General features: G+C 71.7%; 53 protein-coding genes. 32 read left to right on the top strand and 21 right to left on the bottom strand.

Annotated elements, in window-relative coordinates; genetic code table 11:
* Nucleotides 1-150: 150 nt before the first annotated feature.
* Nucleotides 151-417, bottom strand: a complete 267-nt coding sequence (locus AB0C28_RS40235) for a MerR family transcriptional regulator (protein ID WP_357850258.1) — start codon at nt 415-417, stop codon at nt 151-153.
* A gap of 846 nt (nt 418-1,263) precedes the next feature.
* Between AB0C28_RS40235 and AB0C28_RS40230 the strand changes: the two genes are divergently transcribed.
* Nucleotides 1,264-2,490 carry an MFS transporter gene (locus AB0C28_RS40230; RefSeq protein WP_358080580.1) on the top strand — a complete coding sequence of 409 codons (1,227 nt, stop codon included), beginning with the start codon at nt 1,264-1,266 and terminating at the stop codon, nt 2,488-2,490.
* 278 nt (nt 2,491-2,768) lie between these two features.
* Here the strand turns inward: AB0C28_RS40230 and AB0C28_RS40225 are convergent, their stop codons facing one another.
* Nucleotides 2,769-3,620 (bottom strand): aminoglycoside phosphotransferase family protein, encoded by an 852-nt coding sequence (locus tag AB0C28_RS40225; protein WP_358080578.1) that lies wholly within the window; start codon nt 3,618-3,620, stop codon nt 2,769-2,771.
* 157 nt (nt 3,621-3,777) lie between these two features.
* On the bottom strand, nt 3,778-3,978 hold the full coding sequence (locus tag AB0C28_RS40220; protein WP_358080720.1) for a DUF397 domain-containing protein: 201 nt from the start codon (nt 3,976-3,978) through the stop codon (nt 3,778-3,780).
* Between the two features lie 458 nt (nt 3,979-4,436).
* Between AB0C28_RS40220 and AB0C28_RS40215 the strand changes: the two genes are divergently transcribed.
* Both AB0C28_RS40215 and AB0C28_RS40210 read left to right on the top strand, forming a co-directional pair.
* The gene (locus AB0C28_RS40215) at nt 4,437-5,123 is read left to right on the top strand and encodes a DUF6082 family protein (RefSeq protein WP_358080577.1); all 687 of its coding nucleotides are present in this window, start codon (nt 4,437-4,439) and stop codon (nt 5,121-5,123) included.
* Nucleotides 5,124-5,172: 49 nt separating this feature from the next.
* A complete protein-coding gene (locus AB0C28_RS40210; RefSeq protein WP_357850109.1) occupies nt 5,173-5,775 on the top strand; it encodes a TetR/AcrR family transcriptional regulator in 603 nt (200 codons plus the stop codon).
* A gap of 164 nt (nt 5,776-5,939) precedes the next feature.
* Here AB0C28_RS40210 and AB0C28_RS40205 read toward each other — a convergent pair whose 3' ends face one another.
* Entirely contained in the window at nt 5,940-6,347 is a 408-nt protein-coding gene (locus AB0C28_RS40205; RefSeq protein ID WP_357850112.1) for a hypothetical protein, read from the bottom strand.
* A gap of 421 nt (nt 6,348-6,768) precedes the next feature.
* Between AB0C28_RS40205 and AB0C28_RS40200 the strand changes: the two genes are divergently transcribed.
* Both AB0C28_RS40200 and AB0C28_RS40195 read left to right on the top strand, forming a co-directional pair.
* The gene (locus AB0C28_RS40200) at nt 6,769-7,143 is read left to right on the top strand and encodes an STAS domain-containing protein (RefSeq protein ID WP_358080575.1); all 375 of its coding nucleotides are present in this window, start codon (nt 6,769-6,771) and stop codon (nt 7,141-7,143) included.
* 99 nt (nt 7,144-7,242) lie between these two features.
* On the top strand, nt 7,243-8,025 hold the full coding sequence (locus AB0C28_RS40195; RefSeq protein ID WP_358080573.1) for a glycerophosphodiester phosphodiesterase family protein: 783 nt from the start codon (nt 7,243-7,245) through the stop codon (nt 8,023-8,025).
* Between the two features lie 80 nt (nt 8,026-8,105).
* Here AB0C28_RS40195 and AB0C28_RS40190 read toward each other — a convergent pair whose 3' ends face one another.
* Nucleotides 8,106-8,627: a DUF1772 domain-containing protein gene (locus AB0C28_RS40190; RefSeq protein ID WP_357850121.1), complete on the bottom strand. Its 522-nt coding sequence runs from the start codon at nt 8,625-8,627 to the stop codon at nt 8,106-8,108.
* A gap of 93 nt (nt 8,628-8,720) precedes the next feature.
* Here AB0C28_RS40190 and AB0C28_RS40185 point away from each other — a divergent pair, with 93 nt between their 5' ends.
* On the top strand, nt 8,721-9,407 hold the full coding sequence (locus AB0C28_RS40185; RefSeq protein ID WP_358080571.1) for a helix-turn-helix domain-containing protein: 687 nt from the start codon (nt 8,721-8,723) through the stop codon (nt 9,405-9,407).
* Between the two features lie 13 nt (nt 9,408-9,420).
* Here the strand turns inward: AB0C28_RS40185 and AB0C28_RS40180 are convergent, their stop codons facing one another.
* Nucleotides 9,421-10,542, bottom strand: coding sequence for a serine hydrolase domain-containing protein (locus AB0C28_RS40180; RefSeq protein WP_357850127.1), 1,122 nt, complete (start codon nt 10,540-10,542; stop codon nt 9,421-9,423).
* 221 nt (nt 10,543-10,763) lie between these two features.
* On the opposite strand from AB0C28_RS40180, the gene AB0C28_RS40175 reads away from it, so the two are divergent.
* The 6 genes from AB0C28_RS40175 to AB0C28_RS40150 all read left to right on the top strand — a co-directional run bounded on the left by AB0C28_RS40175 (nt 10,764) and on the right by AB0C28_RS40150 (nt 16,086).
* On the top strand, nt 10,764-11,549 hold the full coding sequence (locus tag AB0C28_RS40175) for a MerR family transcriptional regulator (RefSeq protein ID WP_357850130.1): 786 nt from the start codon (nt 10,764-10,766) through the stop codon (nt 11,547-11,549).
* Between the two features lie 92 nt (nt 11,550-11,641).
* Nucleotides 11,642-12,001 carry an STAS domain-containing protein gene (locus AB0C28_RS40170; RefSeq protein ID WP_358080718.1) on the top strand — a complete coding sequence of 120 codons (360 nt, stop codon included), beginning with the start codon at nt 11,642-11,644 and terminating at the stop codon, nt 11,999-12,001.
* A 39-nt stretch (nt 12,002-12,040) separates the two neighbouring features.
* Nucleotides 12,041-12,208, top strand: coding sequence for a hypothetical protein (locus AB0C28_RS40165; protein WP_358080569.1), 168 nt, complete (start codon nt 12,041-12,043; stop codon nt 12,206-12,208).
* 295 nt (nt 12,209-12,503) lie between these two features.
* Complete coding sequence (locus AB0C28_RS40160; RefSeq protein ID WP_358080567.1) at nt 12,504-13,970, top strand: MDR family MFS transporter; 1,467 nt, start codon at nt 12,504-12,506, stop codon at nt 13,968-13,970.
* Between the two features lie 123 nt (nt 13,971-14,093).
* A complete protein-coding gene (locus AB0C28_RS40155; protein ID WP_358080565.1) occupies nt 14,094-14,840 on the top strand; it encodes a maleylpyruvate isomerase family mycothiol-dependent enzyme in 747 nt (248 codons plus the stop codon).
* 184 nt (nt 14,841-15,024) lie between these two features.
* Complete coding sequence (locus tag AB0C28_RS40150) at nt 15,025-16,086, top strand: Glu/Leu/Phe/Val dehydrogenase dimerization domain-containing protein (protein WP_358080563.1); 1,062 nt, start codon at nt 15,025-15,027, stop codon at nt 16,084-16,086.
* Nucleotides 16,087-16,130: 44 nt separating this feature from the next.
* Here AB0C28_RS40150 and AB0C28_RS40145 read toward each other — a convergent pair whose 3' ends face one another.
* Nucleotides 16,131-18,812, bottom strand: a complete 2,682-nt coding sequence (locus AB0C28_RS40145; protein ID WP_358080561.1) for an FHA domain-containing protein — start codon at nt 18,810-18,812, stop codon at nt 16,131-16,133.
* 228 nt (nt 18,813-19,040) lie between these two features.
* Here AB0C28_RS40145 and AB0C28_RS40140 point away from each other — a divergent pair, with 228 nt between their 5' ends.
* Entirely contained in the window at nt 19,041-20,330 is a 1,290-nt protein-coding gene (locus AB0C28_RS40140) for an amidohydrolase (RefSeq protein WP_357850149.1), read from the top strand.
* 14 nt (nt 20,331-20,344) lie between these two features.
* On the top strand, nt 20,345-21,058 hold the full coding sequence (locus AB0C28_RS40135) for a histidine phosphatase family protein (RefSeq protein ID WP_358080559.1): 714 nt from the start codon (nt 20,345-20,347) through the stop codon (nt 21,056-21,058).
* On the opposite strand, the gene AB0C28_RS40130 is transcribed toward AB0C28_RS40135, so the two are convergent.
* From AB0C28_RS40130 to AB0C28_RS40115, 4 genes are read right to left on the bottom strand one after another with little or no spacing between them, the layout of a single operon-like run.
* Nucleotides 20,957-21,529, bottom strand: a complete 573-nt coding sequence (locus tag AB0C28_RS40130; RefSeq protein ID WP_357850155.1) for an NUDIX domain-containing protein — start codon at nt 21,527-21,529, stop codon at nt 20,957-20,959. The two genes, AB0C28_RS40135 and AB0C28_RS40130, sit on opposite strands and share 102 nt — an antisense overlap.
* Entirely contained in the window at nt 21,520-22,350 is an 831-nt protein-coding gene (locus AB0C28_RS40125) for a ChbG/HpnK family deacetylase (RefSeq protein WP_358080557.1), read from the bottom strand. Before AB0C28_RS40125 ends, AB0C28_RS40130 begins: the two co-directional genes overlap by 10 nt.
* Nucleotides 22,347-23,810: an MFS transporter gene (locus AB0C28_RS40120; protein WP_358080555.1), complete on the bottom strand. Its 1,464-nt coding sequence runs from the start codon at nt 23,808-23,810 to the stop codon at nt 22,347-22,349. The genes AB0C28_RS40125 and AB0C28_RS40120 overlap by 4 nt, the downstream gene beginning before the upstream one ends.
* A gap of 39 nt (nt 23,811-23,849) precedes the next feature.
* Nucleotides 23,850-24,923 carry a Gfo/Idh/MocA family oxidoreductase gene (locus tag AB0C28_RS40115; RefSeq protein WP_358080553.1) on the bottom strand — a complete coding sequence of 358 codons (1,074 nt, stop codon included), beginning with the start codon at nt 24,921-24,923 and terminating at the stop codon, nt 23,850-23,852.
* A 286-nt stretch (nt 24,924-25,209) separates the two neighbouring features.
* Between AB0C28_RS40115 and AB0C28_RS40110 the strand changes: the two genes are divergently transcribed.
* The 3 genes from AB0C28_RS40110 to AB0C28_RS40100 all read left to right on the top strand — a co-directional run bounded on the left by AB0C28_RS40110 (nt 25,210) and on the right by AB0C28_RS40100 (nt 27,660).
* The gene (locus AB0C28_RS40110) at nt 25,210-25,716 is read left to right on the top strand and encodes a DinB family protein (protein WP_357850167.1); all 507 of its coding nucleotides are present in this window, start codon (nt 25,210-25,212) and stop codon (nt 25,714-25,716) included.
* A gap of 100 nt (nt 25,717-25,816) precedes the next feature.
* Nucleotides 25,817-27,028 carry a flavin-dependent oxidoreductase gene (locus AB0C28_RS40105; RefSeq protein WP_358080551.1) on the top strand — a complete coding sequence of 404 codons (1,212 nt, stop codon included), beginning with the start codon at nt 25,817-25,819 and terminating at the stop codon, nt 27,026-27,028.
* 98 nt (nt 27,029-27,126) lie between these two features.
* A complete protein-coding gene (locus AB0C28_RS40100) occupies nt 27,127-27,660 on the top strand; it encodes a carboxymuconolactone decarboxylase family protein (RefSeq protein ID WP_358080549.1) in 534 nt (177 codons plus the stop codon).
* Nucleotides 27,661-27,711: 51 nt separating this feature from the next.
* On the opposite strand, the gene AB0C28_RS40095 is transcribed toward AB0C28_RS40100, so the two are convergent.
* A complete protein-coding gene (locus AB0C28_RS40095; RefSeq protein ID WP_358080547.1) occupies nt 27,712-30,702 on the bottom strand; it encodes a discoidin domain-containing protein in 2,991 nt (996 codons plus the stop codon).
* Nucleotides 30,703-30,965: 263 nt separating this feature from the next.
* On the opposite strand from AB0C28_RS40095, the gene AB0C28_RS40090 reads away from it, so the two are divergent.
* The 7 genes from AB0C28_RS40090 (at nt 30,966) to AB0C28_RS40060 (ending at nt 39,427) form a co-directional block, all read left to right on the top strand.
* Complete coding sequence (locus AB0C28_RS40090; protein ID WP_358080545.1) at nt 30,966-32,330, top strand: DUF1996 domain-containing protein; 1,365 nt, start codon at nt 30,966-30,968, stop codon at nt 32,328-32,330.
* Between the two features lie 57 nt (nt 32,331-32,387).
* Nucleotides 32,388-33,443, top strand: a complete 1,056-nt coding sequence (locus AB0C28_RS40085; RefSeq protein WP_357850181.1) for a LacI family DNA-binding transcriptional regulator — start codon at nt 32,388-32,390, stop codon at nt 33,441-33,443.
* Nucleotides 33,444-33,700: 257 nt separating this feature from the next.
* Nucleotides 33,701-36,523 carry a BTAD domain-containing putative transcriptional regulator gene (locus AB0C28_RS40080; RefSeq protein WP_358080543.1) on the top strand — a complete coding sequence of 941 codons (2,823 nt, stop codon included), beginning with the start codon at nt 33,701-33,703 and terminating at the stop codon, nt 36,521-36,523.
* A 2-nt stretch (nt 36,524-36,525) separates the two neighbouring features.
* Nucleotides 36,526-37,182 carry a hypothetical protein gene (locus AB0C28_RS40075; RefSeq protein ID WP_358080541.1) on the top strand — a complete coding sequence of 219 codons (657 nt, stop codon included), beginning with the start codon at nt 36,526-36,528 and terminating at the stop codon, nt 37,180-37,182.
* A 24-nt stretch (nt 37,183-37,206) separates the two neighbouring features.
* Nucleotides 37,207-37,803, top strand: coding sequence for a TetR family transcriptional regulator C-terminal domain-containing protein (locus AB0C28_RS40070; RefSeq protein WP_357850189.1), 597 nt, complete (start codon nt 37,207-37,209; stop codon nt 37,801-37,803).
* Between the two features lie 47 nt (nt 37,804-37,850).
* Nucleotides 37,851-38,321, top strand: coding sequence for a nitroreductase family deazaflavin-dependent oxidoreductase (locus AB0C28_RS40065; RefSeq protein WP_357850192.1), 471 nt, complete (start codon nt 37,851-37,853; stop codon nt 38,319-38,321).
* Nucleotides 38,322-38,527: 206 nt separating this feature from the next.
* The gene (locus AB0C28_RS40060; protein WP_358080539.1) at nt 38,528-39,427 is read left to right on the top strand and encodes a M23 family metallopeptidase; all 900 of its coding nucleotides are present in this window, start codon (nt 38,528-38,530) and stop codon (nt 39,425-39,427) included.
* Nucleotides 39,428-39,474: 47 nt separating this feature from the next.
* On the opposite strand, the gene AB0C28_RS40055 is transcribed toward AB0C28_RS40060, so the two are convergent.
* From AB0C28_RS40055 to AB0C28_RS40035, 5 genes are read right to left on the bottom strand one after another with little or no spacing between them, the layout of a single operon-like run.
* A complete protein-coding gene (locus AB0C28_RS40055) occupies nt 39,475-40,524 on the bottom strand; it encodes an LLM class flavin-dependent oxidoreductase (RefSeq protein WP_357850198.1) in 1,050 nt (349 codons plus the stop codon).
* Nucleotides 40,521-42,005 (bottom strand): amino acid permease, encoded by a 1,485-nt coding sequence (locus AB0C28_RS40050; protein WP_357850201.1) that lies wholly within the window; start codon nt 42,003-42,005, stop codon nt 40,521-40,523. Before AB0C28_RS40050 ends, AB0C28_RS40055 begins: the two co-directional genes overlap by 4 nt.
* Entirely contained in the window at nt 41,989-42,243 is a 255-nt protein-coding gene (locus AB0C28_RS40045) for a hypothetical protein (protein ID WP_357850204.1), read from the bottom strand. The genes AB0C28_RS40050 and AB0C28_RS40045 overlap by 17 nt, the downstream gene beginning before the upstream one ends.
* Nucleotides 42,240-43,739: an FAD-binding oxidoreductase gene (locus AB0C28_RS40040; RefSeq protein ID WP_358080537.1), complete on the bottom strand. Its 1,500-nt coding sequence runs from the start codon at nt 43,737-43,739 to the stop codon at nt 42,240-42,242. The genes AB0C28_RS40045 and AB0C28_RS40040 overlap by 4 nt, the downstream gene beginning before the upstream one ends.
* A gap of 28 nt (nt 43,740-43,767) precedes the next feature.
* Nucleotides 43,768-44,982, bottom strand: coding sequence for a (Fe-S)-binding protein (locus AB0C28_RS40035; protein ID WP_358080535.1), 1,215 nt, complete (start codon nt 44,980-44,982; stop codon nt 43,768-43,770).
* Between the two features lie 87 nt (nt 44,983-45,069).
* Here AB0C28_RS40035 and AB0C28_RS40030 point away from each other — a divergent pair, with 87 nt between their 5' ends.
* Together AB0C28_RS40030 and AB0C28_RS40025 are read left to right on the top strand one after the other, a co-directional pair.
* On the top strand, nt 45,070-45,810 hold the full coding sequence (locus AB0C28_RS40030; RefSeq protein ID WP_357850213.1) for an FCD domain-containing protein: 741 nt from the start codon (nt 45,070-45,072) through the stop codon (nt 45,808-45,810).
* Nucleotides 45,811-45,820: 10 nt separating this feature from the next.
* On the top strand, nt 45,821-46,528 hold the full coding sequence (locus AB0C28_RS40025; RefSeq protein WP_357850216.1) for a cache domain-containing protein: 708 nt from the start codon (nt 45,821-45,823) through the stop codon (nt 46,526-46,528).
* 145 nt (nt 46,529-46,673) lie between these two features.
* On the opposite strand, the gene AB0C28_RS40020 is transcribed toward AB0C28_RS40025, so the two are convergent.
* Entirely contained in the window at nt 46,674-46,886 is a 213-nt protein-coding gene (locus tag AB0C28_RS40020; RefSeq protein ID WP_358080533.1) for a hypothetical protein, read from the bottom strand.
* Complete coding sequence (locus tag AB0C28_RS40015) at nt 46,879-47,496, bottom strand: ATP-binding protein (RefSeq protein ID WP_357850222.1); 618 nt, start codon at nt 47,494-47,496, stop codon at nt 46,879-46,881. Before AB0C28_RS40015 ends, AB0C28_RS40020 begins: the two co-directional genes overlap by 8 nt.
* 336 nt (nt 47,497-47,832) lie before the next feature.
* On the opposite strand from AB0C28_RS40015, the gene AB0C28_RS40010 reads away from it, so the two are divergent.
* The 3 genes from AB0C28_RS40010 (at nt 47,833) to AB0C28_RS40000 (ending at nt 49,817) form a co-directional block, all read left to right on the top strand.
* Complete coding sequence (locus AB0C28_RS40010) at nt 47,833-48,780, top strand: arginase family protein (protein ID WP_358080531.1); 948 nt, start codon at nt 47,833-47,835, stop codon at nt 48,778-48,780.
* Between the two features lie 123 nt (nt 48,781-48,903).
* Nucleotides 48,904-49,158, top strand: coding sequence for a hypothetical protein (locus AB0C28_RS40005; RefSeq protein WP_357850228.1), 255 nt, complete (start codon nt 48,904-48,906; stop codon nt 49,156-49,158).
* Between the two features lie 62 nt (nt 49,159-49,220).
* The gene (locus tag AB0C28_RS40000) at nt 49,221-49,817 is read left to right on the top strand and encodes a hypothetical protein (RefSeq protein WP_358080529.1); all 597 of its coding nucleotides are present in this window, start codon (nt 49,221-49,223) and stop codon (nt 49,815-49,817) included.
* A 144-nt stretch (nt 49,818-49,961) separates the two neighbouring features.
* On the opposite strand, the gene AB0C28_RS39995 is transcribed toward AB0C28_RS40000, so the two are convergent.
* The gene (locus tag AB0C28_RS39995) at nt 49,962-50,945 is read right to left on the bottom strand and encodes an FAD-dependent monooxygenase (protein WP_358080716.1); all 984 of its coding nucleotides are present in this window, start codon (nt 50,943-50,945) and stop codon (nt 49,962-49,964) included.
* A gap of 282 nt (nt 50,946-51,227) precedes the next feature.
* Between AB0C28_RS39995 and AB0C28_RS39990 the strand changes: the two genes are divergently transcribed.
* From AB0C28_RS39990 to AB0C28_RS39980, 3 genes are all read left to right on the top strand, one after another.
* Nucleotides 51,228-51,854: a TetR/AcrR family transcriptional regulator gene (locus tag AB0C28_RS39990; RefSeq protein WP_358080527.1), complete on the top strand. Its 627-nt coding sequence runs from the start codon at nt 51,228-51,230 to the stop codon at nt 51,852-51,854.
* Nucleotides 51,855-52,024: 170 nt separating this feature from the next.
* Nucleotides 52,025-52,387, top strand: coding sequence for a hypothetical protein (locus AB0C28_RS39985; protein ID WP_358080525.1), 363 nt, complete (start codon nt 52,025-52,027; stop codon nt 52,385-52,387).
* Entirely contained in the window at nt 52,384-53,499 is a 1,116-nt protein-coding gene (locus AB0C28_RS39980) for an FAD-dependent oxidoreductase (protein WP_358080523.1), read from the top strand. Before AB0C28_RS39985 ends, AB0C28_RS39980 begins: the two co-directional genes overlap by 4 nt.
* A gap of 25 nt (nt 53,500-53,524) precedes the next feature.
* Here the strand turns inward: AB0C28_RS39980 and AB0C28_RS39975 are convergent.
* Nucleotides 53,525-56,019 (bottom strand): CARDB domain-containing protein (locus AB0C28_RS39975; protein WP_358080521.1); only part of this gene is annotated, 2,495 nt, incomplete at its 5' end.

Raw genomic sequence — 56,019 nt, 5'->3', positions numbered from 1 at the left:
CCACACGGCCCCGTCGAGCGCCGGAAACGGCGTCGCTCGCTCCTGGACTCGGCACGAACCGGCCCGGTTGATCGCACGCCGGCACGCCAGGAGCCGCTTCACGGCGCCCGCGTCGCAGCGCAGCGGCGGAGCCGCCGCGTGGTCGTGGGGTCAGTCGCCGGCCGCGCGTTCGCGCTCGTACGCGGCGTTGATGCGCAGTGCCTCGGCGAGCTGGTCCTCCAGGATGATGATCCGGCAGGCGGCCTCGACGGGAGTGCCCTGGTCGACGAGCTCTCTGGCCCGGGACGCCAGGCGCAGCTGGTAGCGGGAGTAGCGGCGGTGGCCGCCACTCGAGCGTCTCGGCTCGATCAGCTTGGCGGCGCCCAGGGCCCGCAGGAACGTCGGGGTGACTCCGAGCAGTTCCGCCGCCGCGCCCATGCTGTAGGCGGGGTAGTCGTCATCGTCGAACCGGTCCTCGGCGCTGTGACCGTCATCGTCGGCGCCGGCGGGCGAAGCCTGCACGGCACCGGGTGTGTGCCCTTGACCCATAGATGCCTTTCTTCACGCCAACAGGGGGCCCCGGCGCCATGTGCGCCGGGGCCCCGAAGAGGTTCAACACCATCTGCCGGCCTGGGGCCGGCTTGTTGTCATCCGCATCCGCCGCCCTGTATGGCGGCGATGCGGGGATCGCGGATGCGTGACCGTAGACCACCTTCCCATCTTGTGGAACTGCGGTACCCGAGCGGCGAACGTCAGCCGGCGACGGGCGATCCTTCGATGGCGTTCAACACTCCCTTCCCTATTCCTCTGGACGTGACGTCCACTTACATCAACGGCAGCGCGTCCACGATCTGGGCCCTTACCGACCGCGCTGGCCCTTCACGTCCGACCTTCTGCCTGACCCAACTGACTTCATCCTCATTCCGGGCGGTTCATCGTGTTGCCTGGTACTTCCGCTGCCCGGTGGATCCGTTCCTTGCGATGTCAGAAACTCTAGTACCCGAGCGCGCAAATGTCTACTACGGCGAACACAGATTTTCATCGGCACCTATCGCAGCCTTCATCCGCCGCACGATCTTGGGCGATAGGTCCGTCCCGATCATCACGGCATGCTCGTCGCCACCGGCGAAGGCGGCTCCAGAAACGCCGGCACCAGATCGACCTGCTGGAACGCACCCGCGCGTGGTTCGACGACGGCTCGCCGGCCCCGCGGCCGCCCCAAGCTGAAAGCGGGCGAAAAACGCGTTGCCCTCGATAGCCCACGAAACGTAGAGTCTTGCGCTCGTGATCTCAGTGGTGGAACGAGTCCTGCCGGCTCGCATGGGGACGGGATTCCGGTGGTTGCTGGCGTCGAGCTGGCTGACGAATCTCGGTGACGGGGTCGCGGCCGCGGCGGGCCCGCTGCTGATCGCGTCGCTGACGCGCGACCCGCTGCTGATCTCGCTGTCGGCGCTGGTGAGCTGGGGGCCGCCGCTGCTGTTCGGCCTGTACGCGGGCGTCCTGTCCGACCGGTACGACCGGCGCAGGATCGTGCTCGTCGCGAACGTGGCACGGGCCCTGGTGCTGACGGCCCTCGTCGTCCTCATGGTGACCGGCACCGTGACGGTGGCGACGGCGCTGGCGGCGCTCACGCTGCGGTCCATCGCCGAGGTGTTCGCCGACAACACGACGGCCACGCTGACGCCCACGCTCGTCGACAGGGACGATCTCGTCATCGCCAACGCCCGCCTGGGCACCGGGTTCATCACGCTCAACCAGCTCGCCGGTCCGCCGATCGGCGCGGCGCTGTTCGGGGTGGGCGTGACCTGGCCGTTCGCCGGACAGCTGCTGCTCGTGGTGGCGGGAATCGTCCTGATCTCCCGGATCACCCTGCCGCCGCGCGTCCGGCCGGCGGACGCGCAGGCGCCGAACGCCGTACGGGAGCTGGTCGCCGGGTTCAGGTGGACGATCCGGCACGCGGCGGTCCGCACGCTGGCGCTCACCATCCTGATCTTCAACTTCACGTTCGGCGCGGCCTGGTCGGTGCTCGTCCTCTACGCCCAGGAGCAGCTCGGCCTCGGCGCCGTGGGTTTCGGCCTGATGACCACCCTCGGCGGGATCGGCGGGCTGATCGGCACCGGTCTGTACGGGTTCATCACCCGCAAGGTGAGCCTCGGCGCGCTGATGCGGATCGGACTCGTCATCGAGACGCTCACCCATCTCGGCCTGGCCCTGACGCATTCGCCGTGGGTGGCCGGGGGGATCTTCGTGGTCTTCGGCGCGCACGCCTTCATCTGGGGCACGACCTCGGTCACCGTCCGCCAGCGTGCGGTCCCCCATGAGCTGCAGGGGCGGGTGGGCAGCGTCAACACGGTCTGCGTCTACGCCGGTCTGGTGGTCGGCTCGCTGATCGGCGGCACCCTGGCCACCGCTTTCGGGGTCGCGGCGCCGTTCTGGTTCGCCTTCGCCGGGTCCGCGGTGTTCGTGGTGCTGTTGTGGCGGCAGCTCAGGCTCATCGCCCACGACGACTGAGCCCGCCGAAAGCCGCCTCCCATCGTCCCGTACCGGCCGCCGTACGACGCGAGCTGCCCCGCCTGGACCCAGCGGGACCGAGGCTTCGGCGACACGCGGGCGGAGCACCGGGAGCACGCCTTCCCGTGCCTGGTACGGGGACGCGGGCGGGACCTGGTCGTGGTGTATCCCGGACGGTCGAGCAAGGCGATCGTCCATCGGTCCGGCGACTGACGTACACCGCCCCGTCGCCCGAACGGCCCCGGACTCTCGCGGCGTACGACCTCGAAGGCCCGGGATCAGCAGGCGGAAGGACCGGTGTGATCGAGCGCCGCCCGCAGCTGCGCGATCCACTCCTCACCCAGCCGCCGCCCGTCAGGAAGCTGGTCGTCGCGGTCCCAGCGCCACGCCGTGATCATCGCCAGGACGAGGATCCGGCACTGGCGCAGCAGCTCGTGATCGACGTCCGGATAGTGCTCGGCGATCTCCTCGGGCTGGTGGGCGAGGTCGAATTCGACCGGCCCGCGGCAGCACGTCTCGAAGTCGATGAACAGCAGCCCGTCCTTCGTGCTGAGCACGTTGCCGGGGTGCGGCTCGCCGTGCAGGAACTGCTCAGGCGCGCCGTGCTCGGTGATCGACCGCCTCAGATCGCGCAACGTGCCGGCGAGGAGCCGGCGATCGTCGTCGGGGAGCGCCGCGGAGCGGTCGCGGTCCGCCACGAGGCGCCGGGCCTCTTCGGCCCGATCCGTGAAGTGCGGTGCCGGGATCTCCATCGCGCGCATGCCGGCGTGCAGCCGCCCGAGCGCGGCGGCGACCTCGGCCGATGGGACGTCTCCTGACCCCGCGGGCTCGTAGTGGGTCCACAGCGTGATCACGAAGCCGTCGCGCTCGTAGGCGCGCGGCTCGACCCGCGGCTCCAGCGCGGCCACGGGGCTCCCGGATGCGGCGAGCCGTCGCGCGACCTCGATCTCGAACCGGGCCACCTGATCGTCCGCCCCGGGCGCCACTCTGGCCAGGACGTCACAGGGCAGCAGGCGCAGGGTGACCTTGTTCGAGTCGTGCAGGACGATCGCGTCGTCCGCCGCCAAACCTAGTGACGATGCGGTGGACCTGGCCGCGATCATCGCCCGTTCGAGCTCCGCTGCCCGCATCGCCACCTGTCCCCTCTCGCGTACGCACCGTGCGCACGACAGGGGATTCTCCGAGATCTTCCACCGGCCCGGCAACTGGATATCCACCCGGCCGGCCGCAGGGGTCAACAAGCGACAGGGCGTCCCGCCTCGGGTTGGACGCCCTGCCGGTCTTCCTTTAGGCGAACGCCAGGTCGAGCTCATGTCGCTTGATCCTGCCGATGAACTCCGCCCAGGCGTGCGGCGAGAAGCTCAGCACAATGTCAGGCATGAGACTTCCACGTATCCGCACGCGACCTCGATGCAGCGCGACCTCGACACAGGTCGAATCTTCAGTGCATCTGCTGCTGCGATACCACGACGATTCACTTAATGACATCATTGTCTCCCGTCGTCTCGTGTCGACGTTCAGTTAACTGGTAAGGAAATCGTGCACGCCCATGTGCCGCGCACGCGAATGGACGAGTTCTCCCGATCCGCCTCGGCCTGACATTCATGGCGGGAATCAGCATCTCGATGGACCTGGAAAAACACAGGACCGGATCCGTGAAAGCCAGAGTGAACCGCACCGAGGGGTCAACCGGAATCGTCTCACGAAGTCACCGGGTCGCCGTGTGATGGGGCAACCACAATGTCAGGCTCGGGGCCTGGGTTGAGCCCTTTGCCGTCCGGCGATTCATCCCAAGGTCTTCCCTGGTGCGACTCGGGGCAAACCGGAGCCCTCATGCGTCAAGTCTAGGCTTGGCCGCCTCGATGTGACACCGTGTGACCGTGCGCCTTAGACTTCTACGACAAGGCAACCGGACCTCTCGCGCGTTACTCCTGCTCACCCTGGTCATGGCGACGGCCGGAGGGGCCGCGCTGACGCTTCTCTCGCCTGTTCTTCTGCAGCAGATAAACCTCGCCCGGGATGCCGACTGGAACAGGTTGAGCCAGATCGGCCAGACTTATGGGGCGGCATCGGCAATTCTGTCGGGATTCGCGCTGATCGGGGTCGTCAGCTCGCTCATCCTCCAAGGGAAGGAGACGCGGGCCACCCGCAAAGAGTCCGCTCGCGGTTACCACGTGCAACTGATGGAAATGGCGATGCGGGATCCCGTCTACCTCGATTGCTGGGGGTCGCTGGATCGTCACCGTACGCCGGACGAGTTACGGCAGCACCTGTATCTCAACCTCATCGTCTCGTATTGGGAGATGCGCTACCAGGTCGGCGACATGCCGGATCGCGTGTTACGTTCACTCGCCACCGCGGAGTTGTTCACCACCACTCCCGGACGGAGATTCTGGGCCGAGGCCAGGATCCATCGCCTCAGAGCCGCGAAGAATCGGAAGATGCGCCGGTTCAACGAAATCATGGAGTCGGCGTATCAGGCCACGCCGGAAATTCCCCCGACACCGGCACCATCCGAAGCGCCCAAGGAGAAATCTCATCTGGTCGCGGGGGCGGCCGCCGGCGCCGCCATCGGGCTGGTGGGTGGGTGGATGGCGAGCAGGCGGCATTCCGTACGCGGGCGACCTCAGTAGAGGCAGGCGGCAAGTGGAGACCGAACGTTCTATCTGGTAGAGTGTTCGCATGGGGAGAAGTGAACCGCTGAGCCGGACCTCCGAAGCGCGGTCACGGCTGCTCGCGACGGCGACCAGGATTTTCTACACCGAGGGCATCCACTCGGTCGGCATCGACCGGATCGTCACGGAAGCGCAAGTGACCAGGGCGACCCTCTACCGGCATTTTCCCGGCAAGGAAGAGCTCGTCCTGTCCTACCTCGACGGCGTTGACCAGGCCGTTCGCGACCAGGTGAACAAGGCTCTGGCCGACGGACGACCCGCCGGTGAGAGTCTGCTGGCCATCAGCCGGTCCATCGCCGGCGACATCGGGTCACCCGGATTCCGCGGCTGCGCCTTCCTCAACGCCGCGGCCGAATATCCCGATCCCGCGCACCCCGCCCACCAGGCGGTCCTCGCGCACCGTCAGTGGTTCCTCGAAACCGTCACCGGGCTGCTGGAGCGGGCCGGCCACACGCGGCCCGAGCGCGCCGGGCGGCACTTCGTCATGCTGCGCGACGGCGCCATGGCGGCCGGCTGCCTCTTCGATCCGCACCTGATCGGCGAGACCTTCCTGCACGGAGTCGAAGGGCTCCTGCGCGACCCCGCCGGCGCGGGCGCTCCTCAGGGGTAGGACCCCGGCCACGACCGGCCCAGGTCGCGGGTGGCCCAGGTCGCGGGTGGCCCAGGTCGCGGGTGGCCCAGGTCGCTACCGGCCCAGGTTGCAGGTGGCCCAGATTGCAGGTGGCCCGTCCGGAGGCCAGGGGTGATCGGGCCTCCGGACGTCCGGGTCACCGCTCAGATCGCCAGCAGGTCGAATCCGCCGTCGGCCAGGCGGCCCGTGTTGGTGTCGTACACGTGGACGGTGATGGTGTTCTCGTGGTCGCAGCTCGCGGACGGGTTGCGGTACGCGATGTGCGGCAGCCGCCGCGGGTCACGGGGCGTGAGCTGGATGAGCGCGTCAGGCGCCGACACCGGGTGGGCGAGCTGGACGCAGTATCGGCCGGTCTCCGCCAGCCACGACCTGACGACGTTCGTGCCCCGGTTCAGGGTGCCGTCGGCGTTGACGATGGCGGCGGCGCTGTCATAGAACGACGCCGGGCGCGCGTGCGCGCCACTCTGCTCGGCGTGCGCGGGCGAAACCGCTGCCGCGATGAGACCGGCGACCGTCAGGGCGAAGACGCCTGACACAGTACGACGAAGCATGATAATTCCTTTCGATCGCGCCCTTACAGAGAGCAAGATTGAAAGTAAGCCCGCATTCGATATCACGCCGCGCGCCACCCCGGCGGGAACAATCAAGAAACTTTGATCGATCGACCCCGAACCCGTTACCGCGTGACGAGTGCCGCATCCGGCCCTGGTCAAGGCCGGAAAAGCACGGAGGAATGCACCGCTGGTCGGCCGAGCCATCGGAAATAGTGGCCTTTATGGCTAAAAGTGGATAGACGGCCGGGTCGGTTGAAGATCCTGTGCCCAAAGGCCTTTCCCGCGACCCGCTTCGGCCGTAGCGTCAGCGGTGACGGCGACGCCGCCGGCACCGTGAGGCCGGCCTACCGTGGAGATCGCTCGTGTTCATCACTCTCGCGCACTCGTCCATCCGCTGAACGCCCGCGACGAGACCTCCATGTCTCCCTTCGGTGTACGCTGCCGCTCGCTGGCCGCCGGCGCGCTGATCGTCGTGTCGGGCGAGCTCGACGCCGCCAACGTCGGCCAGCTCGAATCCTTCATCAGCCGGGAGCGACGGCGCGGCCGTCCGCTGATCCTCGATCTGGCCGAGCTGACCTTCATGGACAGCATCGGGCTGCAGGTGCTGCTGCTGGTGCACGCCGACATCCGCAGGGAGGGCGGCACGCTGCACCTGGCCGCCGTCCAGGATCTTCCCGCGCGGATCCTGCAGCTCACCGGCGTGTGGCACGCCCTGAACATCCACGCCGACGTGACGGAGGCCGCCGCGGCCGTACGCGACCTCGAAGCCGGCTCCGGGCGGCTGCGGTCGTAGTCACGGGCGGCCGGGACCACGACCGTCACCGTGTACTCGGCGCGAGCGTGGCTGTGGGACAGTGTGGTGCACCGACTTCAAGATCGAAAGGTGCATGTTGTGGCAGTCCCCCTCGCCGCGTTCCTGCTGGCGTCGTTACTCACCTCCCCGTCGGCCGCGCTGCCCGCATGCCCGCAGATCTTCGGGCACGGCGGCTACCCCACCGGCGCCGACGCGTGGGAACGGGACCAGATCCGCCAGCCCAACAACCCGGCGGCCATCCGTCAGCACAAGGCGTGGGGCGCGGCAGGCGTCGAGGCCGACCTGCAGCTCACCAAGGACGGCACCAAGGCCGTCATGTGGCACAACACCTCGACCTGGGGACTGACCGGCACGAAGAAGAACATCACCGAGATCTGGTGGGCCAGCGGCGCCACGAAGCTGGACGGGCGAACCATCACGCGCGGCCCGTTCAAGGGCGAAAGGGTGCACACGTTCCGTCAGTGGCTGGCCGCGATGAAGTCGGCCGGCATGATCGCGATGGTGGAGGTCAAGCCGGAGGGCCGGCAGTCGCTGTTCCACGCGGACGCCGCGATCAAGGCGCGGGCCTGGGCCGAGGTCCTCGACCCCGTCAAGGAGAGTCACCGTTCGCAGGAGATCATCCTGTACTCGCACGACAGCGGCATCTCCGCCGAGCTGAGGAAGCGGGTGACCGCCGCGGGCCTGGCGCAGGTGCTGAGCGGCGGCCCCGTCTGGCCCGACGTCACCAAGTGGGAGGAGCCGCCGCCGTCGTGGCGGCTGAACGAGAGCGCGTGGAACCAGGCGCTCAAGAGCGGCGCCAAGCGGATCGCCACCGACTACCCGGCCCAGCTCCGCACGTGGCTCACGGGCAAGTGCCAGTAACCGGCCCGACCCAGCCGCCCGGTCAGTGACCCGCCCGGCCCGCTCGCCCGGCCACTGACCCGCCCGGCTCGCCCGCCCGGTCAGTGCCGGGTGGCGAGCGGGTAGCCGCCCTGAGCCGGTCGCGGGTCCGCCCCGTGCAGGCGGTCGACGCCCTGGGCGACGATCAGGCAGCCGAACGCCGTGAGGGCGAGCGCCGTGCGGACGAGATGCAGGTCCGACCACTGCCGGCGGCTCTCCTCCCATCCGGCGGGCAACTGGTCGGGGGTCCAGCCGTCCACGATCCCGTTGATGGGCTCAAGGCCCGCCAGGGTGAGGACGACCGTGCCGACCACCAGGACCAGGGCGGCCACGCTGAGGCCGAAGACGAGCCGGCCGTGCCGCCACGACAGGGCCGCCGCGACGAGTGACGCCGCGATTGCGGCCAGCAGGAGCGGCGGCATGGCCCGGCCGTAGTCGACGTTGAGCGCCTGCCAGTACGTGACGTACGCGGGCCCCGGCATCCGGCCGACGGACGGGGCCAGCACCGTGAAGACGACACCGCCCGCGTACGTGCCGATCAGCAGCAACGCGATCATCCTGGACGCGGTGAGAATCGCGGACATCGTGCGCCCCTCCCTCGGCGAAGACTTGACTAGATTCGACCATATTCATTAGAGAGAAATCTAGTCAATATAGTTCTGGAATCATGGCCTCCGATGACCGAGCAGAAAAAGCGCCGCCGATACTCCAGCGCCCTGCGCCAGGAGCACGCCCAGGCCACCCGCCAGAAGATCGCGACGGCCGCGCACGAGCTGATGATCGGCAAGGGCTATGCCGCCACGACCATGGCCGACGTGGCGCGCGAGGCCGGGGTGGCCGTTCAGACTCTGTACACGTCGTGCCCCGGCGGCAAACCCGCTCTGGCCAAGCTCGTCTACGACATCACGCTCGCCGGGGACGCCCGGCCCGTGCCGCAGAGCGACCGCCCCGAGGTGCGGGCGATCATCGACGAGCCGGACCCCGTACGCAAACTGGCCCTCTACGCCGCCATGGCCACCGGGATCCTGCGGCGCATCACGTCCGTGCACCGTGTCCTGCGCGACGCCGCGGCCGCGTCTCCTGGCGACCACGGGCTGCGGGACGTCCTGGACGGCATCGAACGCGAGCGGCTGACGGGCAGCCACGGACCCGCCGCCCACCTCCACGAGCTCGGGGCCCTGCGCCCCGGCCTCTCCCCCGCCAGGGCGGCCGAGCAGATCTACGTGCTCACCGCGACGGAGAACTTCGAGAAGCTGACCGAGGTGTGCGGCTGGAGCGAGGCCGAGTACGAGGAGTGGCTCGCCTCGATGCTCGCCTCCGCCCTCCTCGCCCGCCCGGACGGCGAGGCGGCACGCGGGCGATGACCCGGCCCGGCGCTCAGGCCGCCGGTGCGTCGAAGACCGCCGTGACGAGCCGCCGCTTCACGTTCTCCATCGCCTCGGCCATGGCGACCCAGTCCACCTTGGCGTCCCCGAAGGTCAGCGAGCCGGTCATGGTCCTGCCGCCGTCGGGCGTGGCGTACATCAGCGTCGCCCAGCCCCAGAAGCCACCGTTGTGCTGGACGATCGTGCCGCCGCCGTCCGTCCGCTCCACGAACACCCCGAGGCCGTAGCCCATGACGGGGTCCGGCGTGCACATCTCGGCCAGCAGCGGCGCGGGCAGGAGCCGGCCGCCCATCAGGGCCGAGAAGAACGTGTGCAGGTCCTGGGTGGTCGAGATCATGTCGCCGGCGGCGGAGATCCACGAGGGGTTGAAGCGGGTGGTGTCGGCCACCTCCCAGCGGTCGCCCTCCTCGTACGGGTAGTAGCCGTGCGCGTGCGGCTCGGGGAGCTCCGGCGCGGCCTCGGGCACCACGGTGCCGGTCAGCCCGAGCGGGGAAAGGACGCGCCGCCGCATCTCCTCCGGGTAGGGGCGGCCGGTGACCTGCTCGATCAGCAGCCTGGCCAGCACGTAGTTGGTGTTGGAGTAGCTCCAGCCCGCTCCCGGCTCGAACCTGGCCGGCCGGGACAGCGCCATCCGCACCAGCTCTTCCGGCCGGTAGGTCCTGTCCCGGTTGTCCACCCACTCCTTGCCCACGCCGGGGACGCCGCCGGCCACGGCTCTCCCGTCCGGGTAGATCTCGCCGGTGAAGCTGAACAGGCCGCTGGTGTGCTGGAGCAGCATCCGCACCGTGATCCGCGGGTCCAGCCCGAACTCGGGCAGGTGGCCGGCCACCGGGCTGTCGAGCCCGATCCGCCCCTCGGCCACGAGCAGCAGCATCAGGGCCGCGGTGAAGGTCTTGGTGACGCTGCCGATCCTGAAGTGACCGTCGATCGGCGGCGCGGCGCTCCCGCCAAGCTCGCTCACCCCGGCGCTGCCGGCCCAGTGGCCGCGCTCGTCGTGCACGCGCAGCTGTACGCCGGCGAAGCCGTACTCGACGAACGACTCGATCGCCTCCCGCAACTCCGGGCGGTCGGGGGCGGTGGCGGGGTTCTCGACGGTACGGAGGGACTCGTTCATGATCGATCCTTGGCTGGTGGAAGTGGTGTCCGGCGCAGGCGGGCAGGGCGGTGGCGCTCCGGCCCCGTGAAGGCTGCGCTGCGATCAGCCTGGAGCCTGACCTAAGGTCAAGGTCAACCGCCGCGCGTGCCGGTCCTTCGGCGGCGACGTGATGGGCCGGGACTTTCGCGGGTTATCCTCGACCCTGTGATCGCCCGCGACCCGTACCCGACGGCCCGCTGATGGCCGGGGGGCTCACCATCGGCCAGGCGGCCGCGTTCGCCGGCGTCACGATCAAGACGGTGCGGCACTATCACCGGCTCGGCCTGGTCGCCGAGCCAGAACGTGACGGCTCCGGCTACCGGCGCTACCGGTCGGCCGACCTGCTCCGGCTGGTGCAGGCCCGCACCCTGGCCGGGGCGGGGGTGCCGCTGGCCGAGGTCGGCGACCTGCTCGACGCCGATCCCGTACAGTTCAGCGCCGCCCTGGACGACGTGGACCGGCGGCTCACCGAACGGATCGAGGACCTGATCGCGCGCCGTGACACGCTGCGCCGGCTCGACCAAGGCGACCGGGCGCTGCTGCCCGACCGGGCCTGCGCGCTCCTCGACCGGCTGGCCGGCCTCGGCTTCGGCGCCGACTACGTGGACACGCAGCGCGAGGCCATGGTGCTGACGCGGGCCCTGATCCCGGAGATCTTCGACGGCTTCCTGTCCCGGCTCGAAGGCTGGCTCGACGATCCCGAGTTCGTCGAGCTGACCAAGCAGGGCTGGGACGCGCGGTCCTGGGATCCCGGCGATCCGCGGATCGAGGAGCTGGCGGCCGCGGTGGCCGGCCGGCTGCTGGCCGACCTCGAACGGCTGGAGATGCCGGCCGAGCTGCGGCGGCGGCCCGACGCGGACGCCAGGTACGGCTTGATCGACCACCACGGCGAGGACCACGAGCCGGCTCTCGCCCGGCTCAACGCCCTGATCGAGGCGCACCTGCGCGCGGCCGGCGTGGACGTCCCGCGCGCTCAGCACCGGTAACGGGCTGTGCGCTTGGGATCCAGCGCCCACAACTCGGCCAGGCCCGCGCTGACGGGCCCGGCCGGCGGTGGCCTCTATACGATGGCAGGGTGATGATGTCCGCCGGCGAGACCCCCGCCCCCGCGTCTGTGCGCCTGACGTCGTCCACGGCCGGCGACATCGTCGTGATCACCGTGGACGGAGTGCTGGACGCCACCACCCGCCAGCAGTTCGCCGACCACCTCGCCCAGGCCGGCACCTCCATCATCCTCGACCTCGCCGGCGCCACCTTCATGGACAGCCGCGCCCTCGGCCTGATCATCCACCACTGGCAGGCCAGCCAGGCCGCCGACGGCAAATTCGCCCTCATCGGCGTCGACTACCGCCGCGCCAAAATCATGTGGATCACCGGCCTGGCCAAGGTCCTGCCCCTCTACGACGACCTCGACGAAGCACTCGCCGCCCTCGCCTGAGGGGAGCGAGCCCCTCACGGGCGGCTGCATACTGTTGCCATGAAGATACTCACGGTAATCGCCGCCGGCGCTCTCGCCGGCCTGTTCCTGTCCGCGGCTCCGGTCGACGCGCGCTCACTCAAGCGGCCCGCCCTCTGCTCCGTCACGTCCCTGGCGGTGGGCGACCTCGTCGACAGCTGCCGGCTGGTGAAGTCGGCCGGTCTCTGACCTGAGGGGCCGAGGTGCGGCGCCGGCTCCGCGCGACGCGATGGGCACCGGCCGGCGTCCGCACCACCCGTCCGGCGCGGCGGGGCCTTCGTACGAGGGGAATCGCAGCCCTGAACTGCGAGTAGCGGCGATAATTCGGGTGACATATCCCACTTCATGCCGCATCGTTGGGCGCGGCCGATGAGTTTTGTCGGTGGCACCGGTCAGTCTGTACATGACGACCACATCTTGTGAAACCGAAGCCCGGATCCCCGGTGACGACCGGTTCTCCCCCGACGACCCCGAACGAGGTTCCGTGACCATCTCCGAGCTCGACTCACCCGCCAAGCCCGCGGCCGCCGCGTCCGGCCGCACGCCGCCCGTGATCCGTCTGCTGGTGCTGGCCACGTTCGTGGTCATTCTCAACGAGACGATCATGATCAACGCCATTCCGGGGCTGATGGCGGCGTTGCACATCACCGAGCAGAGCGCGCAGTGGCTTTCGACCGCCTTCATGCTGACCATGGCCGCGGTCATCCCGATCACCGGTTGGTTCCTCCAGCGTGTGTCCACCCGGGCCGCCTACGCCACCGCGATGGGGCTGTTCCTGCTCGGCACCGCGCTGGCGATGGCGGCGCCGTCGTTCGCCGTGCTGCTGGTCGCCCGCATCGTCCAGGCGTCCGGGACGGCCGTGATGATGCCGCTGCTGATGACCACCCTGATGCGGGTGGTGCCCGAGGAGGACCGCGGCCGGGTGATGGGCAACGTCACCCTGGCCATGTCGGTCGCGCCCGCGATGGGCCCGACGGTCTCCGGCGTGATCCTGCAGTTCGGCTCCTGGCGCCTGCTGTTCGCCGTGGTGCTGCCCATCGCCGCCCTGATCGCGTGGGGCGGCCTGAAGCGGCTGCAGAATGTCGGCGAGACCGAGCGCGGCAGCATCGACTGGTTCAGCGTGGTGACCGCCGCGGCCGGTTTCGGCGGCCTGGTCTACGGGCTCAGCCGGTTTGAGGGCGGCGACGCCCGCGTGGCCGTCGCGATCGTGCTGGCCGGGCTGGTCACCATCCTCGGCTTCGTGCTGCGCCAGCTGTGGTTGCAGAAGCACGGCGTGCCGCTGCTCGACCTGCGCACCCTGCGCCAGCGCACCTACACCGTCGCGCTGATCCTCATGTCGGTGGCGTTCATGGCGATGCTCGGCTCGATGATCCTGCTGCCGCTCTACCTGCAGAGCCTGCGCGGGCTCACCGCCCTGGAGACCGGGCTCCTGGTGATGCCGGGCGGCCTGGCGATGGGGCTGCTCGGCCCGACCGTCGGCCGCCTGTTCGACCGGTTCGGCGGCCGGGTGCTGGTGGTGCCCGGCGCGATCGGGATCATGCTCGCGCTCACCGGGTTCACCCAGGTCTCGATGACGATGCCGTTCTGGCAGATCCTCGGCCTGCACGCGCTGCTCATGGTGAGCCTGGCCGCGACGTTCACCCCCGTCTTCACCCTCGGGCTCGGCGCGGTTCCTCCGCGGCTCTACTCCCACGGCAGCTCGATCCTGAGCACGCTGCAGCAGGTGGCCGCGGCCTTCGGCACCGCGCTCGTGATCACCGTGATGAGCGCCAGGGCCGAGGCCCTGACCGAGGCCGGGGTCAGCGAGGGGCTCGCCGATCTGGGCGGGATGCGGCTGGCGTTCATCATCGGCGCGGCCCTGTCCGTAGCCGTGGTCGTCGCCGCCCTGCTCCTCCCGGCCCGCGCGCCCGACACCGGCGAGGGCGACGGCCCCGCCTGGCCCGCCCACTGATTCGGCGGTCTTCCGACCGGCCGTCACCGCCACTTCATGGCGGTGACGGCCGTCGTCGTACCGGGCGGGCGCCGGGCAGCCGGCAGCAGTGCCACGTCCGTGCGGCCGTGTTTGACTTGGCGCATGGATCAGCCCCGGTACGTACACCTGATCGAACGGGACTACGCGCGGATGCGCGAGACCGCCATCCGTGACCTCGCCGCCCCGGTGCCTCACTGCCCCGGGTGGACCACGGCCGACCTCCTCAAGCACGTCGGCGACACGTTCCTGCACAAGGTCGAGACGATGCGCCGCGGCGCCTGGCCGAGGCCCTGGCCGCCCGAGCCGGACCCGGACGGCCCCGCGGCGTACCTTGATCGCGCCATGGCCGGGCTGCGCGGCGAGCTCACCTCCCGCAAGCCGGAGGAGCAGGCGCTGACGTGGTACGACCCCGACCAGACCGTCGGGTTCTGGGCGCGCAGGATGGCGCTGGAGACGGCGGTGCACCGGGTGGACGCCGAACTGGCGGCCGGTGAGCCCATCGTGCCGATCCCGGCCGACCTGGCGGTGGACGGCATCGACGAGATCCTCGTGACCTTCCTCGCCTTCGCCTCTCGCCAGTGGCCGGAGGACTTCGGTGAGGCCCTGTCCGGCGCGGACGGGCGTGCGGTGTCGATCACGGCGGGAGCGGATCGCCTGTTCGTCCGCCTGGCCGCCTCGGGCGTCGAGGTCACCAGGGACGAAGCGCCCGGGGAGGCGTCGATCTCGGGTGCACCCCAGGACGTGCTGCTGTGGTTGTGGCGGCGGGCGGACGGCTCGGCGCTGACCTTCGACGGCGATCCCGAGCTGGTGAAACGACTGCGCGACCTGCTGAAGGAGGCGACCCAGTAGGCCGAGCGCCGGGTTCGTTCTCACGCAGGCCCGCCGGAGGGCGGGGCCCGATCGGCGGGGGCAGGCGATTTTCCCTGGGCTGCCATGGACAGAGCGCGGGTTGGCGTCGAGATTGGTCGGCAGGTGTCGTCATCTTCCCGGCGGCGCCGATCGAATGACGTATCGCATGACGTGAGGAGCGCGCATGAGGATCGTGGAGCTCGCCTCGGTGGACGGGTACATCGCCTTCGACCTGGACTGCCCGACCAGCGCGGGCGGGACGCGGCTGGCCCCGGACGTGACCCCCGGCGAGGCGGGGCTGCTGGCGCGGGCGATGACGTACAAGCTGGCCGTGCTCGGCGAGCGGATCGGCGGCGCCAAGGCGGTGCTGCGGGCCGAGGCCGCGGACCGGGAGGCCACCGTGGCCCGCTACTGCCGGGAGATCACTCCGCTGGTCGAGAAGGAGGAGTTCCTCACGGCCTCCGACCTGGGCACGCGTACGCAGGACTTCGCGCCGCTGCCCGGCTACCGTACCGACGCGGTGATGCACCAGGAGGTCGGCGGCGAGCTGGTGGACACGATGGTGACCGGCTTGGGGGTGGTCGTGGCGGCGGAGACGGCGCTCGGCGGCCTGGACGGGCGGACGCTCGCGGTCGAGGGCTTCGGCAAGGTGGGCGGCGCCGTCGTACGGGAGGCCGCGCGGCGGGGCGCGCGGATCGTGGCGCTGTCGACGCTGCGGGGATGTGTGACCGACCCGGCCGGGCTGGACGTCGCCGCCCTGGAAGAGCTGCGGGCCGAGCACGGCGACGGCTGCGTGGAACGGCTCGGGCTGCCCGTGCATCCGGCCGAGTCGCTGTACGAGGTGGCGGCGGACGTGCTCGTGCCCGGCGCCCGCACCGGCACCCTGAGTGCCAGTCGAGCCGCCAAGGTCCGCGCCCGCGTCGTCGCCCCGGCGGCGAACGTCCCCTACACCGACGCCGGCCTGCGTGCGCTGCGCGAGCGCGGCGTGCTGACGCTGGCGGACTTCGTCTGCGGGGCCGGCGCCACGATCGGCTACATCTCCGAGCGCAACCGCCAGGTCACCGACGCCGCCACCGCCCGGACCCTGGTGGAGCAGCGGGTCGCCGAGCTCACCGGCACGGCACTCGAGCATCCCGACGGGCCGTTCGCGGGCTCGTGCGCCGTGGCCGAGGGCTTCCTGTCCACCTGGCGCGCCCCCGACGGCCTCCCCGAGGGCCCGCCCCTCGCCCCCGAACCGGCGCGCTGATACACCTCAGCGCCCAAGACAGGACGCCGCACCCTGCGCCGCTCTCACTTGCCGCGCATCACCGCCGGCTCGTGGCGGCGCAGCATGCGGGCCACCAGGAAGGCGCAGACGACGGCGAGGAGCGCCAGGACGCTCATGTCCAGGAGCCACGTGCCGAGGTCCTGCTTCCACAGCGGGTCCGGCGGGTCCGAGATGTGCGGGATGAGCTGGCCCACGTCGAGCGTGGCCGCCAGCGCGGCCAGGGCCCAGCGGGCCGGGACGAGCCACGAGAGCTGCTCCATCACCGGCTTGTCGTCCAGGTGCACCAGCGCCCCGCAGAAGACCAGCTGGACCAGGGTGACGAGGACGAGCAGCGGCATCGTGGTCTCACTGGTCTTGGCCAGCGCGGAGATGAGCAGGCCCACGGTCATCGCGGTGAACGACAGCAGTGCGACGGCGAGCGACAGCTCGATCATCGGCGCCGTGAACACGCCCGTGTCGTACGTCTTGACGTTCAGCATCGCCACGTACGTCAGCACCACGCCCTGCGCCACGGTGATCACGCCGAGGACGAGCAGTTTGGAGCAGAGATAGGCCGAGCGGGACAGCCCGACCGCCCGTTCTCGCTGGTAGATGGCGCGTTCCTTGACCAGTTCCCGTACGGCGTTCGCGGAGCCGGTCAGGCAGCCGCCGATGCACAGGATCAGCAGCAGGTTCGCCGAGTTGCCGTTGCTGTTCGGCGGGCCCATCAGGTTGCCGGTCGGGACGACGCGGGCCATCAGGCCCATCACGATGGGCAGCGCGATGGTGATGCCGAGGAAGAGCCGGTCGGCCACGATGCCGCGGCAGTAGCGGCGCACCAGCGTGCTGAGCTGCTCCGGCCAGCTCTGCTGCTTCGGCGGCAGCTCCCGCTGGACGGGGTGGTGCGTCGCGACGGGCTGGATCAGGTCGGCCGCGATGTACTTCTGGTACAGCTCGGATCGCGTGAACTCGCCGGCCCAGTCTCTGGAGGGGTCGTCGAAGGCGATGAACACGTCCGCCCAGTCGGTGAAGCCGAGGAACGGCAGCGCCTCCCCCGGCGGGCCGAAGTAGGCGATCTTGCCGCCCGGCGCCATCACGAGGAGCCGGTCGCAGATGTCCAGGTTGGCGACGCTGTGGGTGACGACGGCGACGGTACGGCCCTCGTCGGCCAGGCCACGCAGCATCTGCATCACCGACTTGTCCAGGCCCGGGTCCAGGCCGGAGGTCGGCTCGTCGAGGAAGAGCAGGGACGGCTTGGTCAGCAGTTCGAGCGCGACGCTGACGCGCTTGCGCTGGCCGCCGGAGAGCGACGAGATGCGGTTGTCCTTGCGGTTGGCCAGCCCGAGCTGCTGCAGCACCTCGTCGACGCGGGCCTTGCGCTCGTGCTGCCGGGTGTCGTCGGGGAAGCGCAGCTCGGCGGCGTAGATGAGGGCGCGGCGGACGGTGAGCTGGTGGTGCAGGATGTCGTCCTGCGGGACGAGGCCGATGCGGGAGCGCAGCTCGGCGTAGTCGCGGTAGAGGTCGCGCCCGTCGTACGTGACGACGCCCTGGTCGGCGGGGCGCAGGCCGGTGAGGGCGCGCAGCAGCGTGGACTTGCCCGACCCGCTGGGGCCGACCACGGCCAGCAGGCACTTCTCGCCCACCGGGAACGACACATGGTCGAGGAGCACCTTGCCGTCCCCCACGGTGACGGTGAGATCGTGGGCCTGGAGGCAGACCTCGCCCGTGTCGGCGTACTCCATGAGCGTGTCGCCCACGAGCTGGAACGACGAGGGGCCGATGCCGATGAGGTCGTCGGGCGTGACGCGGGCCCGCTGCACGAGCTGTCCGTTGACGTAGGTGCCCATCCTGCTGCCCACGTCGACGATCTCGTGGCCGCCGGCGTCGATGCGCAGCTCGGCGTGCCGCCGCGACACCCTCAGGTCGGTGACGACGATGTCGTTCTCGGGCGCCCGGCCGATGCGTACGATCTGCGCCCCGCCGAGATCCCTGACCGTCGCCGGCTCCCGCCACTGCCCGGTACGGGGGAGGCGGAGGGTGGGCGTCGGCCCGGCGCCACCCGGCTGCCCAGGCCCCGAGGTAGGCGCTGTCAGCCGGAGCGTGGGCGTGGGCGAAAGCGTGGCGCCTCCCGGCTGCGCGGGCTGCCAGGCGGGCGCCGGGGGCGCGGGCCGAGGCGGGGGAACAGGCGCCGGTGCGGGCGAAGGCGGTGGGATGGCAGCGGGTCTGGACGTGGGCGGAGGCGGAGGGACGGCAGCGGGTCTGGACGTGGGCGGAGGCGGCGTCCAGGCGGCCGGCTCTGGCCGCGAGATCCGGGCGTCCGGCTGCGGGGGCGAGGTCCGGGCGTCCGGCTGTGAGGGTGAGATTCGGGCGCCCGGTGGTGGGGGTGGGGTCCAGGCGCCCGGTCGCCACGGGGTCTCCTGCGGCGGAGGCAGGGTGGGGGTGCGGAAGGTGATGGCGCCGCCGTCCGTCGGGTGGCCGAGGTCGATCCTGCTGCCCGGGCCGACGGCGACCCGCTGCACCCGCCGGCCGCCCAGGTACGTGCCACCGCGGCTGCCGACGTCCTCCAGGATCCACTGGCCGCCCTCGAACCGCAGCTCGGCATGCGTCCGCGAGACCCGCTCGTCGCTGATGACGACGTCCGACCTCGGGTCGCGGCCCAGCCGGTACGCACGTCCGGGATCGAGGGTCACGGACACGCCATGGCCTTCGACGACAAGCTGCGTCACGGAAGCGCCTTTCTCACGGAGGACCAGAGGCGACGATAGCCCCGAACAGCCGACCGTAGACAGACTTTCCCGGTGAAGACGGATGTTTCAAGAATGCTCGTACTAAGAGCGGCGACGAGCTCAAGCGCCAGGCGAGCGAGCGAGGAGAGCAGGCAGGTGCCTCCGATCAGGTCGGAAGCGCCCGGCGTACACTCGCCGGAGAGATCACCGACTGGAACGGGCACTCGCATGACCGCTGCCACCGAAGCCGTCCTGGCCGGGCTCGACGACGCCACGTGCGACGAGCTCACGGCCCTCTACCGTGACCTGCACCGCCACCCCGAGCTGTCCTTCCAGGAGGAGCGCACGGCGGGCGTCGCCGCCGAGCGGCTGCGCGCGGCCGGGTTCGAGGTGCGCACCGGGGTCGGGGGCACGGGCGTCGTGGGCGTGCTGCGCAACGGCGACGGGCCCGCGGTGGTGCTGCGCGCCGACATGGACGGGCTGCCGGTGGCCGAGGCGACCGGCCTGCCGTACGCGAGCACCGCGACCACCCAGGACGCCGAGGGCCGCCGGGTGCCGCTGATGCACGCCTGCGGCCACGACATGCACGTGACGTGCCTGGCCGGCGCGGCCGCCGCGCTGGCCGCCGGGCGTGAGCGCTGGCGGGGCACGCTGGTAGCGGTGTTCCAGCCGGCGGAGGAGGTGGCGGGCGGGGCGCGGGCGATGGTGGACGACGGGCTGCTCGATCTGGTCGGCCGCCCCGACGTCGTGCTCGGCCAGCACGTCTTCCCGCGGCCTGCGGGCACGGTGCTGGTCAGCCCTGGCGAGGTCATGGCCGCCGCCGACAGCCTGGAGATCCGCCTGTACGGCCGGGGCGGCCACGGCTCGCAGCCCGAGCACACCGTGGACCCGGTGGTGCTGGCCGCGGCCACCGTCATGCGGTTGCAGACGGTCGTCTCGCGCGAGGTGTCGCCGTTCGACCGGGCCGTGCTGACCGTGGCCCAGATCCACGCGGGTCACAAGGAGAACGTCATCGCCGACGAGGCGAGCATCACCGTCAACCTCCGCTCGTTCTCGCCCGAGGTGCGGCGCCGGCTGCTGGACGGGGTCGAGCGGGTGGTGCGGGCCGAGGCCGCGGCGTCGGGGGCGCCTCGCCCGCCCGAGCTGCGCACGCTGAACTCCTTCCCGCTGACCGTGAACGACCCCGGCGCCACCGCCGTCGTCCGGGATGCGTTCAGCGCCCGGTTCGGGGCGGAGCGGGTGACGGACCTGGCGCCGCTGATGGGCAGCGAGGACTTCGGCGTCTTCGGCTCCGAGGCCGGGGCGCCCTCGGTCTTCTGGGGGCTGGGCTGCGCCGACCCGGAGACGTACGAGCGGGCGGTGCGGGAGGACCGGCTGGCGGAGGACGTGCCGGGCAACCACTCCCCCGCCTTCGCACCGGTGCTCTCGCCGACGCTGCGCATGGGCACGGAGGCGCTGGTCACGGCGGCACTGGCCTGGCTCGCCCCCGGGCCCGGCCTTGATCCGTCACCGGCGTGATCGAGTATCGTCCGGTGTTTGTGGCAGCTGAGAGCACGAAGCCGGTCGAATACCGGCAGGGCCGGTTCCTTACCCCGCCAGGAGCGACCGAGGTCCTCCTCGTCCGGCACGGCGAGTCCGAGCCCGCCCGCCCCGACCAGCCGTTCTCTCTGGTGGACGGCCAGGACGATCCGGGGCTCGCGCCCGAGGGCCACGAGCACGCGCGGCGGGTGGCCGAGCGGCTGGCCGCCGAGCGCGTCGACGCGATCTACGTGAGCTCGCTGCGGCGCACGTCCCAGACGGCCGCGCCGCTGGCCGCCCGGCTCGGCCTGACGCCGGTGGTGGAGCCGGAGCTGCGCGAGGTGTACCTCGGCGAGTGGGAGGGCGGCCTGTTCCGGCGCATGGTCGCGGAGGGGCATCCGACCGCGGACCGCATGGCGGCCGAGGAGCGCTGGGACGTGATCCCGGGCGCCGAATCCGCCGCGGACTTCTCCGATCGCGTGCGCGAGGCGCTCGGCAGGCTGGCCGCCGCCCACCCCGACCAGCGGATCGTGGTCGTCACCCACGGCGGTGTGATCGCCGAGGCGCTGGCGGCGGCCACGGGGTCGCGGCCGTTCGCGTTCCTGGGCGCGGACAACGGCTCGGTGTCACATCTGGTGCTGACCGAGGCCCGGTGGATCCTGCGCCGCTTCAACGACACCGCGCACCTCGGCCCCACCTTCTCCACCACGGCCGCGCCGCCCACCTGACGCCTCGATCAGGAGGCGGTGCGACTCCAGCAGCCCTTCTGGCAGGTCGCCGGGGGCGCACCAGCGGGCCTCCAGGATCTCCGTCGGGTTGAGCCGCAGGGTGCCGCCGCCGGCGTAGCGGGCCTCGTACGCCACGTCCACCCGCAGCTGGAACCCGCTCCTGAGCTGCACCAGCTCGCCCACGGTCACCTCAAGCCCGGTCTCCTCGCGCACCTCGCGGGCGACCGTCTGCTCGAACGTCTCCCCGCGCTTCGCCCCGCCCGTCGGCAGTCCCCACGGCCGCCGCTCGTTCCAGAAGCGGTGGCGCAGCAGCAGGACGTTGCCGTCGCGGTCGCGTACGACGCCCGTCACCCCGACCATGAACGTGGCCTGGGACAGGTAGAGCAGCCGCCACCGCACCCGCGCGCCGAGCCGGAGCCAGACCCGGGCGAGCAGCCGCCTGCCCGGCCGGGCGCGGACCGTCAGTCCCACCAGCCCTCGACCACCTCGACGCCCTCGCTCTCGATGGCGGCGTGCCACACCGGATCACGCAGCAGCCGCGCCTCCCATGAGCGTACGACGCCGTCCGGCCCCTCGACCGCGTCCTCGCGGGACGGGTGCAGGAACAGCTCGCTGGTGCCCTCGGGCAGGGCCGCGAGCCGGCGGAGGTAGTCGTCCCTGAGTGTCTCGTACGTGCCCAGCTCTGCGGCCGTGCGGCGGTTGGTGGCGATCGTCTGGGGGATGGCCACGCCCAGCGCGTCGGCGTGGGCCACGGCGCGCCGGTGGGCCGCCGCGAGCGGCGGCGGGAGCGGCCCGCCGAAGTACGGCTCGGGGTCGCGGGGCAGCCGGAAGGCCAGGCCGTGGGCCGCGCACCAGTCGAGCGTCTCGGCCAGCCACGACCTGCCGTGCAGGCCGTAGAGGGTGCCGGCGTGGGAGTCGGCCGCCACGGGCGCGAGGTCGCGCTCGCGCATCCAGCGCAGCTGCGCCTGCGCCTCCCCGATGACGTCGGGAGCCTCGCCGCGGGCGCCGAGGACCATCGGGTCTGCGCTGAGCGTTCCGTCCTGATCGGCGAGGCTGCCCGGGCCGGCCAGCGGCTGCCAGCGCGGGACGCCGCGTTCGCTGGTGAGCGTCACGTGCAGCCGCGGCAGCACGCCGAGCTCCCTGACCTGCTTCGCGGCCGCCTCCGCGACCGGCGAGACGCAGATGAGCGTCGTCGCGGAGACGTGTCCCTCGGCCAGCAGCGCGGCGATGACCTCGGTCGTCCCCTGCTCGCGGGCGAGGTCGTCGGCGGTGATCACAACGCGGCGGCTCATCGGGGACGCTCCACGGCCGGTCCGTCCACGGGTTCCTCCCCCGAGCCCGCGACCGGGCCGTCCGCGAGGCCCGAGCCGTCCGAAAGGCCCGGACCGTCCGCAGCGCCCGAGTCGTCCGCAGGACCCGGCCCCGCCGGCGGGGCCGGGTCTGTCGCCTCGGGCGGCGTCTCGATCGGGACCGAGACCAGCCGCGCCGCGACCGCGCCGATCGTCGTCAGCACGAACGGATACACGCACAGGTACACCCGGAACGCGAGCCCGGGATCGGCGCCGGGATCGTCGCCCGAGTTGTAACCGAGGAACACGCCCAGCGAGGTGAGCGCGAGCCCGGTCACGATCCCGTTGAGCCGCCCGAAGAAGCCGAACGCCGACAGGAAGAGCCCTTCGCGGTGCTCCCCGTTGCGGGCCGCGTCCGCGTCCAGGACCCGGGCCACGATCAGGTCGTTCGTCGCCAGCATGCCCGACCACCCGGCGCCGACGAGCATCCCCGCGGCGATCGCGGTGACCAGGCCGGTGGCGAAGAACAGAGCGGCGAAGCCGGCCGCGAGGACCGCGAAGGCGATCCGCCAGGCCCACAGCGCGCCACGGCGGGCCACCAGGCGGGTCCACAGGACGAGCCCGCCCGCGGTGACCAGGATGACGATGCCCTGGAGATAGAGGGCGTTCACCACGGGGAGCCCGAGCGAGTAGCGGACGTACAGCTGGATGCCCGACAGCACCAGCGCCATGGCGATGCCGTAGCAGGCGCCGATGAGCCCGACCGACCAGAACATCGGGTTGCGCACGATGGACCACAGGCTCGGCAGCAGCCGCGGCCGCTCGCGCGTGGAGTAGCGGGGCCGCTCGCGCGCGCTGAGCGCCATGAACGCGATCACGACGAGCGCGATCGCGCCGTAGATGATCGCCGTGGTGCGGAAACCCTCGGTGGACTCCTCGGTGCCGAACACGCTCGTCGTGAGCAGCGGGGTGACCGCCAGCGAGAGCACGAGCGCCACCAGCTGGAAGCCCTGGCGCAGGCCGTTGGCGACCGCGCGGTCGCGCTCGCGCGGGTAGAGCTCGGGCAGCAGCGCGCCGTAGTTGGCGTTGATCATCGAGTCGAAAGCCTCGCACAGGATCGCGAACACCGCGAACCACAGCACGAGCCCCATGCCCCGCAGCGAGGACGGCGCGGAGAAGAACGCGATCATGCAGGCCACCAGCATCGGCGCGCCGACGAGCAGCCACGGGCGGCGCCGGCCGAAGCGGCTGCGGGTGCGGTCGGACAGGTGGCCGAGCAGGGGGTTGTCGACCGCGTCGATGACCGCGTAGATCACCATGACCACGCCGTAGGCGCGTACGTCGAGCCCGAGGATGTCGACGTAGTAAAGGATCATCGATCCTTTGATCAGGTTGATCGGGATGGAGGTGCCCAGCATCCCGATGGCGTAGCGCCAGGCGGGGGTGGTACGGGGTTCGGACACGCGATCACTTCCTTCTCCCTGAGCCGGCCGGCGGGGGCGTCAGCTCGCCCAGGGCTCCGTGCCCGTGGTGACCGGGCCGCCGCTCTTGGCCGACTCCCCGATGGCGAGCCCGATGAGGTGGTCCTGGCACGCCTCGGCCAGCGGGTACGGCGCCGGCCCCTCCTGCCGCGCCCAGGCGCCCATGCGTTCGAGCAGGTCCGCGACCGCGATGTCGTCGTCCGACAGGCCCGCACCGGCGAACGGGTTGCGATAGACCACCCGCCCGTCGAAGCTGATGTGCCGCAGGTCGCGCGCCTCCAGGTCGAGGTCCACGCCGGTGTCGCGGCGGAGCAGCCGTGACTCCACCGGCGTGAGCGGGTCGGCCAGCCGGATCACCCGGTCGTCGGCCAGTTCGCCGGTCGAGCCGCGCACGACGATGCGCCGCGACAGCAGCGGGTTCCACCACTGGTTGTCGGTGAAGTCGTACAGGCCCATCCGGCCGCCGAAGCCGATCGTGGCGATGGTGGTGGTCGCCGGGCGGGGCGTGGCGTCGCCGCGCCAGCCGCCGGGGCCGAGCGGGTCGGCGAGGGGCGCCTCGAACACGCCCGCGCGGACCTCGGCGGGCTCGAACCCGACGCCGAGCAGGCCGCGGATCATCGACACCGCGTGGTAGAGGTGCGTCGAGGAGACCTGGACCGAGGTCGGCTCGCCGATCACGCCGTCGCGGACGATCGCCAGCCGGGCCGCGTGCCCGGGCATCAGCAGGTACTGCTCGGCCACCTGCACCAGCCCGGTGCCGCCGACGTCGGCCCAGAGCGAGCGCAGCCCGGCCAGGTCGGGCGCGGGTGGCGTCTCGGCGAGCACGGGCAGCCCGCGCGCGGCCACCTCGCGGACGGCGCCCGGCATCGCGTCCCAGGTCACCGCGGCGGCGAGGTAGCCGGGCCGCTCGTGGCCGAGCAGCTCGTCGATCGAGCCGAAGGCCGGTACGCCCCACTCCGCGGTGATCGCGGCGCCCCGGTCGGTGCTGCGGGTGACGACGCCGGCGACCCGCAGCCGGTCCGGCATCGCCTTCGCCAGCCGCAGGAAGAACCGGGTCCGCCGCCCGCTGCCGATCACACCGAACGTCGTGGTCATCGAAGCCGGACCTCCCCGGGAGACGCTGGAACGGTTCCGCGTGGGACGAAACCGGCAACAGCGTACTTCGCCGGAGATCAGGACGGGAGCTAGAGGGCCTTGCGGAACTTCCGCACCTCGTTCCAGACCTTCTGCCCAGCGGCTTGAACTCGACGGTGAGCTCCCCCTCACGTCGGCGTACGGGGAGGGCCATCGGGTCGGAGGACGCCCCGCGGGCGTTAAATACGTTGCGCCCGCACGGGTGGTCCGCTCAGCATCAAGATCGGACGCTGCGAAAGGGGAACCCATGAACGCGGTCCTGCTCGACACGATCCGCCACAACACCTGGGCCACCGGACGGCTCATCGAGTTCTGCCGGGATCAGCGGCTCTCGGCGGAGCAGCTGGAGGTGCGCGGGGTCGGCACGTTCGGCGGCATCCGCTCGACCCTGCAGCACATCGTCGAGTGCGACGGGAGCTACGTACGGCGCCTGGCCGGGACCGAGATCTCCTGGGTGGACGACGAGGCCGAGGCCGGCCTGGACGAGCTGCTGAAACGGGCGTCGGAGGCCGCGCGGCTGTGGGAAGAGGTGCTGGCCCGGCCGATCGACGTCGAGGCCGTGCTCGTCATCGACGAGGGCACGCGCGAGACCCGCACCGGCATCTTCCTGGCCCAGGCCGTCAACCACGCCAACCACCACCGCGAGCAGGTCTGCGCCATCCTGACCGGCCTCGGCATCCAGCCGCCCGACATCCAGGCCTGGGAGTACGCCTGGGACACCGGGCGCATCTGGGACCGGCCCGCCGTCTCGTAGCAATACCGGGCGAAAAAGACGACCATGTGAATACGGCGGATGATCCGCGAACCGCCGAGTGCGACGGCCCGGAGCAGGAGAGCGCCACCGGAGGACTCTCATGACGACGCGACCCCCGCGCGTGATCATCGCAGGAGCCGGCATCGCCGGGCTGACTGCGGCCCTGAGCCTGCACGCGGCCGGCATCACGGACGTGACCGTGCGCGAGACGGTGGCGGAGCTGCACCCGCTCGGGGTCGGCATCAACCTCCTCCCCCACGCCGTGCGCGAGCTCATCGAGCTCGGCCTGGGCGAGCGCCTGGCCGCGATCGGCGTGGCGACCGCCGACCTGACCTTCCTCACCCACCGCGGGCAGCGGATCTGGTCCGAGCCGCGCGGGCTGCACGCGGGCTACCGGTGGCCTCAATACTCGATCCACCGCGGCCGGCTGCAGCTGATGCTGCTGGAGGCCGTACGCGAGCGTCTGGGGCCTGAGTCGGTCGTCCTCGGCTCCCCCGTCACCGGCCTCGACCACGACGCCGACCTGCTCGTCGGCGCCGACGGCATCCGTTCCAGCGTCAGGCGGGCCCTGTTCCCCGGCGAGGGCGAGCCGCTGCCGGGCGGCGACGTGCTGTGGCGCGGCACCACGTACGCCAAGCCGTTCCTGACCGGCGGCTCCATGCTGATGATCGGCGACAGCACGCAGAAGCTGGTCATCTACCCCGTCGCGCCGCCCGGCGACGACGGCACCCAGCTGATCAACTGGGCGATCCAGCACCGGGCGCGCGTCGAGGGCGTGCCCACGGGCGACTGGAACCAGCCCGTCGAAGTGGAGCACGTCCTGCCCCACGTGCGCGGCTGGCACTGCGACGAGCTGGACATCCACGCGCTCATAGAGGGCGCGGAGCAGGTGTTCCAATACCCGCTCGTCGACCGTGACCCGTTACCCCGCTGGTCGGCGGAGCGGGTGACGCTGATGGGCGACGCGGCGCACCCGATGTACCCGACCGGCTCCAACGGCGGCACCCAGGCCGTCATCGACGCCCGCGTCCTGGCGTACGCGCTGGCCCACGGCCTGAGCCTGGAGTTCTACGAGGAGCAGCGGCGGCCGGTCACCGGCGGCATCGTGCTGGCCAACCGCCAGGACGGGCCCGAGGTCATCCTGCGGCTGGCCCACGAACGCGCCCCCGGCGGCTTCACCGACGTCGAGCAGGTGCTGCCGCTGGCCGAGCGCGAGGAGATCGCCCTGCGCTACAAGCGGCTGGCCGGATTCGAGCCCGCCACGCTCAACGCCCGCCGCAGCTGGACGGTGCGCCCCCAGTCGCTCCCCTGAGCTCCGGCGGCCCTCGGCGATCGAACCTCGGAGGTGGGCGCCGCGTATCCCCAGCCGTAACGCAGGCGCCTTTCAACGAGCGAGAAGAGAGCCCCGCCATGTCTGATGCCTCCCTGTCTGATGCCTCCCTGTCTGATGCCTCCCTGTCTGATGCCACTGTCACGCGGATCGCGATCAAGGACGTGACCCCGGACGTCTCCAGTGCGATGCGCGCCCTGCACGAGGCCGCCCTGGCCGCGGCGCGGGCCGCCGGCATCGAGCCGGAGTTGCTGCAGCTGGTCAGGATCCGCGCGTCGCAGATCAACGGTTGCTCCCTCTCGCTGGCCCGGCATCTCCGGGACGCGCGGGCCATGGGTCAGAGTGAGCAGCGCATCAGCGACGTGCGGGCCTGGCGCAACAGCAAGGTGCTCAGTCCCAGGGAGCGGGCCGCGTTGTCGCTGACGGAGGCGATCACGCTGGTCTTCGCCGGTCAGGTGCCGAACGCGGTGTACGCCGAGGCGGCCGGCCTCTTCGACGAGACCCAGCTGGCGGCGCTGATCTGGGCCGCAACGGTGATCAACACGCACAACCGGATCGCGATCACCACCCGGCTGGAGGGCAGCGGCGCGCCACCGATCGCGGCCGCCGGATAAACGTGCCGGTGCGGCGTCCCTGGCTGCGTCCGGGACGCCGCACCGGGCGTGTCAGCCGTAGACGCCGAAGTGCCACAGCGAGTAGCCGTACGCGGTGCCGCGCCGGGTGAGGTTCAGCCGGACGTAGCGGGCGGAGGTGTTCAGCGCGATCTCGTCGAAGCCGCCGTCCCCGCTCGCCGTGCTGTGCACGGTCGTCCAGCCGGCCCCGTCGGCCGACGTCTGCACCTCGTACGCCGCGCCGTAGGCGTCCTCCCAGCCGAGCTGGACGTGCCTGATCGCGGCCGTCCGCCCCAGGTCGACCTGGATCCACTGCGGATCGGCCCACTCGCTGGCCCAGCGGGTGGTGAAGCTGCCGTCGGTGGCCCGGTCGGGGGTGAACGGGCCGCCGTCGCCGTTCGCCTGATAGGTCGAGGCGGTGGTCGGCCTGCCCCCGGCCAGGTCGGTGCCCGCGATGACCGGCGGCACCACGCGGAACGAGCGCTGCTCGATGCCGGCGTTGCCGTGGCCGTCGTAGGCGTAGACGTACACCTTCCACACGCCCATCCGCTCCGGCGCCGTCACCGCGAACCGGCCGGGGCCCGTCTCGGTGAAGCGCGCCTGGGTCAGGCCGCGGTTGCCGGTGATGTGCTTGTCGCCGACCATGACGTTGTAGCGGATCAGGTCGCCGTCCGGGTCGGACGCGGCGACCTCGACGGTAAACTCCTTGCCCGCCTGCACGGCGGTCTGCGAGCCGACCGTCATCGAGGTGATCGCGGGCGGCGTGTTGCCGGTGGCCTGGCCGGTGTAGGCGCGCTTGAGCGCGTGGTAGCCGTGGCGGCGCCAGCCGCCGGTGGTGGTGTTGAGCCAGACGCCGCCGAAGTCGTTCTCCAGGCCGTAGTGGAACTCGGTGGCGCCGAGCGCGACGCCGGCGTGGCCGGTGACGGCGTTCCAGCTCGCCAGGTACATGTCCCGCTTCTCCAGGTCGCCCGGCTCGTCGGGCACGCCGTTGACGTCGTTCGGGACCTCCCACTCGCCGTCGGGTCCCGCCTCGGTGACGATGTACGGCCGGGTGTGCCCGCCGGCGATCCAGTCCTGCCTGACGGTGCCGATGGCGCCGTAGGAGTTGACCGCCAGCAGGTCGAGCGCCGGGGCGTGCGCCTTGTAGTAGGTCCAGGCGTGGGTGTAGGCGTCGGTCGAGGTGACCGGGTGGTTGGGGTCGGCGGCGTGGATCGCCTCGGCCACCTCGTCCACGAACCTCGCGTACGCGGCCCGCCGCTGCTCGACCACGTCGGCAGGCAGGCCGTGGTCCTGCATGGTGAGGATCACCTCGTTGCCGACGTCCCACATCAGCACGCCCTGACGGTTCTTCAGCGCGTTCACGCGGGCCACGATCTCGTTCTTCACGCTCGTCTTGTACGCGGTGTCGTTGACGTAGTCGGCGCCCTGGTTCAGCCAGTGCCCGACAATGACCTTGATGCCGTGCCTGGCCGCAGTGTCCAGCAGCGCCGGGGTGTGCGTGTCGTCCACGCCCCAGGTGCGGATCGTGTTGACGCCCATGGCCTTCAGGTCGCGCATGTAGCCGTCGGCGGCGGCCTGCGGCGGCCCGTAGGTCACCCCCTTGATCAGGTACGGCGAGCCGTTCACGGTCAGCCGCCAGTCGCCCTGGGAGCCGGTCACCCGCACGACGCTCGGCCCTGCGGGGACGGGCGGGTCGGTCAGCTCGGCGGGGACGGAGCCGGCCTGCCGGGAGACCGCGACCCAGTCCACGCCGAGCTCGCCGCCTGAGGTGGTGGCGGCGGTGGGCGTGGTGAGGCCGGCCAGAGCGTTCGGCAGCGAGCCGCCGATGGCCAGGTCGAGGCGGAGGTAGAAGCCGTGGTGCACGGCGGCCTTCCAGGCGGCCACGCCGACCTGGCTCTCGCGTACGACCCACGTCTGCCGGCCGTCGAGGTAGAAGCGGATCTCCTCGTCGGTCTTCGTCCTGTCGATGATCTGCGTGTACTCGTGGTAGCCGGTACGGCAGCCCGCGCAACTGGCGAAGCCGCTGGTGCGGCCGTTGTACTCGTTGCACACCCCCTCGGGGGCGGTGCCGCAGTGCAGGGTGTTGGCGAGCTGGTCGCGGCCGTTGACCGCGGTCATGATGTCGGTCTCGCCGATGCCCGGCCAGTTCGTGTGGTTACCGCGGAAGGCTGCGCCGGTCGCGCGGAAGCCGGGCCAGTAGCCGAGCCCGTTCGCGACGTCCGGCTGCTTGATCATGGCGCTGAACTTCAGCAGCTCGCCCGGCCGCGGCTCGAAGTCGGCCCGCTGGGTCTCGATCCGGCCGGAGGTCCAGCGGCCGGCGCCGTCCCTGATCGCCTTGATGGTCAGCCGGCCGTCGCCGAGGTGCACGTTGGCCGTCGAGTCGGTCATGGTCTCGACCTCGCCGGTGCCCCAGTTCGCCGGGCCGCCGGGGTAGGAGGTGCCGGTGCGCGGGATCCAGTTCGCGGCCGACGGCGAGCTGCCCGCCGGACCGGTGAAGTCGTCCCGCCACACCTCGCTCCACGTGCCCGGATCCGGGCCCGGGTCCGTTCCCGTGCTGCCGTAGACCTGCATCTCCCAGAGGGAGTAGCCGTAGCCGGTGGCTCGGGCGGTGCCGTAGAGGCGGACGTGGCGGCCGGTGGCGGTGAGGTCGATGGTCTGGGTGCCGCCGGCGCCGTTGGTGGTGGTGTGGGCGTCGGTCCAGCTGTTGCCGTCGTTCGAGGTCTGGATCCTGAACGCGGTGGCGTACGCGGCCTCCCAGGTGAGGACGACGCGGCTGATGCTCGCGGAGGTGCCGAGATCGATCCGCAGCCACTGCGGATCGCTGAACGAGCTGGACCACCGGGTGCCGGTCAGGTCCCCATCGAAGGCGGCCGCCGCGCTGTAGGCGGCCCCTTCCTCCGAGGAGGCGGTCGCCGGACGGCCCTGGGACAGCAGGCTGTCGGCCGCCGCGGGAGCGGGGAAGCCCAGCAGGGACACGATCAGGCCCGCCAGCGCGACGGCGACCACCGTCAACCGGCGCGGGCCCGGACTGCGAGTTGGATGCACGACCTCTCCTACCGACGGGGGGTGCCGGGCCGTGGGCACGGCTCAGGTGGGAGAGCGCTCTCCGTATCGGAGAGTCCTCCCGCCCGGCCGCCGAGTCAAGACCCATTTCTTCACCGAGGCGAAACACCCTGCTCATCCACCGGAAACGCGGCAGGTCGCGGCGCTTGCGACTCCTCCCCGCTTGACAACCGGTCACCGCAGCGGTCACTCTTTTGGAGAGCGCTCTCCTACGTGTGTCGTTCCGACCCGTTGGAGGAGAGACCATGCCCCCTTCCCGCAGCCCCGCCAAGCTTCCCCTGAGAGCGATGTGCGTCGCACTCGCCGCGGCCATCGCGCTGGTCGCGGCCGGCCTGACCACGATGGTGCCCGCCGTCGCCGCCGACGGCCTGCTCTCGCAGGGGCGGCCGGCGACCGCCTCCTCCGTCGAGGGCACGGGTTACAGCGCCGGCGCCGCCTTCGACGGCAGCACCACCACGCGCTGGTCGAGCGCCGCCGCCGATCCGCAGTGGCTGCGGGTCGATCTCGGCGCTCCCGCCACCATCAGCCGTGTCGTGCTGACCTGGGAGAGCGCGTACGCCACCGCGTTCAAGATCCAGACCTCGAACGACGGCAGCTCCTGGACCGACGCCCACACCACCACCAACGGCACCGGCGGCACCCAGACCATCGACCTCACCGCCACCGGCCGCCACATCCGCCTCTACGGCACCACCCGAGCCACCGGCTACGGCTACTCCCTCTGGGAGATGCAGGTCTACGGCAGCGGCGGCTCGCCCACCACGCCGAGGCCCAGCCCGACGTACACCGACGAGGTCACCCACCACGAGTTCCAGGCCAACTGCTCGTGGACGGCGAACCGGCCCGACGACCCCATCGTCTACCCCGGCCTGCCCGGCGCCTCGCACATGCACACGTTCGTCGGCAACCGGACTACCCACGCGGGCAGCACGGCCGCCTCGCTGCTCGGCGGCGGCACCTCGTGCACCAACCCGCACGACCGGTCGGCGTACTGGTTCCCGAGCTTCTACAAGGGCGACCAGCTGATCCAGCCGACCGGTGACCAGGTCATCTACTACAAGTCGGGCATTCTGGAGTACTGGCGGGTGCAGCCGTTCCCGCAGGGCCTGCGCTTCGTCGTCGGCAGCCCGTACGCGAGCCTGGAGGAGTTCCGCGACGCGCCCGGCGCCGTGGAGGGCTTCGAGTGCGGCGACCTGTCGCGCAGCTGGGACATCCCCCGCTCCTGCGCGCCCGGCACCCAGGTCAACGTCCGCTACCAGGCGCCGAGCTGCTGGGACGGGGTCAACCTGGACAGCGCGGACCACAAGAGCCACATGGCCTACCCCGTCGGCGGCTACTGCCCGGCCGGGCATCCGGTGGCGGTGCCGATGCTGGAGTTCAAGATCGCCTTCCCGGCGGACGGCGACCTGTCCCAGGCCCGCCTGTCCAGCGGGCGCGGCTACACCTGGCACTACGACTTCTTCAACGCCTGGGACGACCCGGCGATCCTCGACGCGCTGGTGACCCACTGCATCAACGGCGGTCTCCAGTGCAACCCGCGCGGCTACGACCTGTACAAACCGCATCGCGGCGCCGCGCTCACCGAGGACTTCCAGCTCCCCCGGCCATGAGAGGAGCCCCTGGAGAGCCTGGAGAGCGCTCTCCGACCGCTGTGCTATAAAGGGCTGATGAGGCAAGATCCCTCGCCGTCATCAGGCTCGTCCATCACTCTGGAAGACGTGGCCCGCGCGGCGGGAGTCTCGCGGTCCACGGTCTCCCGGGTGATCAACGGCATCCGCAACGTCGACCCGGCGATCCAGGAGACCGTCAGGCGGGCCATCGCCACCACCGGCTACGTGCCCAACCACGCCGCCCGTTCCCTCGTCACCCGCCGCACCGGCGCCATCGCGCTCGTCGTCTCGGGGGCGGGCGGCGAGGGCGCCGACGCCCCCTTTCCCGGCCAGGTCTTCGCCGACCCGTTCTTCGGCCGCGTCGTCGGCGGCATCGTCGGCTTCCTGCGGCCCCGGGGCATCCACCCGATCCTGATGTTCGCCGAGAGCGCCGAGATCCACGCCCAGGTCCTCACCCATCTGCGCCACGGCAACGCCGACGGGGCGCTGCTGGTCTCCACCCACGCGGCCGACCCGCTCCCCCGGCTGCTCGTCGAGGCGCGGGTGCCGGCCGTGCTGTTCGCCAGGCCGGCCGAGCCGATCCCGATCAGCTACGTGGACGTCGACCATCGGGCCGGGGCCAAGCTCGCCGCCGACCACCTCGTCTCGCGTGGCCGCCACCGCGTCGCGACGATCTCCGGCCCGCTCGACGTGCCGGCCGGGCAGTCCCGGCTGACCGGCTTCCTGGACGCGATGGCCGCCCACGGCCACGCCTACGTGCCCCACGCCGAGGGCGGCTTCACCCATCACAGCGGCGAGGCGGCCATGGAGCGCCTGCTGGACGAGCATCCCGGCCTCGACGGCGTGTTCGTGGCCAACGACCTGATGGCCCAGGGGGCGCTGGTCGCGCTGCGCCACCACGGCCGCAGGGTGCCGGAGGACGTGGCCGTGGTCGGCTTCGACGACAGCAGCGCGGCGACCGCGTGCCGGCCGCCGCTCACCACGGTCCGCCATCCGGTGGAGGACATGGCCGGGGAGATGGCCCGGATGTTGCTGACCCACATCGAGCAGCCGGGACGGCCGGCCACCTCGAAGATCTTCGACCCCGTCCTCGTCGTCCGCGACTCCGCCTGAACCACCCTTCCCGGACAGCCGGCGTCCCCGTTGATCCATCGGCCTGAGTCGCCCGTCCGGACCGCCCGTCTGGCCCGCCCGCTTGAGCCACCCGGTCTCCCCGGCGGCCGGCGTCCCGTCGTGCGTGCTCGCCGCCGCGTTCTCCGGAACGGCGGACCGCTCGCACCGGAGCCGCACCGGGGATCCGTGAGACCGGGCACCGGGCGGAGGGCGGATCGCTAGACTTGGCGATCTTCCTTGACGACGGGAGCGCTCCCTTGAGACTGGAGATCAGGTGCCTCGGGCCCTGGGAGGTCGAGGCGGACGGCGAACCGGTGCACATCGCCGGGGCGCGACGGGTGGGGGTGCTGGCCCGGCTCGCGCTGGCCGCGGGGCGGTCCGTACCGGCCGAGCGGCTGCTGTCCGACGTGTGGGAGAGCAGCTCCGCCGCGACCGCGGGCAAGCAGGTGCACATCGTGATCTCGAAGCTCCGCGAGGCGTTCGCCGCCCACGGCGGCGCTGAGCTCATCGAGACCGTGCCCGGCGGCTACCGGCTGGCGATCGAGCCGGAACACGTGGACGCGCACGCCTTCACCGGCCTGGCCAGGCGGGCCAGGGCCGCCTGCGCCGAAGGCGGCTTCACGAGCGCGGACGGGCTGTTCCGCGGGGCGCTCGCGCTGTGGCGGGGCCCGGCGCTGGGCGAGGTGGACGCGACCTGGGCGCGGATCGAGGCCGACCGGCTGGAGGCGGAGCGGCTGTCCGTCCTGGAGGACCACGCCGAGCTGCGTCTGTCCGCCGGCGACCACCGCGCCCTGACCGGTGAGCTCGCCGCGTACGTCAGCAAGCATCCGCTGCGGGAACGACCGGCCGCCCAGCTCATGCTCGCCCTGTACCGCGACGACCGGGCGCCCGAGGCCCTTGAGGTCTACCAGCGCCTGCGCCGGACCATGGTCGAGGAGCTGGGCATCGAACCCGGCACCGAAATACGACGGCTCCAGCAGGCCGTACTCGTCAAGGACCCCGAACTCGACCTGCCGCCGGAACGGCGGAGCACGCCCGGCCGGCCCGCCGCCCCCGCCGAGCTGCCCGCCGGCACCCAGGCGTTCACGGCGCGAACGGCCGAGATCGAACAACTCGAAGCCGACCTGACCGGCACCCCCGAGACCGGCTCGACGAGTGGGAGCACGGTCAGCGTGATCAGCGGGCCGGGTGGCATCGGCAAGTCCGCGCTCGCCGTCCACGTCGCCCACTCCGTCGCCGGACGTTTCACCGACGGCGTCATCTACGTCGACCTGCACGGATCCACCGCCGGGCTCACCCCCTTGACGCCCGTCGAAGCCCTCGGCCACCTGCTGCGCTCCCTGGGCCTGGACGGCACCGCCGTCCCCGTGGACGCCGAGGAGGCCGCCGCCCGTTACCGCTCGCTCACCGCGGCGGGCCACCTGCTGGTGATCCTCGACAACGCCCGCGACGCCCGCCAGGTCCGCTCGCTGCTGCCCGCGGGGCCGGGCTGCCGCGTCCTGGTCACCAGCCGCGATCCGCTGGTCACCCTGGACAACGCCCGGCACCTGCGGCTCGACCGGCTCGACGACGCCGAAGCCGTCGCGCTGCTCGCCCGGGTCGCCGGCGCCGGCCGGGTACAGGCCGAGCCGGAGGCGGCGGTGGAGATCGCCCGGCTCTGCGGCGGTTTCCCGCTCGCGCTGCGCGTCATGGGAGCCCGCCTGGCGGCCCGTCCCGACTGGTCGCCGGCCGATCTCGCGGTCCGGCTGGCCGACGCCACCCGGCGGCTCGACCTGCTGGAGTACGCCGACCTGGCCGTACGCGCCAGTCTCGCGGTCAGCCACGAGCAACTGCGCGAGGAACCGGGAAGGCAGGACGCGGCGCGGCTGCTGGCCCTGCTGGGGCTGGTGGACCTGCCCACGCACACCTTGGCCACCACCGCCGCGCTGACGGACTGGACCGAGCACCGCGCCGAGACCGCCCTGGAGCACCTGACAGACGCCCGCCTGCTCGAACCCGCCGGATCCGGCCGTTACCGGATCCACGACCTCGTCCGGCTGTACGCCCGTGAGCAGAAGGTCTCCGGCGAGGACCGGGCCGGCGCGGCCGGGCGCGTGCTGGACCACTACCTGGCCACCGCGCAGCGGGCGTGCGGGCTCCTCTTCGGCGACGGCGTGGCCGGTAACCTGTTCCCCACCGCGCGGGCAGGGGAGGAGCTCACCTCCCTGGCGGACGCCAACGACTGGGTGCACCGCGAGCGGGACAACCTCCTCGCGGCGGCACGGCAGGCGGCGCGCGACGCCGACCCTTCGACGGCGGGCCTCGCGAACGCCATCACGTGGCTGTTCGAGCGCCGGGGCTGGTTCCCCGAGCTCATCGAGGTGACCGAGGCGGCGCTGCGGCTGGCCGGGAAACAGGAGGACTGGACCGCCCGCGCGTACCTGCTGCAGGGGCTCGGCGGCGTCCATCAGCAGCTCGGGCGCTTCCTGACGGGCGCGACCTACCTGGAGGAGGGCCTGGCCTGCTGGGACCGGGCGGGGCTGCCGGACAGGAAGGCGGGCATCCTCAACGACCTCGGCGTCACCTACACCTTGATGGGCCGCTACGACGACGCGCACGCCGCGCTGGACCAGGCCCTCGCCATCACCGAACGGACGCGGCGCAGGGCCCACGAGTCCTACGTGCGCAACAACCGGGTGCATGTCTTCTACCGTCAGGGGAGACACGAGGAAGCGGTGAGCGAGGCGCGGCACACCCTGGCGCTGACGGAGGAGTCGGGCGACACCGGCGACCTCGGCATCGCCAACGACTCCCTGGCCGACGCCTACCGGGCCTGCGGGATGGCGCACGATGCCGTCGAGAGGTACCGGCAGGCGATCGAGCTCCAGCGCACGGCCGGGCACCTGATGGGCGCAGCGGTGTCCTGCTGGTGGCTCGGCCACACGCTGTACGACCTCGGGCGGCACGAGGAGGCCAGGCGGTCCTGGCAGGAGTCGCTGGAGATCCTGCGCGAGGCGCACCTGCTCACCCCCGCCGAGGTGGCGGGATACCTCGCCCAGCCGTTCCCGGACACCCCCGGGCCGATCAGGAACCAGCTCTGACCATGCACGATGAACCGGCTGATGAGTTGAGGCAACGGCTGCGCCACGTCCATTGGATCGGCGGCGGCAGCGGAGCCGGCAAGTCCACCGTCGCCCGCCGCCTCGCCGGCCGCCACGGCATGCGCCTGTACGACACCGACGCGGTCATGCCCGATCATGCCCGCCGCCTGCCCGCGGACCGGGCTCCCTGCCTGGGCCGGTTCACCGCCATGGACATGGACGAGCGCTGGGTGAGCAGGAGCCCGCGCGAGATGCTGGACACCTTCCACTGGTATCGCGGCGAAGGCTTCGAGCTGATCGTCGAGGACCTCCTGGCTCTGCCCGCCGATCGCCCGGTGGTCGCCGAGGGCTTCCGGCTGCTCCCGGACCTGGTCCGGCCGCTGCTCGCCGACGTGGACCAGGCGGTGTGGCTGCTGCCGACGCCTTCCTTCCGCCGGGCGGTGTTCGACGGCCGCGGCGGACCGGACTGGGCCTTCCTGGCCAGGACCGGCGATCCGCGGCGGGCGCTGCGGAACGTGCTCGAACGCGACGCGCTGTTCACCGAGCGGCTCGCCGGGCAGGTCCGGCGCCTGGGGCTGCACGGGATCGAGGTCGACGTCGGGGACGCCGAGGACGACCTCGTCCGGCGGGTCGCCGTGACGTTCGGGCTGGAGCGATAGGGCGTTCCGCGATAACTTGGTCGTATGACCAACTTGGCCGATCGGCCAACTTCGTCGCGGGGCGACCGCCGTCGCGAGCAGCTGGTGGAGACCGGCGTCGCACTGCTGGGCCAGGACGGATGGCCGGGAGTCACCACGCGCGCCGTGGCCGAGCAGGCCGGCACCAACCCGGGCCTGATCCACTACCACTTCGGCGGGCTGGCCGGGCTGCACGCCGCTATCTTCCGCCGGGCCACCGACCTGGTCATCAGCCCGCTGCTCACCGAGTTGCTCGGCGTCACGGACGAACGGGCGGCGCTGCGCACGATGCGCGGCACGCTGCCCCACGCGAGCGGCGACGAGCGGACGACCCGCCTGGCCGCGGAGCTGATCGTGGGAGCCACCCGCGACCCCGCGCTCGGCGCGGTGCTCCGCGACGAGCTGCGCCGGGTGCGCGCCCAGGTGGCCGACCGGCTCGGCCTGCTGCATCCCGGCTGGCCGGCCGCCCGGCGGGAGGGCGCGGCCACCCTGATCGTCGCCGCGATCGACGGGCTGATGCTGCACCACATGGTCGACGCGGACCTGCCCATGGACCAGGCGCTGGCCGCGGCGGAAGACCTGCTGGGGGACGACGGCCCCTGAAGACCCCTCCCCCATGGCGACACCCCTCACGAGAAAGGCCGACCACCATGGAGATCGTCAACCGGCCCGCGCCGCCGACCGGGCTGCGCCGCAGGCTCTGGCGCCTGCCCATCGTGCTCTACCGCCTGGGCCTGGGGCGGCTGCTGGGCGAGCGCGTCATGCTGCTCACCCACACCGGCCGCGTCTCGGGGCTGCCCCGCCAGGCCGTCATCGAGGTCGTCCAGCACGACGAGCTCGGCTACGTCGCCGCCTCCGGCTTCGGGGAGCGGGCGGACTGGTACCGCAATGTCATGACCGCCCCCGAGGTCGTCCTCCAGGTGGGCGGCAGGACGCTCAAGGCTGCCGCGGCGCCACTCTCCGCCGACGACGGCGCGGAGCTCATGGCCCGGTACGCGCCCCGCCATCCGGTCGCCGCCCGCCGGCTCTGCCGGATCATGGGCTTCGCCGTGGACGGCAGCGAGGCCGACTACCGCGAAGTGGGGCGGCGCATCCCCTTCGTCCGCTTCACCCCGGCCTGATCAGCGATCACCGGCGCGCCGGGGAACGGCCTTCCCGATGAACGATTCACTGCCACCCGGCAAGGAGCCGGAAACTTTCAAGCGACAGGCATTGATGAAAAGAAGTTTCGGGGATATCTTCACGATCATCCGCCCGGGCGCCCGACCTCCACCCCCCTCCAGAGGTGAGCATGCCTATGCCCGCACGGCCGGCACGAATGACGGCCATGAAGCCCACGATCCTCGCCCTCTCGATCGCCCTGGCGGCGGCGCTGTCCCCCCAGGCCGCCTCCGCCGCCCCTGCCGCCTCGTCATCCTCCGCCTCCGCCTCCGCGCGGGTGATGGCCTCGCACAAGAGCCCGTTCAACTGCGGCAAGACGTTCTACGCCAACAACTGGATCGACACTCCGGCGCACAACCCCGAGGGCTCCATCGACTGGCAGACGTACGGGAGCGACGCCATCAACGGCGAGCCCGTGCGCGCAACCGCCGCGGGCACCGCGTACTTCAACGACGCGGGCAGCACGAGCTACGGCAAGTGGGTCGAGGTCCGTCACAGTGACGGCACCAGGACCCGGTACGCCCACCTGGCGACCATGGTGCGGGCGGCCGGCGGCTCGATGAGCGTCGGCCAGGGCACCCAGATCGGCACGGTCGGCTCCACGGGCGGCTCCAACGCGCCTCACCTGCACTACGAGCAGCGCACCTCCGGCGGAGCCGTCGACACCAGCCCCACGGTCGAGGGCGTGACCGTGTCCCTGGGCCAGAAGAAGGCCGTGACCAGCACCAACGCCTGCGGCGGCAACCCGTACACGCCCGAAGAGGTCTGCGGCAGCGGTTACGCGACCATCGACTCGGCCGCCCTCACCGGCGGGCGGGTGTACCTGCTCTACAACTCCGGCAACGGCAACAACTGCGTCACCACGCTGAAGACGACGAACGTCGGGACGCCGTCGTCGATGTCGGCCTTCCTGGAGCCCGAGGGTTCCAGCAGGACGACGAACTCGGGCAGCTTCGGCTACTACGCCGGGCCGGTGACGCGGTCCGCGCCCGGGACGTGCGTCAAGTGGGGCGGCTCCATCGGCAGCGACTCCTACACCAGCCCCTTCGAGCACTGCGGTTCCTGACGACCGAGCCCCCGCCCCCCACCACCGGTGCGGGGGCTCGCCGCCGGTCAGGTGAAGGCGGGCATGATCCGGTCGTGGATCAGCCTGAGCTGGGTGTCCACGTCCGCCACCTCGGGCAGCTCCCGCCCCATGAACTGCTTGACCAGCGTCGCGTCCGTGACGGCGAGGATCATGTGGTTGACGCCGGCCGGCTCGATCTCGCGCTTGATCTTGGCCACGCACTCCTCCGGCGTTCCGGAGATGGACAGCCGCTCCCCCAGCTCGGGCGTGGTCAGCTCGACCGCCCTGGCCAGGTCGCCGGCGCCGAGGGCGTCCACGATGGGCTTCATCGCGCCCGGGTCGACGCCGTTGCGTTCGAGCTGCTCGGCGGGCATGGACGAGGCATACAGGCCGACCATGCTGCGGGCGGCCTCCTTGGCCACGGCCGAGTCGGGGCCGGTGGCGAAGACGACCCAGGCGCCGATGTCCATCGACGAGGGGTCCTTGCCCGCCTTCTCCGCGCCGGCCCGGAAGTTCTCGACCAGGTAGTCGTAGGCTTCGCGGGTGTAGCTGAGCGCGTGGTGCACGCCGTCGGAGAGCTCGCCGGCCGCCCGGAACGAACGCGGCCCGCGCATCGCGCCGAGCTTGACCGGCACGTGTTCCTGGACCGGCCGGGCGAAGGTGAACAGGCCGCTGTACTTGAAGAACTCGCCGTCGAAGGTGATCGCGCCGTCGTCCAGCAGGGTGCGGACCACGTGCGCCGCCTCCTTGACGCGCGACAGCGGCTTGGTGACCGCCCAGTCGATGCCGTACTGGGCGAGCAGCCCGAAGTTGCCGCTGGACAGGACCACCTCGGCGCGGCCGTCGCTGAGCTCGTCGAGCGTGGCCGCCGCCTGGGCGATCAGCGTCGGCTCGCGCAGCACCACCGAGGAGACGCTGGGCCCGAACCTGATGCGCGACGTCTGCTGGGCGGCGGCGGCGAAGAGCAGCCACAGGTCCTTGTGCCAGGTCTCGTCGGCGGCGTAGCAGGCGTGGAAGCCGAGTTCGTCGGCCAGGCGGATGGAGGCCAGCGACTCGCGCAGCGGGTAGTCGGGGAGCATCACGTAGCTGAACTTCATTGGGGGACCTCCTGTGGGATGGCGTCGCCCGAGGGGGCTCCGCCCTTGTCGTACGGCCGGGCGGCCAGCAGGTAGGCCAGCCCGGCGGCGATCACCACCAGCCCGGACAGGGCGACCAGGTAGTCGTCGTACCAGGGGGCGCCGGGCGTTCTCGGCCAGGCCATGTTGACGATGGCGAGCACCCCGTAGATCAGCGCGGCCACGTTGACGGCCAGGCCCGCGCGGCCGAGCGTGAACGGGCCCGACGGGCGCCAGCCGCGCAGCCTGGCCCGCAGCGCCGCCAGCACCACCATCTGGAAGCCCAGGTAGATGCCGAGCACCGCGAATGAGATGATCTTGATGAGGGCGTCCTCCGACACGATCGAGCCCAGCACGACCACGGCGGGAACGACGGCGGCGACCAGCAGCGCGTTCGGCGGGATGCGCCTGGCCCGGGAGAACCTTCTGAACACGCGGCTGCCCGCGATCATGTCGTCGCGGGCGTAGGAGTACAGCAGCCGGCTCGCCGCCGCCTGCAGACTGAGCGCGCACGACAGGAACGACAGCAGCACCACGCCGAACACGACCTTGAGCCCGACCGGGCCGAAGGCGGCGGTCACCACGTTCGTGACGGGGTCGGGGTCGGCGCCGGAGACGACGGCGGCGAAGTCGGGCACGGCCAGCAGCAGCGCCAGGCAGACGAACGTGGCGGCGGCGCCGCCCACGTAGATGGTCATGCGCATGGCCTTGGGGATGCGCCGGGTGGGGTCGGGCACCTCCTCGGCCACGTCACCGCACGCCTCGAACCCGTAGTACTGAAAAATCCCGATAAGTCCGGCCGCCAGGAACGCAACGAAATATCCGGACTCCGACCCGGCGCCGAACGAGTCGAACAGCACCCCGAGCCCGTGATGGCGCTCGGTGAGCAGCAGCCACCCGCCCACCGCCAGCGCCCCGACCAGCTCGGCGGCGAAGCCGATGATCGCCGCCACCGCCAGGGCCCTGGTCCCGCCCAGGTTGATCGCCAGCGCCACGCCCAGGATGACCAGCGCGCACAGGATCGTGTTGCCGGTGCTCACCCCGATCCCGAGGAAGGCCGACAGGTACGGCCCCGCCCCGTACGCCACGCTCGCGATCGTCACCAGCAGCGCGACCAGGTACACCCAGCCCGTCATCCAGGCCCAGCGCCGCCCCCACAGCCGCCTGGCCCACGGGTAGATGCCGCCGGTCAGCGGATACTGCGAGACGATCTCGCCGAAGACGAGCGCCACCAGGAACTGCCCGGCGCCCACGACGACCAGGCTCCAGATCATCGGCGGCCCGCCGACCGCCAGCGACGAGGCGAACAGGGTGTAGACACCGACCACGGGCGACAGGTACGTGAACCCGAGCGAGAAGTTGGCCCACAGGCTCATGTCCCTGCGGAACTCCGAGGTGTAGCCGAGGTCGGCCAGCCGGGTGTCGTCGCCCCGGCTCGGCGGCACGTCATTCGTCGAGGTCATGGAGCAGCTCCTCGCCGGAGATCACCTTGCCGGCGAAGTGCCGGTGCATCCAGGCCAGGTGGTCGGCCCGGGCGCGGACCAGGCGCAGCGTGTCCCAGTTGGGGAAGGTCTGCTGGGTCACGTGCTCGGTCATGAGCGCGGGCTCGACCTCGAAGACATGCTCGAAGCGGGTGATCGCCACGTCGGTCACGCGCCGGGCCGGTGGAGGCGACATCTCCTCCTGATGGCGATAAGTCATGACTTCTCCGTATAAGCCTGGTCGAGCAGGTACTTGCCGGGGTTCATGATGTTGTTCGGGTCGATGACCCGTTTGACGGCGAGCATCACGTCGTACCCGCCGCCGAGCTCGGCCGGGACCAGGTCCACCTCGCCCTCGCGGCAGGAGCCGTGGCAGGCGCTGATCGAGCCCCCGTGCCGCAGCGTCACGGCGGCGAGTTCGCGCTTGGCCCGCACCCACGCCTCCCAGGCGGTGTCGTCGAGCCGCTGCTCCCAGATGCCGATGTCGATCTCGGTGAGGTAGTCGGCGCCGGTCGCGCCGTTGGTGTAGGCGAACATGCCCCAGTCGTCGAACACGTCGCTCTCGCGCCTGAGCCGCTCGGCGATCTCGTGCCAGGCCAGCCGGACGGCGGGCAGACGGGTGTAGTTGATCGAGGCGTCCTCGCAGTGCCAGCTCATCGGCACGACCTGTCCCGACCGGGTACGACCGTGCAGCGGCGTGGCGTACCGGTCGTGCCGGGCCGCCCAGTCGCCCTCGGAGATCTCGTCGCCCAGGTAGCGGGCGCCGAGCGAGCGGGCGATGCGCAGCAGCCGCCGGCCGCCGGCCCGCACCTCGTCCTCGTAGCCGTAGAGCGCGGCGCAGACCAGCGCCTTCACCGACGACGGCTGGGGGATGTAGGCCTCGTCGTCGCGCCGCAGGTAGTCGACCTTCCACTCGTCGAACAGCACCGCGCCGGCGAACGTGGCCACGCCCGCCCGCGCCAGCGCCCCGACCGCGCGATAGGCGCTGTCGTAGTCCTCGAACGCCCAGAACGGCGAGAACTCCGCCTCCGGCTTCGGGAACAGCTTCAGCGTCGCCTCGGTGGCGATGCCGAGCGTGCCCTGATGGCCCATGAACAGGTGCTTGAGCTGGTAGCCGCTGGAACTCTTGGTGATCTTCCGGCCGATGCCGTCGCCGACGTGGATGACCCGGCCGCCCGGCAGCACGTGGTCGAAGCTGAGCACCAGGTCGCGGGTGTGGCCGTACCGGGAGCCGATCAGGGACCAGCCGCTGGTGCCGATCCGGCCGCCGACGAGCGAGCACGGGTAGGAGGCCGGATCGTCCGGATAGATCAGGCCGTGGCGGGCCAGGACCTCGTTCAGTTTGAGCGCGTTGATGCCGGTGCCGACCGTGCAGGTGCGGTTGTCGAGATCGATCTCCTTGATCTGGTTGATCCGCTTGACGTCCACCACGATGCCGCCGCGCAGCGGCACCGCGCCGTCGGTCAGCCCCGTGCCGCCGTCGCGCGGCACGACCGGGATGCGCAGGGCGTCGGCCAGCCTGAGCACCTCCGCGACCTCCTCGGTGGAGGCCGGCAGCACCACCAGGTCGGGCATGCGCTCGGCCCACCGGTGCACGGGGAACGGCGCGGGCACGCGCGCCCGGTTGAGCCGGTCGGCCTTGCCGGTCAGCACGTGCTCGGGGCCGAGGATCCGCCGCAGTTCGTCCAGTACGGGATCATCGATCAGCACCGTCATGACGCCACCTCCGGCACCCGTCCACCGCTCATGGGGCCACCCCCAATGACTCGGCCAGCAGCTCGTGCACATCCACCACGTCGATCGAGCGCGCCCCGCCCGCCTCCGCCAGCGGCCGCTCCGACCACGGACAGGCGCTGACCAGCGTGTCCACGCCCAGCTCGGCCGCCTTGCCGATCCGCTGCTCGCTGATCTTCGCGGTCAGCTCCGGCTTCTCGACGGGCAGCCCGCCGCCTCCGCCCGAGCAGTACGACCACTGCGACACCCGGTCCACGTCGTGGAAGGTCAGCCCGGGGATCGCCCGCAGGATCTCCCTCGGCTCCCGCCAGACGCCCTTGCGCTTGTTGAGCCGGCACGGGTCGTGGTAGGTCACCGTGCGCTCGACCGGGACGTGCGGCGTCAGCCTGCCCTCCCTGATCAGCTCCGCGAGCAGCTCCACGACCAGCACGATCTCGATGTCGTAGTCGTCGCCGAAGTAGCGGGGATAGTCCTCGGTGAACGTGATGTAGTCGTGCGGGTCGAGCACCAGCACCCGCCGCACCCCGGCCGCCCGCCAGTCGTCCAGGTTGTGCCGGGCGAAGCGGCGGGCCTGCTCCTCGTACCCCATCTCGGCCGCCGGGCCGCCGCAGCACCACTGCTCGTTCATCAGCCCGAACGGGTAGCCGGCCAGGCTGAGGATCCGGGCCACCGAGCGCGGGACCGAGGTGCGGTGGAAGGCCGCCTCGCAGTCGACGAACAGGATGCTCTCCCCGCCGAACGGCAGGTCGAGCCCTTCGGCCCAGTCGCGGACCCGCGCCTGGTCCACGGGGGTGCCGTCGAGCACCGGCTCGTGCCGGCGCTCCTCGGTCAGCAGGTTCCAGCGCCGCCAGCCCGGCTGGTGCACGCCCTGCGCCACGGCCAGCCCGCGCACGGCCTTGACCAGGTCGACCGTACGGGTGCGGAAGCGGTAGAAGTCGCCGGTGAACAGCGAGTTGGGGCAGCGCACCTCGCACGCGCCGCATCCGGTGCAGTTGACGTAGTCGGCCGCGACGTCCGCGACCTCCAGCTCACCCTTCTCCATCGCCACGACGTTGGCGTGGAAGGCGGTGGGGCTCCAGGACTCGTTCCGCGTGACCTGCATGACGGGGCAGACCTCGCGGCAGAACTTGTGGCCTGAGGAGAAGCAGTTGTAGGCGGCGTCGCGCCACTCCTCGGCGAACCGTTTCTCGGGCCCTTTCTCGGGCCTGTCGTCGGGATCCGGCATGTGGCCTCCCAGGCAAGCGGGATCGCGCTGTGCGGGTTGCGCTTAAAAGTATGAGTTCATATTTCAAAAGGCAATATGCTGGAGCGCGTGAGTCAGCTTCCCAGGGCGGCCGTCTTCGCCCCGCTCGACGACGGTTCCGGCCGGGTGGAGGTGGTGGTGCGCCGGCTGGCCGAGGCCATCGCGCTCGGCCTCATCGCCGACGGCGACCAGCTCCCCGCCGAGCTGGAGCTGGCCAACGCGCTCAAGGTCTCCACCGTGACGTTGCGCGCGGCGCTGGCCGCCCTGCGCGAGCGCGGCCTGGTCGAGACGCGCAGGGGGCGCGGCGGTGGCACGTTCGTGCTCGCGCCCGCCGACCCGTCCACGGCCCGGCTCCGGCGCCGCCTGCGCGAGCTCAGCACGTCCGAGCTGCGCGAGATCGGCGACTACCGCTGCGCCATCGCCGGCACCGCCGCCCGGCTGGCCGCCCTGCGCGCCTCCGCCGACAACGTCGCCCGCCTGCGCCAGCTCGTCGGCCGCCTCGACGCGGCCGGCTCCGTGGGCGAGCGCCGCAGGGCCGACGGCCGCTTCCACATCGAGGTCGCCGCCGCCGCCCAGTCCGTACGGCTGACCCGCGCCGAGATCGACATCCAGTCCGAGGTGGGCGAGCTGCTCTGGCTCCCGTACGGCGAGGCCGTCGATCCGCGTGACGTCGTGCGCAGCCACACCCGGGTGGTCGACGCCATCGAGGCCCGCGACCCGCTCCTGGCCAGGGCGCTCACCGAGGAACACCTCGACAAGGGGACGGAGCGTCTGATGGAGTTCCATTGGCGGCTCGTCGCATCCGAATGAGGAGGCAACGATGAGCGATCGGCACGTCGACCAGGTGGCCGACCGGGTTCACACGATCGTCGCGGACATCTTCGACTCGCTGGATCGCATCCTCGACAGCGTCGTGGCCTGCTATCGCGCCTCCGGCTCCTTCGCCTGCGCCGACCTGGCCGGGGTCCGGCCCGAGATCTTCGCCTGCCTGAGCCGGGCGCACGACGTGGTCGCGGGGGCCGGCGTCATCGTCGCGCCCGGCGTGCTGGCCGACCGCCGGCGGTGGCTGGAGTGGTGGCAGGCGCCGCCCGAGCAGGATCCGACCTTCCTCGACGTCGACCTCGACCCGGAGAGCCTCGACTTCTACGACTACACGCACGCCGAATGGTTCGCCGTCCCTGAGCACACCCACCGCCGCCACATCGTCGGCCCGTACGTCGACTACGGCGGCACCGACACGTACATGCTGACCTTCACCGCGCCCGCAGAGGTGAACGGCCGCTTCCTCGGCGTGGTGGGCGCCGACGTGCGGGCGGCCACGTTCGAGGCGCTGCTGCTCGGGGTGCTGGCCGCGAGCCCGACCACGATCACGCTGGTGAACGGCGAGGACAGGGTGGTGGCGACCAACTCACCCCGCCTGCCCGCCGGCTCCCTGCTCCCGCAGCCGGCCCCGCACCGGCTCCCGCTGGCCGGCTCACCGTGGAGCATCGTCACGACCACCGGGGACCGCGCGATCAGCTCCCTGTGACCGGGCTCGGCCCGGGTGCGCTCGTCCCCTGGTACAAGGACGCGGCGGGCCGCCCCATCCGCCTGCCATGGCCTTGATACAGGTGTGCCGGCCCCGAGGCTCGGCCCGCACACACCCGGGGCCCGCGTCCCGGCGCCGCGGATTCTCAGCCTGTGGGCTCGGGTTCGGCGGCGCCGGATTCCTCCCCTTCGGCGGTTCCGGCCGCTTCCCGGCGTTCCTCCTCGACCTTGCGCTCCGGGTCCGGCGGCGGCTCGACCGGCTCCGACGGGATCGGGCGGGGTGTCCGCCTGATCCGCACGCCGGCGCGCTCGGCGATCGTGTCGCTCTCGCCGTTGACCCGTCCCACGGCTTCAGGCATGTCTTCGGGGGTTACGTCCTGTGCGCTCATGACCCGCACCTGCCCGCAGATCGCCGTCCGAAGCGGCCGCCGCTGTTTCGACGGACGTTTCCGCGACCGTTCCGGCGGCTGTGTTGGTGCCTGTATTAGCGACTGTATTGGCGGCTGTTGTGGCGACCGGGCCGAGGGCTGAGTCGGCGGCCGGATCGGCGCCAGGGTCCGCGGCCGGTTCCGCGTCGGCCGGCAGCCGCATGCTCAGCCGGACGACCGTCCCGCCGGGGCCGGTGGTGAAGCGCACCTCGTCGCTCAGGCGGCGCATCAGCCAGATCCCCCGGCCGCCGGGAGCCGCGCACGGCGGCAGGCTCTCCGCGTCGAGCACGGGGTCGGGGATGCCCGGCCCCGTGTCGCGGACCTCGCACAGCAGCGCGCCGTCCACCCGCCACATGCGCAGCCTGCCCTGCCCGCCACCGTGCTGGACGGCGTTGACCACGCCCTCGTTGACCGCCGCGAGAAAGTCCTCCAGCCGCTCGCCCGCCAGCCCCTGCCCCCGGGCCCGGCCGGAGACGGCATGCCGCGTGGCCTGCAGGCGAGCTCCGTCGAACCCCATGCTGAGCAGGGGAAGGGTCTCCATGATCGCGCCCCTCTGGGAACCGGTTCTCGTAGGACAGGACACTCCTCGCATTGAGAGCCGCCAGGTGCGTCCGGCGATCCGGCCCGTTCGCCGTCGCGGGCGAACGGAGCGTCGTGATCGCCGGCCCCCGCGATCCGCGGCTGCGTGATCCGCGGCCCCCGGCCCGCCGCGTCTGATCCGCCGCAGGGGAATCCGGCACCGCAAGCCCTCGCCGAGCCAGTGCGCGCACACCCGCATGCCCGCACTGTAGGCGGACGCCCCTGGAGCGTCGAGACACAATCCCGGACCGGTGGCGGCCGCCTCGAAAACCGAGCAAATGATCGTTAATATGCGGGAATGACGCGTACGGACGCCATGCCGGTCTCGCCGGTGGGCACGCTGTTCGGAGTTCCCGCCGGTCAGGACCTGTCCGCGAGCAGCCTCGTGGTGATGGGCGTGCCGTTCGACATGGGCTACCACCCCACCCGCATCGGCGCGCGCTCGGGCCCCGCGCACGTGCGGGCGCACTCCGCCCTGGTCGCCGAGCACCTCGACGGGTTCGGCACGAACCTGCTGCGCGAGCTCGGCGTGATCGACGCGGGTGACGTGGACGTACGGCCGGGCGACGTCGGCCAGAGCTTTCCCGCCATCGAGGCCGGGGTGTCGCGGATCCTCGCGGCGGGCGCCGTGCCGCTGACCCTGGGCGGCGACGGAGCGGTCACGTTGCCCCAGCTCCGGGCGCTGAAACGGCATCGGGACGGCTTCGCCGTACTCCACTTCGACGCCCACACCGACGCGTACGACGGCATCTACCCCTACGAGTACAACAACGCCAACACGTTCGTGCACGCCGTGACCGAGGGGCTGATCGACCCGGCGGCGTCGCTGCACGTGGGCATGCGCGACACCGACCACCGAGGCACTCCCGGGATCGTGGGCGTGGCCAGGGACCTCGGCTACGAGGTCGTCACCATGGACGAGTTCACCGCCATGGGCGTGCCCGCGCTGGTCCAGCGGATCCGGGCCAGGTTCGCCGGCGTTCCCGTCTACCTCTGCTGGGACATGGACGTCTTCGACCCGTCCGCGGCGCCCGGCGTGGTCACCCCCTCCTGGGGCGGGATCACGGTGCGGGAGGGGCTGAGCATCCTGCGCGGGCTGCGCGGGCTCGACTTCGCCGCCTTCGACGTCAACACCGTGAGCCCGCCGCACGACCATGCGGGCCTGACCGGCAGTCTCGCCGCGCAGGTCGCGATGGAGTGCGTGTTCCTCCTCGACGCCTGCCGCCCCGCCGGGCAGCCGGGCTGAGCGGGCCGCTTCCGGCGGCGGAGGCGGTGACCGCGAGCAGAAGGCTCAAAAGCCCCGTGGGCGCGGGTGCCTGTCTACCGTGGGCAGAACGGGAGATTTCCAGACTCACGGGGGTGAAGTCTTGTGACGTTCTCAACCATCGTGGCAGCCGTATTCATGATCGCGATCGCGCTCATCGTCGTACGGTCGGTGTGGTCGCTGCTCAGCGGCTCGCCGGCCCTGCGCAGAGGCTCCGGCAACCCCGGTATTCCACGCTACGGATCAGGGATGCCCGGCTCCTACCACAGCCACAGCAGTGACAGCGGCGACGGGGGTGGCGGCTGGGGCGGCGACGGGGGTGGCGGAGGCTGCGGGGGTGGCGGCGGCGGGGGCGACTGACGGCCCTGGATAGTGGCGCGCGATCGGGACCGGTCCCCGTGCGGATGCGGTTGAGTGCCCGTATGGACCGCTCGCGCCCGCTGGCCCGCGTTCTGCTCGGTACGGCCGCCGCCGTCGCGCTCGTGTCGTGCTCCGCGCAGGAGCCGGCACCCGGCGACGCCGCCGCGTCCCGTGCGCCCGCCACCGCTTCCCCCACGTCCTCCGGCGGTTCCCCCGCCACAGCACCCGCCACCTCACCCGCCGCGTCCAGCACGCCCTCCACCACCGCGTCCACCACCGCGTCCGCTACCCCGTCGCCCCGCCGGAAGCTGCCCGATGCGGCCGACGGCGGCAATCGACGTTCGTGCGCGGACGGCAGGTGCGAGATCCGGGTGAAACGCAAGGCCCAGATCCCGCTGCCGGCGCGCTACGGCATCGGCCCGATCCAGGTGACCGGCGTCAGTTCCCGCACGGTGACGATGTTCGCACCGCTGACCAGCTCGAATTTCTCCAAAGGCACCGGCTGCACGGCCTCCATCACGGGGCCGTCGCAAGGCGCACCCGGTTACGTGATCCTGGACTGCTCCGTCGGGATGAAGACGGTCATCAACAAGATGCGCCTGGAGGTGCTCGGCGCAGTCGGCAAGACCGCCGTCATCCGCATCCGCCCCGCGAAGTGACCTCGGACGCCCGCAAGCCGACCGCCGACCGCCGACCGCCGACCGCGAGGCAACCACAAACGGCCGCGAGGCGACCGCCGATGACCGCGAAGTGACCGCAAGTTGATCGCGAGCTGATCGTCAGGGTGACCTCGACGCGGGTGCTCACGCCACGGGCGTCCGTGGGTCCGCCAGGAGGCGCCGGGCCTCGCGCCGATGGCCGGCGAGCTGGGCCAGCGCCGCACCCGCCGCGCGCACGATGGCCGCGCGCTGCCCGGCCCCGTGTCGCAGGGCGCGGGCGGTGGCGCCGAGCAGGCCGGGCAGGGCGAGGGTCGCGCGTGGGTCGCGCAGGCGGGAGTAGGTGTCGAGGACGCGGCGCACGCCGTCCTCGTCGCTGGTCAGCGCTCTGAGCAGCTCGAACTGCACGTGGGCCAGGCCGTCGCCGCGCCCGAGCAGGTTCGTCCAGTGGTAGGTGTGCACGCACTGCGCGTCGCGCGTGCGCTCCCACGCGCGGGTGGCCCGGTCGAGCGCGGCGGGGTCGTCCAGTACGCCGGCGACGGCCTCCCCGAGCAGCCGCCCGAACCGTACGGCGTCCCGGATGCCCTGCGCGGTGACCGGGTCCTTGAAGTGCCCGGCGTCGCCGGCCAGCGCCCAGCCGGGGCCCGACGAGCGGCGGAAGTACGACGGGTGCTCGGCCGAGCTGACGATCTTCGTGCCGCGCACGCATCCCGCCAGCCGCTCGGCCAGCCCGGGGACGAGACCCACCGTACGGTCGAACTCCGCCTCCAGGTCCCCGCGAAAGTCCGCCGCCCGCTCGACCGGCGGCATCAGCAGGACCAGCGTCAGCCCCGCGTCGCAGGGAAAGGCGTTGCCCAGTTCGCGGCCGGTCAGCCACATCGCGGCGGTGTCGCGCCACTCCGCGCGCGGGTCCTCGTAGTAGGCGTAGTAGCAGGCCCGCCCGTGGGCGTGGGAGACGCGCGGGCGCTCAGCGCCGGCCAGGCGGGCGACGGTCGAGCGGCGGCCGTCGGCGCCGACGACGAGGCGGGCGCGGATCTCGTACTCCCTGCGCCGGTCGCGGTCCTCGACGCGCACGCCTGCGACGCGGTCGTGCTCCCACAGCAGGCCGGTGACGCGGTGCCCGTGCCTGATCTGCGCCCCGGCCTCGGCGGCGGTCTCGGCCAGCGCCGCGTCCAGCGGGGCGCGCCGGACGCAGAGGCCGTGGCCGATCCCGTCGACCGGGGTGCACGAGCCGGCCCGCCCTGGCGAGGGTGGCGGCCGTGGCCGACCCCGCGCAGCGCGCCCCGGCGACGACGACGTCAGCCTGCTCGGTCATCAGACCTCCCACCGGCGCTAACCGACTCATGTGTCGGTTAAGAAAGACGGTAAGCGGCCGGGGCCGCCGCGTCAACGCCGGACGGTAGGGTGCTCGGCATGGCCACCAAGGAGCCGAGGAAGCGCATGCCGGGCTCGGCCCGCCGGAGCCGGATCGTCGAGGCGGCCCTGGAGGTCTTCGCCGCGCGCGGCTACCACGCCACGGCGATGGAGGAGATCGCGGTCGCGGCAGGGGTGACGCGGTCGGTGCTCTACGACCACTTCCCGTCCAAGCGGGTGCTGCTCATCACGGTGCTCCAGGAGCAGAACGCCCGGCTGGTCGAGCACGTCGGCGGCCGGATCACCGGCTCGGGCTCGCCGGAGCGGCGGCTGCGCGCCACGCTCGACGCGTACTTCAGCTTCACCGAGGCCAACCCGGGCGCGCGCCGGCTGCTGTTCGACCACACCGACGAGGACGACCCCGAGATCAAGGTTGTGCGCTGGGGCATCAGGGAGACCCGCACCCGCTCGGTGGCCGCGATGCTCGGGCCCGACCTGCGCCGCCTGGGGCTCGATCCCGAGACCGAGGCCGCGCAGGCGGTGGTCGAGCTGCTGATCTCGGGCACCGACGGCCTGGCCCAGTGGTGGGCCAGGCACCCGACGATGTCACGTGACCGGCTCGTCGAGGCCGCCATGCTGGTGCTGTGGAACGGGCTGTCCACACTGCCGGAAACCGGCGCCCGCTGAGCCCGCGCACGTTCGCGTATTGACAGAAGTGAGGCATGCCTTCATCGTTCGGCCTAACTGAACCAACAGCAGTGTCGGTTAGGCAGGAGGTTCGCCGTGGACCAGCGAGAGAACGGGATCGGGCGCAGGGGCTTCGTCACGGGTGCGATCGCCACGGCGGCCGGCTCCCTGTGGGGCGCCACACCGGCCGAGGCGGCGAGCGGCCGCAAGGCGCCGTCGCTCGCGAGGGCGGCGGGCAGGACCTGCCCGGCGAGCACGGCTTCCGCTTCTTCCCCGGCTTCTACCAGAACCTGCCCGACACCATGAGCCGCATCCCGGCCGGCACCGGCACCGTACGCGACAACCTGGTCCCGGCGAGCTTGGAGGCGATCGCGTACAAGGGGAAGGAGTTACGCGTCCCGGTGCCGGGCAGCATCGGCGGGACCCTCACCCCCGAGGCGATCAGGGACTACCTGCGCAGCGCCGTCACCGCCGTCAGCACGGTCCCGCTGCGCAGATCGAGTTCTTCGTCGCCAAACTGGTCACCTTCGTGACGAGCGGGCCGCGCCGGCGGCTCGGCCAGTGGGAGAACATGGGCTTCGCCGACTTCATCAAGGCCAGCTCCATGTCGCAGGAATACCGCGAGCTGCTCGTGCACCTGTTCACCGCGTCCCTGGTGGCGGCCCAGCCGGACAAGGCCAACACCCGCACGATGGGGCTGATGTTCGAGGCGCTCGTCTACAGCGCGCTCGGCCTCGGCCCGTACGGGCCGCCCGACCAGGTGCTCAACGGCCCCTCCAACGACGTGTGGATCACGCCCTGGATCGACCACCTGACCGGCCTCGGGGTGCGGTTCGAGGTCGGCTGGACCGCGACCGGCTTCGACTACTCCGGCGGCCGGATCACCGGCGTACGGCTGACCGATCCCAGCGGCGCCACCGGCACGGTGAGCGCCGACCACTACGTGGCCGCGCTCCCGGTCGAGCGGCTGCGGCCGCTGCTGACGCCCGCGATGAAGTCCGCCGACCCCGCGCTGGCCCGGCTGGACCGGCTGGAGACGGACTGGATGAACGGGGTCATGATCTACCTGAAGGAGCCCCGTCCGATCGCGAACGGTCACCTCATCTACGCGGCCACCCCGTGGGCGCTCACCTCGATCAGCCAGGCCCAGTTCTGGACCGGGGACCTCGCGGCGCGCTACGGCGACGGCACCGTCACGGACTGCCTGTCGCTCGACCTGTCGGACTGGAACACGCCGGGCATCCTGTTCGGCAAGACGGCCAAGCAGTGCACCCGGCCGCAGATCGTGCAGGAGGTGCTGGCCCAGGTGCGTTCGGCGCTGCCCGGCGGCGCGGCGCTGCTGCCCGACTCGATCGTACGGTCCTGGTTCGTCGACCCGGCGATCACCGGCGAGGGTACGCCGGCGGTGGCCAACGACGAGCCGCTGCTCATCAACGCGCCCTCCTCCTGGGCGGACCGGCCGGGCGCCACCACCGCCATCCCCAACCTCTTCCTGGCCGCCGACTACGTCCGCAACAGCATCAACCTGGCCACGATGGAGGGCGCGAACGAGGCCGGGCGCATGGCGGCCAACGCCGTTCTGGACGCCTCCGGCTCCTCCGCCGCCCGGGCCCGGCTGTTCGACCCGTACTGGCCGGGGCGGTGACGGCCCGCCCCGGCCCTGGGGTGCGCTATACGCCCGTGATCACGAAGCCGGTGCCCGGTTCCCTGACGATGTCGCCGGTCGCCGAGTTCGTGATGGTGACGCCGCTCAGGGTCGCGCTGCCCCGGGCGCCGCCGTGGGCCAGGATGCCCGCGCCGTTGTTGGACTTGTCGATGCGGACGTTCGTGATGACGACGCCGGGCATGTTGCCACCGCCCGCCTTGAACTGGATGCCGTCATAGGTCGAGTCGGAGATTTCGGTGTCGCGGATGGTCACGCCGGTGATGTCGCGATTCTGGGCGAACAGGGTGATGGCGCCGAACTTCTGCGCCTCGCCCCAGAAGACGCCGCCGCAGCGGTACAGCGCGTTGCCGGCGATCAGCGTCTGGCCGGAGAAGGGCAGCGGGTTGTGGTCGGTGGCGAGCATGATGCCGGGGTAGTTCATGGTGTCGTACACCAGATTGTTCTCGATCTTGTTGCCGTAGCCGCCGTAGATCGCGATGCCGTTGGCCCGCCACGGGAGCTGGACGGTGTTGTTGACGAACGTGTTGTCGTGGGCGATGTCCACCGACGGGTCCTTGACGAACGGGTTGGCCCAGACGGCCAGCGAGTCGTCCCCGGTGGTGCGGAAGCTGGAGTTGAACACGCGCGAGTTCCGCGTCCCGTTGCTGAAGTTGATGCCGTCGGCGTAGGTGTCGCGGATGCGCATGCCGCTGAACTGCAGCCCGTCGGCCGGCCCCCACAGCTCGGGGATGTTGTCGTAGTCGCGGCCGACCCAGACGCCCACGTTGGCGTGCTCGATCCAGACATTGCTGATCTTCGTGTTCCGGCCGAAGCGGCCGTTCAGCCCGACGCCGCCCTCGGCGCCGCCGGGGCCGCCGCGGATCCGGCCGGAGCCGAAGATGGCCACGTCGGAGATCTGCACGTTGTCGTCGATGTCGAAGCCGAAGTTGCCCTCGTGCGGATGGTTGATGCCGCCCGTGGCCAGGTGCGGCTCGGTCAGGGTGTAGAACTGCGAGTGCCACATGCCCGCGCCGCGGATCGTCACGTTCCTGATGCCGACCTGGTTGTACTGGCCGCGGTTCAGCGGGTCGTCGGTGAGGATCTTCTTCTCCTGCCGCCACTGACCCGGCGGGATCCACACGCAGGCGATGACGCCGTTCTGGTCGTCGGTGACGGCCCGCTGGATCGCGTCCGTGTCGTCCCCGCCGTCGTCGGGGACGGCGCCGTAGTCGGTGATGGAGGTGCACTCGGCCGACTTGCCCGCCGCGGGCGCGACCTGCTCCAGGTCGATCAGGTCGATGATGTAGAACGCGGCGTCGTCGCCGGCGTCGCGCTGGAGGCGGAACTTGGTGCCGGCCGGGTACGAGCGCGACAGCAGCGCGTGCGACTCGTCGAACAGCCTGCGCGCGTCGGCCTGCGGGGTGTTGGTCAGCGCCTCCGGGTCGTCGCTGGTGCCGTATAGCCAGCTGTGCTTGGAGGAGAGGGTGAGTTTCCGTACGAAGGCGCCGTCGGCGTACAGGCTGATCGTGGCCTCCATGCCGCCGCCGCCCGGCGCGTCCGGGATGGAGTTGCGCACCACGATCGAGTTGGCCTGGTTCACGGAGGTGAACTCGACGTACTGGCCGGTCGAGTTCAGCCGGACCGACTTGCGGCCGGAGGACTCGGTGGCGAAGTTGGTGTGCCCGAACGTGCGCAGCGGGTCCGACTGCAGCAGGGTGCCCTGGTAGGAGGCCGCTTCCGCCTCGTACTCGACGTACGGCAGCGAGGCGCCGCGGCCGACGGTGATCGGCTGCGAGAACGTGTTGTTGCCCTCGTCGGTCTCGGCCACGACACCGGTCGCGTCCGCGGTGGCGACGGCGGTGGCGCCACCGCTGGTGGCGGTCCAGCCGCCGCTCACGGCCACGTTCGCCGTCGCGCCCGCGGCGATGGGCGAGGTCTGGGTGTCGAGCGTGGTGCCCCCGATCGCGACCCGGGTGACCGTGGTGGCGCCGGTCGTGGTGGTGCCGCGGTTCCTGACGGCCACGGTGAAGGTGACGCGGGTGCCGGCGGCGGGGTTCGGCGGCGTGGCGGTCAGGCCGAGGATCTGCAGGTCGGGGCCGGGCGCGTCGGCGACGACCAGGGGTGATGGCGCGGTGTGACCGTTGTTGGCCTCGTTCTGCTCGGGGACCGCGTTCTGCTCGTCCACCCTGGCTTCGAGCTGGTACGTGCCCGCGCTCCTGGTCCCGATGTTCGCCGACACGGTCGTGGCGGCTCCGGCGGCCAGCGCCGCGACGTCGGCGGTGCCGACCTTGGCGCCTGCGGCGTAGAAGGCGAGCGAGGTGGCGGCGGAGGCGGCGGTGCCGGCGTTCCTGACCGTGCCCGACAGCGTGATCGCGGTCGTCGCGGTCGGCGCGGCGGGCGTCCAGCTGAGCGCCGTCACCGTGAAGTCGGGGTTGGGTGCCGGGGTGCCGAAGATCTGGAACTCGGCGACCTGGCCGCCTGGGGCGCCGGTGTTGGCGGTGAACTGCAGGCGGACGTCGG

The sequence above is a fragment of the Nonomuraea sp. NPDC048892 genome, assembly GCF_040649735.1.
Lineage (GTDB): Bacteria > Actinomycetota > Actinomycetes > Streptosporangiales > Streptosporangiaceae > Nonomuraea > Nonomuraea maheshkhaliensis.
The sequence above is the reverse complement of the archived record's forward strand: the minus strand, read 5'-3'. Positions and strand labels throughout refer to the sequence as shown.

Bases quoted from the DNA above. Each gene is read 5' to 3' on its own strand.
- AB0C28_RS40165 (WP_358080569.1), top strand. From the start codon at position 12,041: ATGAAGATACTCACGGTAATCGCCGCCGGCGCTCTCGCCGGCCTGTTC.
- AB0C28_RS40180 (WP_357850127.1), bottom strand. From the start codon at position 10,542: ATGAACGAGTCCCTCCGTACCGTCGAGAACCCCGCCACCGCCCCCGAC.
- AB0C28_RS40090 (WP_358080545.1), top strand. From the start codon at position 30,966: ATGCCCCCTTCCCGCAGCCCCGCCAAGCTTCCCCTGAGAGCGATGTGC.
- AB0C28_RS40020 (WP_358080533.1), bottom strand. From the start codon at position 46,886: ATGCCTGAAGCCGTGGGACGGGTCAACGGCGAGAGCGACACGATCGCC.
- AB0C28_RS40050 (WP_357850201.1), bottom strand. From the start codon at position 42,005: ATGACCTCGACGAATGACGTGCCGCCGAGCCGGGGCGACGACACCCGG.
- AB0C28_RS40235 (WP_357850258.1), bottom strand. From the start codon at position 417: ATGGGCGCGGCGGCGGAACTGCTCGGAGTCACCCCGACGTTCCTGCGG.
- AB0C28_RS40085 (WP_357850181.1), top strand. From the start codon at position 32,388: ATGAGGCAAGATCCCTCGCCGTCATCAGGCTCGTCCATCACTCTGGAA.
- AB0C28_RS40025 (WP_357850216.1), top strand. From the start codon at position 45,821: ATGAGCGATCGGCACGTCGACCAGGTGGCCGACCGGGTTCACACGATC.
- AB0C28_RS40100 (WP_358080549.1), top strand. From the start codon at position 27,127: ATGTCTGATGCCTCCCTGTCTGATGCCTCCCTGTCTGATGCCTCCCTG.
- AB0C28_RS39990 (WP_358080527.1), top strand. From the start codon at position 51,228: ATGGCCACCAAGGAGCCGAGGAAGCGCATGCCGGGCTCGGCCCGCCGG.
- AB0C28_RS40105 (WP_358080551.1), top strand. From the start codon at position 25,817: ATGACGACGCGACCCCCGCGCGTGATCATCGCAGGAGCCGGCATCGCC.
- AB0C28_RS40210 (WP_357850109.1), top strand. From the start codon at position 5,173: ATGGGGAGAAGTGAACCGCTGAGCCGGACCTCCGAAGCGCGGTCACGG.
- AB0C28_RS40155 (WP_358080565.1), top strand. From the start codon at position 14,094: ATGGATCAGCCCCGGTACGTACACCTGATCGAACGGGACTACGCGCGG.
- AB0C28_RS40075 (WP_358080541.1), top strand. From the start codon at position 36,526: ATGCACGATGAACCGGCTGATGAGTTGAGGCAACGGCTGCGCCACGTC.
- AB0C28_RS40150 (WP_358080563.1), top strand. From the start codon at position 15,025: ATGAGGATCGTGGAGCTCGCCTCGGTGGACGGGTACATCGCCTTCGAC.
- AB0C28_RS40205 (WP_357850112.1), bottom strand. From the start codon at position 6,347: ATGCTTCGTCGTACTGTGTCAGGCGTCTTCGCCCTGACGGTCGCCGGT.
- AB0C28_RS40070 (WP_357850189.1), top strand. From the start codon at position 37,207: ATGACCAACTTGGCCGATCGGCCAACTTCGTCGCGGGGCGACCGCCGT.
- AB0C28_RS40220 (WP_358080720.1), bottom strand. From the start codon at position 3,978: ATGTCATTAAGTGAATCGTCGTGGTATCGCAGCAGCAGATGCACTGAA.
- AB0C28_RS40040 (WP_358080537.1), bottom strand. From the start codon at position 43,739: ATGACGGTGCTGATCGATGATCCCGTACTGGACGAACTGCGGCGGATC.
- AB0C28_RS40000 (WP_358080529.1), top strand. From the start codon at position 49,221: ATGGACCGCTCGCGCCCGCTGGCCCGCGTTCTGCTCGGTACGGCCGCC.
- AB0C28_RS40010 (WP_358080531.1), top strand. From the start codon at position 47,833: ATGACGCGTACGGACGCCATGCCGGTCTCGCCGGTGGGCACGCTGTTC.
- AB0C28_RS40060 (WP_358080539.1), top strand. From the start codon at position 38,528: ATGAAGCCCACGATCCTCGCCCTCTCGATCGCCCTGGCGGCGGCGCTG.
- AB0C28_RS40200 (WP_358080575.1), top strand. From the start codon at position 6,769: ATGTCTCCCTTCGGTGTACGCTGCCGCTCGCTGGCCGCCGGCGCGCTG.
- AB0C28_RS40035 (WP_358080535.1), bottom strand. From the start codon at position 44,982: ATGCCGGATCCCGACGACAGGCCCGAGAAAGGGCCCGAGAAACGGTTC.
- AB0C28_RS40185 (WP_358080571.1), top strand. From the start codon at position 8,721: ATGACCGAGCAGAAAAAGCGCCGCCGATACTCCAGCGCCCTGCGCCAG.
- AB0C28_RS40140 (WP_357850149.1), top strand. From the start codon at position 19,041: ATGACCGCTGCCACCGAAGCCGTCCTGGCCGGGCTCGACGACGCCACG.
- AB0C28_RS40065 (WP_357850192.1), top strand. From the start codon at position 37,851: ATGGAGATCGTCAACCGGCCCGCGCCGCCGACCGGGCTGCGCCGCAGG.
- AB0C28_RS40170 (WP_358080718.1), top strand. From the start codon at position 11,642: ATGATGTCCGCCGGCGAGACCCCCGCCCCCGCGTCTGTGCGCCTGACG.
- AB0C28_RS40015 (WP_357850222.1), bottom strand. From the start codon at position 47,496: ATGGAGACCCTTCCCCTGCTCAGCATGGGGTTCGACGGAGCTCGCCTG.
- AB0C28_RS40175 (WP_357850130.1), top strand. From the start codon at position 10,764: ATGGCCGGGGGGCTCACCATCGGCCAGGCGGCCGCGTTCGCCGGCGTC.
- AB0C28_RS40055 (WP_357850198.1), bottom strand. From the start codon at position 40,524: ATGAAGTTCAGCTACGTGATGCTCCCCGACTACCCGCTGCGCGAGTCG.
- AB0C28_RS40110 (WP_357850167.1), top strand. From the start codon at position 25,210: ATGAACGCGGTCCTGCTCGACACGATCCGCCACAACACCTGGGCCACC.
- AB0C28_RS40045 (WP_357850204.1), bottom strand. From the start codon at position 42,243: ATGACTTATCGCCATCAGGAGGAGATGTCGCCTCCACCGGCCCGGCGC.
- AB0C28_RS40225 (WP_358080578.1), bottom strand. From the start codon at position 3,620: ATGCGGGCAGCGGAGCTCGAACGGGCGATGATCGCGGCCAGGTCCACC.
- AB0C28_RS40190 (WP_357850121.1), bottom strand. From the start codon at position 8,627: ATGTCCGCGATTCTCACCGCGTCCAGGATGATCGCGTTGCTGCTGATC.
- AB0C28_RS40125 (WP_358080557.1), bottom strand. From the start codon at position 22,350: ATGAGCCGCCGCGTTGTGATCACCGCCGACGACCTCGCCCGCGAGCAG.
- AB0C28_RS40215 (WP_358080577.1), top strand. From the start codon at position 4,437: ATGGCGACGGCCGGAGGGGCCGCGCTGACGCTTCTCTCGCCTGTTCTT.
- AB0C28_RS40115 (WP_358080553.1), bottom strand. From the start codon at position 24,923: ATGACCACGACGTTCGGTGTGATCGGCAGCGGGCGGCGGACCCGGTTC.